General features: G+C 65.2%; 52 protein-coding genes and 1 riboswitch (2 of these 53 only partly in view). Of the genes, 17 read left to right on the top strand and 35 right to left on the bottom strand.

What is annotated here, in order from left to right; translation table 11 throughout:
* Both glmU and C8C94_RS14490 read right to left on the bottom strand, forming a co-directional pair.
* Positions 1-320, bottom strand: partial view of a bifunctional UDP-N-acetylglucosamine diphosphorylase/glucosamine-1-phosphate N-acetyltransferase GlmU gene (gene glmU / locus C8C94_RS14485; RefSeq protein WP_121421216.1) — the 5' end (the start) only. Its footprint begins 1,111 nt before the window's first position; only the first 320 of its 1,431 coding nucleotides appear in the window; its start codon is at positions 318-320; the stop codon falls past the left edge of the window.
* A 167-nt stretch (positions 321-487) separates the two neighbouring features.
* Positions 488-1,243 carry a Crp/Fnr family transcriptional regulator gene (locus C8C94_RS14490; protein ID WP_121421217.1) on the bottom strand — a complete coding sequence of 252 codons (756 nt, stop codon included), beginning with the start codon at positions 1,241-1,243 and terminating at the stop codon, positions 488-490.
* A 126-nt stretch (positions 1,244-1,369) separates the two neighbouring features.
* Here C8C94_RS14490 and C8C94_RS14495 point away from each other — a divergent pair, with 126 nt between their 5' ends.
* Entirely contained in the window at positions 1,370-1,768 is a 399-nt protein-coding gene (locus C8C94_RS14495) for a BLUF domain-containing protein (protein WP_055394662.1), read from the top strand.
* A gap of 37 nt (positions 1,769-1,805) precedes the next feature.
* On the opposite strand, the gene fabF is transcribed toward C8C94_RS14495, so the two are convergent.
* On the bottom strand, positions 1,806-3,080 hold the full coding sequence (gene fabF / locus C8C94_RS14500) for a beta-ketoacyl-ACP synthase II (protein WP_121422874.1): 1,275 nt from the start codon (positions 3,078-3,080) through the stop codon (positions 1,806-1,808).
* Positions 3,081-3,310: 230 nt separating this feature from the next.
* Here fabF and C8C94_RS14505 point away from each other — a divergent pair, with 230 nt between their 5' ends.
* A complete protein-coding gene (locus tag C8C94_RS14505; RefSeq protein WP_121421218.1) occupies positions 3,311-3,919 on the top strand; it encodes a TetR/AcrR family transcriptional regulator in 609 nt (202 codons plus the stop codon).
* Positions 3,920-4,042: 123 nt separating this feature from the next.
* Here the strand turns inward: C8C94_RS14505 and C8C94_RS14510 are convergent, their stop codons facing one another.
* Both C8C94_RS14510 and C8C94_RS14515 read right to left on the bottom strand, forming a co-directional pair.
* Positions 4,043-4,420 (bottom strand): DUF2917 domain-containing protein, encoded by a 378-nt coding sequence (locus C8C94_RS14510; protein WP_121421219.1) that lies wholly within the window; start codon positions 4,418-4,420, stop codon positions 4,043-4,045.
* Between the two features lie 105 nt (positions 4,421-4,525).
* Positions 4,526-5,065, bottom strand: a complete 540-nt coding sequence (locus C8C94_RS14515; protein WP_121421220.1) for a DUF2917 domain-containing protein — start codon at positions 5,063-5,065, stop codon at positions 4,526-4,528.
* A 132-nt stretch (positions 5,066-5,197) separates the two neighbouring features.
* Between C8C94_RS14515 and C8C94_RS14520 the strand changes: the two genes are divergently transcribed.
* On the top strand, positions 5,198-6,199 hold the full coding sequence (locus C8C94_RS14520) for a LysR substrate-binding domain-containing protein (protein ID WP_121421221.1): 1,002 nt from the start codon (positions 5,198-5,200) through the stop codon (positions 6,197-6,199).
* A gap of 95 nt (positions 6,200-6,294) precedes the next feature.
* On the opposite strand, the gene tyrS is transcribed toward C8C94_RS14520, so the two are convergent.
* The gene (tyrS, locus tag C8C94_RS14525; RefSeq protein WP_121421222.1) at positions 6,295-7,527 is read right to left on the bottom strand and encodes a tyrosine--tRNA ligase; all 1,233 of its coding nucleotides are present in this window, start codon (positions 7,525-7,527) and stop codon (positions 6,295-6,297) included.
* Positions 7,528-7,732: 205 nt separating this feature from the next.
* On the opposite strand from tyrS, the gene C8C94_RS14530 reads away from it, so the two are divergent.
* Positions 7,733-9,094: a M23 family metallopeptidase gene (locus C8C94_RS14530; RefSeq protein ID WP_121421223.1), complete on the top strand. Its 1,362-nt coding sequence runs from the start codon at positions 7,733-7,735 to the stop codon at positions 9,092-9,094.
* 198 nt (positions 9,095-9,292) lie between these two features.
* Positions 9,293-10,408: an anhydro-N-acetylmuramic acid kinase gene (locus tag C8C94_RS14535; RefSeq protein ID WP_255424240.1), complete on the top strand. Its 1,116-nt coding sequence runs from the start codon at positions 9,293-9,295 to the stop codon at positions 10,406-10,408.
* A gap of 88 nt (positions 10,409-10,496) precedes the next feature.
* Here C8C94_RS14535 and erpA read toward each other — a convergent pair whose 3' ends face one another.
* The 6 genes from erpA to C8C94_RS14565 form a co-directional block, all read right to left on the bottom strand.
* Complete coding sequence (gene erpA / locus C8C94_RS14540) at positions 10,497-10,862, bottom strand: iron-sulfur cluster insertion protein ErpA (RefSeq protein WP_008907234.1); 366 nt, start codon at positions 10,860-10,862, stop codon at positions 10,497-10,499.
* Positions 10,863-10,922: 60 nt separating this feature from the next.
* Entirely contained in the window at positions 10,923-11,321 is a 399-nt protein-coding gene (locus C8C94_RS14545; RefSeq protein WP_055394679.1) for a polymer-forming cytoskeletal protein, read from the bottom strand.
* 203 nt (positions 11,322-11,524) lie between these two features.
* The gene (locus C8C94_RS14550; protein ID WP_055394671.1) at positions 11,525-12,235 is read right to left on the bottom strand and encodes a DUF6776 family protein; all 711 of its coding nucleotides are present in this window, start codon (positions 12,233-12,235) and stop codon (positions 11,525-11,527) included.
* A 164-nt stretch (positions 12,236-12,399) separates the two neighbouring features.
* Positions 12,400-12,792 carry a 30S ribosomal protein S9 gene (rpsI, locus tag C8C94_RS14555; protein WP_005798582.1) on the bottom strand — a complete coding sequence of 131 codons (393 nt, stop codon included), beginning with the start codon at positions 12,790-12,792 and terminating at the stop codon, positions 12,400-12,402.
* Between the two features lie 11 nt (positions 12,793-12,803).
* Entirely contained in the window at positions 12,804-13,235 is a 432-nt protein-coding gene (gene rplM / locus C8C94_RS14560) for a 50S ribosomal protein L13 (protein WP_008907237.1), read from the bottom strand.
* Between the two features lie 194 nt (positions 13,236-13,429).
* Entirely contained in the window at positions 13,430-15,379 is a 1,950-nt protein-coding gene (locus tag C8C94_RS14565) for a serine/threonine-protein kinase (RefSeq protein WP_121421224.1), read from the bottom strand.
* Positions 15,380-15,690: 311 nt separating this feature from the next.
* On the opposite strand from C8C94_RS14565, the gene C8C94_RS14570 reads away from it, so the two are divergent.
* Complete coding sequence (locus tag C8C94_RS14570; protein WP_055393092.1) at positions 15,691-16,578, top strand: 23S rRNA (adenine(2030)-N(6))-methyltransferase RlmJ; 888 nt, start codon at positions 15,691-15,693, stop codon at positions 16,576-16,578.
* Between the two features lie 48 nt (positions 16,579-16,626).
* Here C8C94_RS14570 and C8C94_RS14575 read toward each other — a convergent pair whose 3' ends face one another.
* The 5 genes from C8C94_RS14575 to ahcY form a co-directional block, all read right to left on the bottom strand.
* Entirely contained in the window at positions 16,627-17,202 is a 576-nt protein-coding gene (locus tag C8C94_RS14575) for a septal ring lytic transglycosylase RlpA family protein (RefSeq protein WP_228896090.1), read from the bottom strand.
* Positions 17,168-17,731, bottom strand: a complete 564-nt coding sequence (locus C8C94_RS14580) for a hypothetical protein (protein ID WP_121422876.1) — start codon at positions 17,729-17,731, stop codon at positions 17,168-17,170. Before C8C94_RS14580 ends, C8C94_RS14575 begins: the two co-directional genes overlap by 35 nt.
* 110 nt (positions 17,732-17,841) lie before the next feature.
* Complete coding sequence (metF, locus tag C8C94_RS14585) at positions 17,842-18,693, bottom strand: methylenetetrahydrofolate reductase [NAD(P)H] (RefSeq protein ID WP_121421226.1); 852 nt, start codon at positions 18,691-18,693, stop codon at positions 17,842-17,844.
* Complete coding sequence (locus C8C94_RS14590) at positions 18,690-19,688, bottom strand: TlyA family RNA methyltransferase (RefSeq protein WP_121422877.1); 999 nt, start codon at positions 19,686-19,688, stop codon at positions 18,690-18,692. The genes metF and C8C94_RS14590 overlap by 4 nt, the downstream gene beginning before the upstream one ends.
* A gap of 148 nt (positions 19,689-19,836) precedes the next feature.
* Positions 19,837-21,270 (bottom strand): adenosylhomocysteinase, encoded by a 1,434-nt coding sequence (ahcY, locus tag C8C94_RS14595; RefSeq protein ID WP_121422878.1) that lies wholly within the window; start codon positions 21,268-21,270, stop codon positions 19,837-19,839.
* 71 nt (positions 21,271-21,341) lie between these two features.
* Positions 21,342-21,421: riboswitch (S-adenosyl-L-homocysteine riboswitch) on the bottom strand.
* A gap of 176 nt (positions 21,422-21,597) precedes the next feature.
* Here ahcY and C8C94_RS14600 point away from each other — a divergent pair.
* The 5 genes from C8C94_RS14600 to C8C94_RS14620 all read left to right on the top strand — a co-directional run bounded on the left by C8C94_RS14600 (position 21,598) and on the right by C8C94_RS14620 (position 28,580).
* Positions 21,598-23,223, top strand: a complete 1,626-nt coding sequence (locus C8C94_RS14600; RefSeq protein WP_055393087.1) for a peptide chain release factor 3 — start codon at positions 21,598-21,600, stop codon at positions 23,221-23,223.
* A gap of 276 nt (positions 23,224-23,499) precedes the next feature.
* Entirely contained in the window at positions 23,500-24,618 is a 1,119-nt protein-coding gene (locus tag C8C94_RS14605) for an IS110 family transposase (protein ID WP_121419543.1), read from the top strand.
* 482 nt (positions 24,619-25,100) lie between these two features.
* Positions 25,101-26,564, top strand: a complete 1,464-nt coding sequence (locus tag C8C94_RS14610; protein ID WP_147433266.1) for a hypothetical protein — start codon at positions 25,101-25,103, stop codon at positions 26,562-26,564.
* Between the two features lie 107 nt (positions 26,565-26,671).
* A complete protein-coding gene (locus C8C94_RS14615; protein WP_121421228.1) occupies positions 26,672-27,475 on the top strand; it encodes an HAD family hydrolase in 804 nt (267 codons plus the stop codon).
* A gap of 136 nt (positions 27,476-27,611) precedes the next feature.
* Positions 27,612-28,580: an IS1595 family transposase gene (locus C8C94_RS14620; RefSeq protein ID WP_082437481.1), complete on the top strand. Its 969-nt coding sequence runs from the start codon at positions 27,612-27,614 to the stop codon at positions 28,578-28,580.
* Between the two features lie 88 nt (positions 28,581-28,668).
* Here the strand turns inward: C8C94_RS14620 and C8C94_RS14625 are convergent, their stop codons facing one another.
* The 5 genes from C8C94_RS14625 to C8C94_RS14645 form a co-directional block, all read right to left on the bottom strand.
* Positions 28,669-29,910 carry an ROK family transcriptional regulator gene (locus C8C94_RS14625; RefSeq protein WP_121421229.1) on the bottom strand — a complete coding sequence of 414 codons (1,242 nt, stop codon included), beginning with the start codon at positions 29,908-29,910 and terminating at the stop codon, positions 28,669-28,671.
* Between the two features lie 13 nt (positions 29,911-29,923).
* Positions 29,924-30,376 carry an RbsD/FucU family protein gene (locus C8C94_RS14630; protein WP_121421230.1) on the bottom strand — a complete coding sequence of 151 codons (453 nt, stop codon included), beginning with the start codon at positions 30,374-30,376 and terminating at the stop codon, positions 29,924-29,926.
* A gap of 9 nt (positions 30,377-30,385) precedes the next feature.
* Complete coding sequence (locus C8C94_RS14635) at positions 30,386-31,192, bottom strand: ATP-binding cassette domain-containing protein (protein ID WP_121421231.1); 807 nt, start codon at positions 31,190-31,192, stop codon at positions 30,386-30,388.
* A 2-nt stretch (positions 31,193-31,194) separates the two neighbouring features.
* Positions 31,195-32,154: an ABC transporter permease gene (locus C8C94_RS14640; RefSeq protein WP_057270395.1), complete on the bottom strand. Its 960-nt coding sequence runs from the start codon at positions 32,152-32,154 to the stop codon at positions 31,195-31,197.
* A gap of 165 nt (positions 32,155-32,319) precedes the next feature.
* On the bottom strand, positions 32,320-33,333 hold the full coding sequence (locus C8C94_RS14645; RefSeq protein WP_057270396.1) for a sugar ABC transporter substrate-binding protein: 1,014 nt from the start codon (positions 33,331-33,333) through the stop codon (positions 32,320-32,322).
* A gap of 136 nt (positions 33,334-33,469) precedes the next feature.
* On the opposite strand from C8C94_RS14645, the gene C8C94_RS14650 reads away from it, so the two are divergent.
* Positions 33,470-34,528, top strand: coding sequence for a PfkB family carbohydrate kinase (locus C8C94_RS14650; RefSeq protein WP_121421232.1), 1,059 nt, complete (start codon positions 33,470-33,472; stop codon positions 34,526-34,528).
* Positions 34,529-34,531: 3 nt separating this feature from the next.
* Here the strand turns inward: C8C94_RS14650 and C8C94_RS14655 are convergent, their stop codons facing one another.
* The 6 genes from C8C94_RS14655 to uvrA form a co-directional block, all read right to left on the bottom strand.
* Positions 34,532-36,028, bottom strand: coding sequence for an NYN domain-containing protein (locus C8C94_RS14655; RefSeq protein WP_121421233.1), 1,497 nt, complete (start codon positions 36,026-36,028; stop codon positions 34,532-34,534).
* Between the two features lie 72 nt (positions 36,029-36,100).
* Positions 36,101-37,063 carry a tripartite tricarboxylate transporter substrate binding protein gene (locus tag C8C94_RS14660; protein ID WP_121421234.1) on the bottom strand — a complete coding sequence of 321 codons (963 nt, stop codon included), beginning with the start codon at positions 37,061-37,063 and terminating at the stop codon, positions 36,101-36,103.
* Positions 37,064-37,228: 165 nt separating this feature from the next.
* Positions 37,229-37,660, bottom strand: a complete 432-nt coding sequence (locus tag C8C94_RS14665) for an Lrp/AsnC family transcriptional regulator (protein ID WP_055393104.1) — start codon at positions 37,658-37,660, stop codon at positions 37,229-37,231.
* A 178-nt stretch (positions 37,661-37,838) separates the two neighbouring features.
* A complete protein-coding gene (locus C8C94_RS14670) occupies positions 37,839-38,195 on the bottom strand; it encodes a hypothetical protein (RefSeq protein ID WP_121421235.1) in 357 nt (118 codons plus the stop codon).
* Positions 38,196-38,397: 202 nt separating this feature from the next.
* Positions 38,398-38,904 (bottom strand): hypothetical protein, encoded by a 507-nt coding sequence (locus C8C94_RS14675; RefSeq protein ID WP_121421236.1) that lies wholly within the window; start codon positions 38,902-38,904, stop codon positions 38,398-38,400.
* Between the two features lie 193 nt (positions 38,905-39,097).
* Positions 39,098-44,971: an excinuclease ABC subunit UvrA gene (uvrA, locus tag C8C94_RS14680; protein WP_121421237.1), complete on the bottom strand. Its 5,874-nt coding sequence runs from the start codon at positions 44,969-44,971 to the stop codon at positions 39,098-39,100.
* A gap of 183 nt (positions 44,972-45,154) precedes the next feature.
* On the opposite strand from uvrA, the gene C8C94_RS14685 reads away from it, so the two are divergent.
* Positions 45,155-46,270: an ABC transporter substrate-binding protein gene (locus C8C94_RS14685; protein ID WP_121421238.1), complete on the top strand. Its 1,116-nt coding sequence runs from the start codon at positions 45,155-45,157 to the stop codon at positions 46,268-46,270.
* Positions 46,271-46,442: 172 nt separating this feature from the next.
* The gene (locus tag C8C94_RS14690; protein ID WP_158603292.1) at positions 46,443-47,564 is read left to right on the top strand and encodes an ABC transporter substrate-binding protein; all 1,122 of its coding nucleotides are present in this window, start codon (positions 46,443-46,445) and stop codon (positions 47,562-47,564) included.
* 164 nt (positions 47,565-47,728) lie between these two features.
* Here the strand turns inward: C8C94_RS14690 and C8C94_RS14695 are convergent, their stop codons facing one another.
* The 7 genes from C8C94_RS14695 to C8C94_RS14725 form a co-directional block, all read right to left on the bottom strand.
* A complete protein-coding gene (locus tag C8C94_RS14695) occupies positions 47,729-47,920 on the bottom strand; it encodes a hypothetical protein (RefSeq protein WP_121421240.1) in 192 nt (63 codons plus the stop codon).
* 143 nt (positions 47,921-48,063) lie between these two features.
* Positions 48,064-49,725 (bottom strand): MFS transporter, encoded by a 1,662-nt coding sequence (locus tag C8C94_RS14700; RefSeq protein WP_121421241.1) that lies wholly within the window; start codon positions 49,723-49,725, stop codon positions 48,064-48,066.
* Between the two features lie 174 nt (positions 49,726-49,899).
* Complete coding sequence (locus C8C94_RS14705; RefSeq protein WP_121421242.1) at positions 49,900-50,553, bottom strand: 2-hydroxychromene-2-carboxylate isomerase; 654 nt, start codon at positions 50,551-50,553, stop codon at positions 49,900-49,902.
* Positions 50,554-50,556: 3 nt separating this feature from the next.
* Positions 50,557-50,829: a DUF1289 domain-containing protein gene (locus C8C94_RS14710; protein WP_121421243.1), complete on the bottom strand. Its 273-nt coding sequence runs from the start codon at positions 50,827-50,829 to the stop codon at positions 50,557-50,559.
* Positions 50,826-51,344: a YbaK/EbsC family protein gene (locus tag C8C94_RS14715; protein ID WP_121421244.1), complete on the bottom strand. Its 519-nt coding sequence runs from the start codon at positions 51,342-51,344 to the stop codon at positions 50,826-50,828. Before C8C94_RS14715 ends, C8C94_RS14710 begins: the two co-directional genes overlap by 4 nt.
* 165 nt (positions 51,345-51,509) lie before the next feature.
* Positions 51,510-52,418: a hydroxymethylglutaryl-CoA lyase gene (locus C8C94_RS14720; protein WP_121421245.1), complete on the bottom strand. Its 909-nt coding sequence runs from the start codon at positions 52,416-52,418 to the stop codon at positions 51,510-51,512.
* Between the two features lie 98 nt (positions 52,419-52,516).
* On the bottom strand, positions 52,517-53,434 hold the full coding sequence (locus tag C8C94_RS14725; protein ID WP_121421246.1) for a LysR family transcriptional regulator: 918 nt from the start codon (positions 53,432-53,434) through the stop codon (positions 52,517-52,519).
* Between the two features lie 110 nt (positions 53,435-53,544).
* Between C8C94_RS14725 and C8C94_RS14730 the strand changes: the two genes are divergently transcribed.
* The 3 genes from C8C94_RS14730 to C8C94_RS14740 all read left to right on the top strand — a co-directional run.
* Positions 53,545-54,543: a 3-hydroxyacyl-CoA dehydrogenase family protein gene (locus C8C94_RS14730; protein ID WP_121421247.1), complete on the top strand. Its 999-nt coding sequence runs from the start codon at positions 53,545-53,547 to the stop codon at positions 54,541-54,543.
* Positions 54,540-55,397, top strand: a complete 858-nt coding sequence (locus C8C94_RS14735; RefSeq protein WP_121421248.1) for a 3-keto-5-aminohexanoate cleavage protein — start codon at positions 54,540-54,542, stop codon at positions 55,395-55,397. Before C8C94_RS14730 ends, C8C94_RS14735 begins: the two co-directional genes overlap by 4 nt.
* Before the next feature lie 82 nt (positions 55,398-55,479).
* On the top strand, positions 55,480-55,657 hold the 5' portion of the coding sequence (locus C8C94_RS14740; protein ID WP_121421249.1) for a tripartite tricarboxylate transporter substrate binding protein. Its footprint extends 851 nt past the window's final position; only the first 178 of its 1,029 coding nucleotides appear in the window; it begins with the start codon at positions 55,480-55,482; its stop codon lies off the right edge, out of view.

The raw sequence follows: 55,657 nt of genomic DNA on the forward strand, positions 1-55,657 counted from the left end.
AGCACCACCACCGTGCCGTCATCGCGCAGGTGCGGCACGGCCTGCTGCACCGCGTGGCCGGTGCCCAGCTGGGGTTCCTGGCGCACGAATTTGAGGTCAAAAGAGGCGCTAGCGCTTGCTGCACCTGCGGTAGCCGCTTCTACTTCTGTAGCGCCATGGCCGGTGATGACGATGGCGCTGCGGGCCTGCAGGTGTGCAGCCTGGTCCAGCACATGGTGCAGCAGCGGGCGCCCGGCCAGGCGCTGCAGCACCTTGGGGAGGCGGCTTTTCATGCGCGTGCCCTTGCCGGCCGCCATGATGAGGATGTCGAGTGAGGTCATGAAAGAGGAGATGGGTGGGCGCTGCAAAAGCCCGGCGCGCGGGCATGGCGTGGATTATCGGCTGCAGCCCGCTGGGCGCAAAAAGCTATTAAAACAGTAGCTATTTGCGGTTATCTATCAGGCGCTAGAGGCCATTTCTCTCAGATTTCTGCCGCAGCAGACAGCGTTTACAGCAGCGGCATCAGCCGGGGCGGCGTGTCGTAGTACTCGGCGATGCGCGCAAGAGCCCGGGTGTTGAGCAGGCGCAGGCGGCCGTTCTTCAGCTCGTGCAGGCCCAGCAGCGACAGGCGCCGCAGCGTCTTGTTGGTGTGCACCAGCGACAGCCCCAGGGCGTCGGCAATGTGCTGCTGGTTGAGCGGGAACGCCACTGTGCCGTCCTCCACCAGCCCGATGCGGTCAAGCCGTCGGTACAGGTGCATGAGCAGCATGGCCACGCGCTCGGTGGCGTTGCGGCGGCCGGCGGTAAGCAGGTTGTCGTCCACATGGCCTTCTTCGTGGGCCGACAGCCAGGTGATGTCGTAGCCCAGGCGCGGGTGCTCGCGAAACAGCGCCCACAGGCTGTCGTTCTGGAACACACACAGCGAACAATCGGTCAGCGCCTCGATGCCATGGGTGGAGACATCGCCAAACTCCTGCTGCAGGCCTACCAGGTCGCCAGGCAGCAAAAAATTGAGGATCTGGCGGCGCCCGTCGCTCATGGTCTTGTAGCGAAAGGCCCAGCCCGAATACAGCGTGAACAGCTTGGCGTTGGTCTGGTTTTCGCGCACCAGCGCGCCGCCTGCTTCCACGGCCAGGCTGTCGGTGCGAAAGCCTTCAATGAAGTCCAGCACCTCGGGCTTCACGGCGGTGAAGGCGCCGGTCTTGCGCAATCTGCAATCGTGGCACGTTGGGGGGCAGACATGGGCGGGCAGGGTGGCGTTCATGGTGGCGCAATTCTCATCGATTCACATTTTGCGACAGCACCACAACGCGCCGGGTGGCGCAGCAGTTACATCTATGTCTTTTGACATTGTGCAACCGCCGCGTGCCCCCTACATTGGGCCTCACTTATGAACGTATCCCCCGCCCTTTACGAGGTCCTCTACGTGAGCACCCTCGCCCCCGAGCAACCGCTGAGCGTGGTGGCCGAGATTGCCGGGCGAGCGCGCCAGGTCAACGCGGAGCTGGACGTGACGGGATTGCTGATTTTTGACGGCCAGCGTTTTTGCCAGCAGCTCGAAGGTCCGCAGAAGGCGGTGCTCAAACTCATCGAACGCATCCGCAACGACCCCCGCCATGTCAACGTCGAGGTGCTGCACCACGGCCCGCTGGCGGGCCGGCGTTTTCAACACTTCAGTCTGGCATTCAGCACCGTGGAAGACGAGGATGCACTCGCCCGCATGGAGAAATTGGATGGGGATGCAGCCCTGGCCGCCTTCGAAGCCGTGCGGGGCGAACTCGTCCACTGAGACCGCCCCCCCCACAGCACGGGGCAGACACCAGACGTCAAGCGGCTACCGGCCAGCGCCGCAGGACCAGCGTGGCGTTCACGCCGCCAAAACCAAACCCGTTGAGCATGGCGTGGGAGAGCGCCATGGGCCGGGGCCGCAGCGCTACCAGGTCCAGCCCCTCGGCCAACGCATCGGGCGTGTGCAGGTTCAGCGTGCCCGGCACCACCTGGTCGCGCAGCGCCAGCGTCGTGAAGATGGCGGCCACCGCGCCCGCCGCCCCCAGCAGATGGCCCGTGGCCGACTTGGTGGAGCTGATGGCCACCTGTGACCCCGCGCCAAACACACGGCGAATGGCGGCCAGCTCGCCCCGGTCGCCCACCCCGGTGGACGTGGCGTGGGCGTTCAGATGCTGCACGTCCTGCGCCGTGAGGCCTGCCTGCGCCAGCGCTGCCAGCATGCTGCGCGCTGCGCCGTCACCGTCTTCGGGGCCGGAGGTGATGTGGTACGCGTCGGCCGACGTGCCGTAGCCCACCAGCTCGGCCAGCGGCGTGGCTCCGCGCGCGAGGGCATGGTCCAGCGCCTCGATCACCAGCATGCCCGCGCCCTCGCCCATCACAAAGCCGTCGCGCTGCGCATCGAAGGGGCGCGATGCCTGCTCGGGGGTGTCATTGAACGCCGTGCCGAGCGCCTTGGCCGCTGCAAAGCCGCCCAGGCTCACGCGGTCAATGGCCGCCTCGCTACCGCCGCACAGGGCCACATCGGCCTCGCCGCTGCGGATCAGGCGCGCGGCGTCGCCAATCGCCTGCACGCTGGCGGCGCAGGCGGTGACCGGCGCCCCCAGCGGCCCCTTGAGGCCATGGCGAATCGACACCTGCCCTGCGGCCAGATTGACGAGGAAGGAGGGCACCGTGAACGGCGACAGGCGCTGCGGGCCGCGCGTGTCGGTGGTGCGCACCGCCTCGGCAATCGCGCCAAAGCCGCCAATGCCCGAAGCGATCACCGTGGCCGTGCGCTCGCGCGCACGCTCATCGGCAGGCGGCCAGCCGGCCTGCGCCAGCGCCTGCTGCGCCGCGCCCAGCGCAAAGGGAATGAAGCGGTCCATCTTGCGCTGGTCCTTGGACGAGACGACGGCGTCCACATCCCAGCCGCCTTCGGGGTCTTGCGCCACATCCGGCACCTGCCCCGCCACCTTGGCGGCAATGCCGTCCGTGACCGCGTCCGGCAGGCGTGACAGGCCCGAGCGCCCGGCCAGCAGGCGCTGCCAGACCAGTTCCACGCCGCAGCCCAGCGGCGACACCAGGCCCATGCCCGTGACCACAACGCGCCGCATCAGGCCACCGCCTTGTCGCAGCACAAACCACTCCACACCTCGGCACCACGGCCGCCAGGGATCATTTTTTTCATGCATTCACCTCGTCAGACAAATTGGGCGCAGCACCAAGAACCGGTTCTGGGGTGCTGCAGCGACGCGCGGAAAGGGCCCGCGCCTTTATGATTGCAGCCATCATCATAAAGGCACAACCGCTTTTTGCGTACGCTCGCAATCAATAAGAGGCTCCCATGAAGGTTTCCAAAGCACAGGCCGCAGAGAACCGGCAGGGCATCCTGGATGCAGCCTCCCGCCTGTACCGTGAGCGGGGGCTGACCGGCGTGGGCGTGGCCGACATCACGCGCGATGCCGGGCTCACCCATGGCGGGCTGTACCGGCATTTCGCCTCCAAGGACGCGCTGGTGCAGGAGGCGTGTGCGCGGGCGTTTGACTGGTCGATGACCCCGCTGGAAGGCGCCACACCTCACACCACCGTGGGCGAGCGCATCCAGCGCTACCTCTCGCCCCAGCACCGCGACGCGCCGGGCACCGGCTGCCCCGTCGCCGCGCTGGCGGTGGACGCCGCACGGGCGGGCGGTGGGCTGTCGGAAGTGTTTGCCGAGGGCATCGAGCGCAACATCCAGCGGTTTGCCCAGTTGTTGGTCGACAGCAGGGCCGAGGCAGGCAGCGCAACCGTGCGGTCACAAGACCGGGATTGCGCGATACAAGTGCTGGCCACCATGGTCGGCGGGCTGGTGCTGGCCCGAGCCACCGCTGCGGCGCAGCCCGCGTTGTCGGATGAACTGCTGACGACGCTGCAGACCCAGCTGATTGGGCTGTTGGGCGAAGAGCCGCGCTGACGGTCTGGTGATTCCCCGTTCGCTATTAAAAAAAGAGCTGCTACCGCTTGATGGACAAGCGGTAGCAGCTCTTTTGACTCTAACCCCACACCCAACCGAGGCGACCGAGCGCCTCAGATCAGGTCAGGCGCAGCAGGCATCGCCCCAGGCGGGAGCCCCGTTGCCAACGGACGCACGGCGCCACCAGGATGCGGGGCGGGCACTGGCGGCATCGCCATCCACCCAGCGGTACTGCAGACGGCGGCCGTTCAGCGGCTCGACCACCACAGACTGGCCCGCAGCCACGGGCAGCGACTGCCCTGCGCACAGGAACACGTCGCTGCTGTCGCCCAGGCCCTTGCCCAGCGTGACCCAGGCCTGGCCTTCGGCAATGCGCAAAGTCATTGCAACCTTGGGTGCCAGCGTGACAGCAGCGCCCGCTGCCACGTTGCCGGTGCTACCAGCGACCGCGCCCAGCGCGCGGGAAGATGCAAACAGATGAAGAGCGTGAGAGGTTGTCATGGTGTTCTCCGGGTAAACCCTAATAAGACCGTATGGTGCGCGGCTTGCAGAACAACGTCCAATGAAAAGCACGGCACCTATTGATGCTTTTCCTGCATATACGCTTCAAGCGGGCTTGCGCTGTAGCGGTGCTGCTATCCGATGCAGAGCAAACCGGGCCAGACCGGCGGCAAACCGGCCGCCTGCACCCGTCACATCGGCCAGCGCCGCACCCAGGGCGCGCCCGCTTTGGCCCAGTGCCTGCACCAGGTCGCGCAGCGGCTGCACCACGCCACATTCCCAGTCGCGGGCGGCCAGGCTGGCGGGCTGCGCCGTGGCGGGTGCCACCACGCTGTCCCAACGGAAAGCCACGGCCTCAGCGTTGCCCCGGGGGTTCCAGGCTTCCATCACCACATGCTGGCCCGGCGCAATGGTCAATTGCTCCCCAGCCCGCAGCACATGATCGGCCGCCGCACCCGGCAAATCCGCCAAAGACCCGCTCAGGGTGAGCCAGACCTGCCCCTGCGCAATCTGCAATACACCATGGGTGTGCGGCCGCAGCGACAAGGCCCGGCCTGTGGCCAGTTTCCAGCAACCGGCCGCACGACGGCCAGCCCGGGCGGCGTGGACGGATTGTTGCGATTCCAGAACGTTGCGGGGGGACATGACAGGCTCCTTGGCTTCAGTAAAACGTGTTGAGGAGCCTGAATGGTGCGCCTTCCACCGTACACAGTCCAATGAAAACGCGGTACGCTATTCATTCCGTCAACGCATGAATCGCCCTCCAGGACACCTGCCATGGCCTCTGCCGAATATTCCCCCGCCGTCCTTCGCACCCGCCCCGTGGCCACCGGGCACTGGCGCGCCTTTCTCGCTGTGGCCAAACACCTGAACTTCCGCGCCGCCGCCGACGAACTGGCGCTCACCCAGTCGGCCGTAAGCCGCCAGATCCAGGCGCTGGAAGAAGAGGTGGGCGTGCCCCTGTTTCTGCGCCACACCCGCGCGGTGGAGCTGACCAGCGCGGGCGCGCAGTTGCAGCGCGCCGTGGGCCCGGCGCTGGAGCGCATGGACGCCGCCGTGCGACTGGTGCGCCAGACGGCCGGACGACGCAGTGTGGCTATCACCACCTGGGCCAGCTTTGCATCGATGTGGCTGATCCCGCGCATGGAGGAGTTTCAGCGCGACAACCCGGGCATCGACATTCGCATTGATGCAAGCGACGTGCAGGTCGATCTGGAAACCTCGGACGTGGACCTGGCCCTGCGCTACGCCATGCCCGCCGGCGCCACGCAAGGCGGCATCCGCCTGTTTGGCGAGCAACTGGCCGTGGTGGCCAGCCCCTGGCTGCTCAAGAGCGGCAAACCGCTGCGCACGCCGGCCGACGTGGCGCAGTTCACCCTGATCGAGGCAGGCGACGCCCACCGCACGCACTACCTGGAGTACCTGAGCTGGCGCCGCTGGTTCGACACGCGCGACCTGACCAAGCTCCAGCCCCAGCGCTGGCTGTACTTCAACTACGCCCACCAGATCGTGCAGGCCGCGCTGGCCGGCCAGGGCCTGGCGCTGGCACGCATGCCGCTGATTGCCGATGCGCTGGCCGCTGGCGACCTGGTGGAGGTGCTGCCCGGCCACCGCATCGACTCGCCGCTGGCCTATTGGCTCATGGTGGGGCCACGCAGCGCGCAGCGGCCGGAGATCAAGGCCTTCTGCGCCTGGCTGCAGGTGCAGGCCGAGGCCACCCGCCAGGCAATTGGCGATGTGCCCGATCCGGATTTGAACGACAACCTGGACGGGGCCTGATGAAGAAAGCGCTGAGCCTTGCGGCTTCAGCGCTTCAAATTTTATAGCTGCCAGCGCTTATTCGACAAGCGCCGACAGCCAATCTGACTTAAAAATCAGGACAAAGTCACTCTTGCGAACTTGCGCTTGCCCACCTGCACCACGTAGGTGCCCGCAGCCAGCTTCAAGCCCTTGTCGCTGACCACGCTGCCATCCACACGCACGCCGCCGCCGTCGATCAGGCGGTTGGCCTCGCTGCCCGAGGGCGCCAGGTTGGCCTGCTTGAGCAAGGCACCGATGCCCAGCGGTGCACCGGAGAGCGCCACCTCGGGAATGTCTTCGGGCACGCCGCCCTTGCTGCGGTTGATGAAGTCCTGTTCGGCCGCATCGGCCGCCGCCGCGCTGTGGAAGCGCGTGGTGATCTCCTTGGCCAGCATCACCTTGGCATCCTTGGGGTTGCGCCCGCCCTCCACCTCGGCCTTGAGTACGGCGATCTCGGCCAGGCTCTTGAACGACAGCAGCGTGTACCAGTCCCACATCAGGGTGTCGCTGATGGACAGCACCTTGGCGAACATGGTGTTGGCGTCTTCGGTGATGCCGATGTAGTTGTTCTTGGACTTGGACATCTTGTCCACGCCATCGAGCCCCACCAGGAGCGGCATGGTGAGCACACACTGCGGCTCCTGGCCATATTCCTGCTGCAGATGGCGGCCCATGAGCAGGTTGAACTTCTGGTCCGTGCCGCCCAGCTCCAGGTCGCTCTTGAGCGCCACCGAGTCGTAGCCCTGCATCAGCGGGTACAGGAACTCGTGCACCGCAATGGACTGGCCGGTGGTGAAGCGCTTGTGGAAGTCGTCGCGCTCCATCATGCGCGCCACGGTGTAGCGCGAGGCGAGCTGGATCATGCCGCTCGCGCCCAGGGGTTCGCTCCACTCGCTGTTGTAGCGAATCTCGGTCTTGGCCGGGTCCAGCACCATGCTGGCCTGCTTGTAATAGGTCTCGGCGTTCACCTTGATCTGCTCGGGCGTGAGCGGCGGGCGCGTGCTGTTGCGGCCCGAGGGGTCGCCGATCAGGCTGGTGAAGTCCCCGATCAGGAAAATCACCTGGTGGCCCAGATCTTGCAATTGCCGCATCTTGTTCAGCACCACCGTGTGGCCGATGTGGATGTCGGGAGCCGTGGGATCGAGCCCGAGTTTGATGCGCAGCGGCTGGCCTGTGGCCTCCGAGCGCGCCAGCTTCTTGACCCATTCGTCCTGCGGCAGCAGCTCTTGCACGCCACGCAGGGAGATTTCGAGGGCCTGTCTTACACCATCAGAGACCGGGGTTGTTGTAACAGCAGATTGATTCATAAGGGTTTTTTGGGATGTCTAGACAGCATGCACCGCTATACTTCAGCCCACATTGCTTGAGGCGGATTCTAGTGGGACCGCTGTTTCGACCTGTTTTTGACCATTCTGTCGAACGGCTGCAGCCTGACAGTCTGTGCTCCATGCCTTGCCCCGCGCCAGCGCCGGGGAAGTGTCACGGATTCACTCTCACCCTGGGGATAGACCATTGATTCACGGCTTGACCACCGCCAGCTCGGCTTTGCTTGACCGGCTGTCCCGCACGATCCAACAACATCCCAAACGCATCACCGCCGCCGTCGCAGCCATCCTGCTGACGGGTGGTGGCGGCGCATTCGCTGTGGCGTCCTTTGCGCCGGACCCGGCCGAGCTACCGGTGCGCATGGTGAGCTACCCCGTTGAATCGCTGGCAGAAAACCTCGTGCTGGGCGAGCTGGAAGCCCCGGGCTTTTCGCTGTTCCGCTCCGAACAGGTGCGCAGCAGCGACACCCCCGAGTCGCTGCTGCAGCGCATGGGCGTGGCCGACCCGGCCGCCGCTGCATTCATGCGTGGTGACACTCCTGTGCGACAAAATGTGCTGGGCCGCACCGGCCGGATCGTGTCGGCAGAGACCACCGACGACCACCGCCTGATTCGCCTTACGGTGCGCTGGGTGCCGGACGACAGTGGCAACTTCCGCCGCCTGATCGTCGAGCGCACGGGCGACAACAAGTTTGCGACGCGCATCGAAACCGCCAAGATGACGACCAACAGTCGGCTGGCGGGCGGCATCATCCACAGCTCGCTGTTTGCCGCTACCGATGCGTCCAACATCCCCGACGCCGTGGCCGTGCAAATGGCCGAGCTGTTCTCGGGCAACATCGACTTTCGCCGTTCGCTTCGCAAGGGCGACCGCTTCTCGGTGGTGTACGAAACGCTGGAAGCCGATGGCGAGCCCCTGTCCAGTGGCCGCGTTCTGAGCGCCGAGTTCGTGAATAACGGCAAGACCCATGAGGCCGTCTGGTTCCAGGAACCCGGTGCCGCCAAGGGCGCCTACTACACGCTGGACGGCGAAAGCATGCGCCGCGCGTACCTCACATCCCCGGTGGAGTTCTCGCGCGTGACCAGCGGCTTCAAGATGCGCCTGCACCCCATCCTGAAGACCTGGCGCGCCCACCTGGGCACCGACTTCGCCGCGCCCACCGGCACCGCAGTGCGCACCGTGGGCGATGGCGTGGTGGAGTTTGCGGGCGTGCAGAACGGTTTTGGCAATGTGGTCTTCGTCAAGCACCGCAACCAGCACGTCACCGTGTATGCCCACCTGAGCCGCATCGACGTGCGCCAGGGACAGTCGGTCGAACAAGGCCAGACCCTGGGTGCCGTGGGCGCCACAGGCTGGGCCACCGGCCCGCACCTGCACTTTGAGTTCCGCGTCAACGGCGTACACCAGGATCCGCAGACCATCGTGGCCCAGAGCGAGGCCGCAGCGCCAGTCTCAGCGGCTTCGCGCCCTGCGTTTGACCGCCTGGCTGCCAACATGCGTATCCAGCTGTCGGCCGCTGCACGGATCGAACAAGCCAGCGCAGAGTGAAGTGAAGCCCCCCCTGAGTCGCTTCGCGCCTTCCCCCCACGGGGGGACGCCACCAGCGTACGCAAGCGAAGCTCCGCATACGCGGCGCGGCGGCCCTTGCGCGGCAGTCACTGGCCTCGGCCGCGCCGCTTGCCTGGGCTTTGGGGCCCCTGGACCTGAGGCTCTTCCATCCACGCCTTCACAGTCCACACGGCTCCTGTGAGCGCATCCGAGCTGTACATCGGCCTGATGTCGGGCACCTCGCTCGATGGCATCGACGGGGTGCTGGCCGATTTTTCCGGCTCGCACTGTGTGGTCACCCACCATGCCAGCGCGCCCTTCGCGCCCGAACTGCGGGCCGAACTGATGGCCCTCAACACGTCGGGCACTGACGAACTGCACCGCGCCGCGCTGACAGGCAACGCCCTGTCGCGGGCCTACGCGCAGATTGTGCAAACGCTGCTCGAACACAGCGGGCAGCCAGCATCCTCCATCCGCGCCATCGGCGCCCACGGACAGACGGTGCGCCACCGCCCCCAGGAATTTGATGACACGGGCTACACCCTGCAGCTGGGCAACCCGGCCCTGCTGGCGGAGTGCACCGGCATCACGGTGGTGGCCGATTTCCGCAGCCGCGATGTAGCGGCAGGTGGACAGGGTGCACCCCTGGTGCCAGCGTTTCACCAGGGGGTTTTTGGCCGCGCGGGTGAAACCGTGCTGGTGCTCAACATCGGCGGCATCTCCAACCTCAGCGTGCTGGGCGCCGACGGCAGTGTGCTGGGCTTTGACTGCGGCCCCGGCAACGCGCTGATGGACTACTGGTGCCAACGGCACACCGGCCAGGCTTTCGACGCAGGAGGCGCGTGGGCCGCCAGCGGAAAGGTGCTGCCGGAGTTGCTGGCATCGTTGCTGGACGAACCCTTTTTGCACAAGCCACCCCCCAAGAGCACGGGACGCGATCTGTTCAACCCCGCATGGCTCGCCCACCACCTGGCGCCGTTCGCACAGGCAAACCCTGCCGACGTACAAGCGACCCTGACCGAATACACCGCCCGCGCATGTGCAATAAGCGCAAACAGCTACAAAAAAAATAGCAAAACGATGGCAGTGTGCGGCGGTGGCGCACTCAATGCCTACTTGATGGCACGGCTGCAGGCAGCCTGCCCTGGCGTGCAGGTCACCGCCACCGATACCCTGGGCCTGCCCGCATTACAGGTGGAGGCGGCGGCCTTTGCCTGGCTGGCACAGCAGGCGATGCACGGACGGCCCGGCAACCTGGCCAGTGTGACCGGCGCTGCGGGAGCCCGTGTGCTGGGCGCTGTTTACCCAGCCTGAAAAAACAAAAGCCGCCCATGCGGGCGGCTACGTGGTAAGAGGTCAGGTACAGAGCGGTGTGTACCACCTGATCCCTACCCTCTCCGTGTCAGGCAGAGAAGCTGGAGCCACAGCCGCAGGTCGTCGTGGCATTGGGGTTCTTGATAACGAACTGAGCCCCTTGCAGGTCTTCCTTGTAGTCAATCTCGGCGCCGACGAGGTATTGGTAGCTCATGGCATCGATCAACAGCGACACACCGTTCTTCGTCATGGTGGTGTCGTCTTCATTGGTGATTTCATCAAAGGTGAAGCCGTACTGAAAACCCGAGCAACCGCCGCCTTGCACAAAAACGCGCAGTTTCAGGTCAGGGTTGCCCTCTTCGGCAATCAGGTCCGCCACCTTGGCCGCCGCGCTGTCCGTAAACAGGATGGGGGCAGGCATTTCGGTCTGGATGTTTTCGGCAACAGCGCTCATGGGGTACTCCGGGTTCAAAGTTTGCGGTGAATAGTACTGCAGTCTTCTCGGGAATTCAGTTCACTGCCCGTTTGACGCTAACTTCAGTGGGGGCTTTTCCTCCACCAGCACAGCCACCGGGCACATCTGCCCGGCAATCACGGCGCCCTGGTGCATCTCCAGCGCCTTGTAGTGCACATTGCCGGTAATCTTGGCCTTGGGCTGCAATTCCAGCAGTTCGGCAGCGTGCACAGGCCCCACCACCTGGCCATTGACGATCACATGGTCGGCATGCACCGCCCCCTCCACGCGCGCCGTCTCGGAAATCACCAGGATGCTGGGCTGCTCCGAACCCGCACGGATGTCCCCCACCACCTCGCCATCAATGCGCATGCCTTCGGCAAAGTGCACATCTCCCTCGATCCGGGTGCCCTGGGCGATCAGGCTTTTGATCGGTGGCTGCTTCTTGCGGGAAAACATGGGTGAAAACTCCTCAATGCGCATGCTCCAACCCGGAGCATACAAACGGAAAACGACGGGGCAGAAAGCCCACGGAAAACGGCTACGGCGCGAAGCCCCGCACACATCACCCCTGCCTGCCACAACGACCGGCGCAGGGCTGTATGGGGCCTTGCAGCAGGCTGGATGAGAGGCTCCCCGGAGGGGCCAACCCTGCTGCCGGACTAGTCGATGGTCATGGCCTGCACGGCGCGAACCGCAGAGCCCTCCAGCACGCGCGCGGTCACGGTTTTTACCACGGCGCTGGGGGGCAGATCGAGCACACCCTCAATGCGCCGGTACTGCTTGACCTGCAGTGGCTGCCCTTGGGCCGGCTGGGTCTGGGTCCAGGGCTTGCCATCCTGGGTGCCCGTCAGAACCAGTTCCAGCCGGCCATTGAATTCGGGGGCATTGCGCGTCGCCTGGATCACCAGGACCTGCCAGCGCAGCTGCATTCCCCCCAGCACCTCGGCCTGCAGACTACGGATCGCCAGCCCTTCGGCCTTTGCGGCGGGAATCAGCTTTTCAAAGAACCCCAGGTCTTCGCGCAGCGTGCGGTTGTCGGTCTCCAGCTGCCGAACCTGCGCCATCAGGCTTTCCTTGGCAGCCCGCTCGGCCACCAGAAGACTCTCCGCCGTATGGGCTACCGTCTGTTGCTCTTGCCCCTCAGCCCGCAGGCGATCCACTTCCGCCCGCAATTGCAGGAGTTCGTCACGGGAGACGGTATCCAGCCCTGCGATGGACTTTCCAAACTCGAAGGCCCAGAGGGCTACTGCCGCACAGAAACCAAAAACCACGGCCAGGGCCAGCCAGCGAAGGGGCCAGGGCAAGGCACTGCGGATGGCCACCCTCGGGGCGCTGATCGTCAGTCGGCGGCGCAGAAGGCGAAGGCGCATGGTGAGAAGGGGTGAAACATCAGGATGGCTCGGAGAAAAGAGCGCACCTTAAACGAAAAAACCGCCCGAAGGCGGTTTTTTGTTCTGTAAAGCAGTCCGAGGAAAGCTTCGCAGGGAGAAGGATGCCAGCCCAAAAGCCGCCATCCCTCCAGAGCCCAACCAGCTTAACGCTTGGAGAACTGCTTGGCGCGGCGTGCGGAATGCAGACCGACCTTCTTACGCTCGACTTCACGGGCATCACGCGTCACGAAGCCAGCTTGGCTCAGGACGGGCTTGAGGGATGCGTCGTAGTCGATCAAAGCACGGGTGATACCGTGGCGGGCAGCACCAGCCTGGCCGGATTCACCACCACCGTGCACGTTGATCTGGATGTCGAAGGTTTCGACATGGTTGGTCAACGCCAGGGGTTGCTTGGCAATCATGATCGAGGTTTCGCGGCCGAAGTAGGACTGGATGTCCTTGCCGTTCACCGTGATCTTGCCGGAGCCTTTTTTCAGAAACACGCGGGCGACGCTGGACTTGCGACGGCCGGTGCCATTGTTCCATTCACCAATCATCTCAAGGCTCCTTAGATTTCCAGCACTTTGGGCTGCTGGGCGGTGTGGGGATGCTCAGCACCACCGTACACCTTGAGTTTCTTGATCATCGCGTAGCCAAGGGGGCCCTTGGGCAGCATGCCCTTGACAGCCTTTTCCAGCGCGCGGCCGGGGTGCTTGGCTTGCATGTCGCGGAAGTTCGTGGCCGTGATACCGCCGGGGTAACCCGAGTGGCGGTAGTACACCTTGTCCAGGGACTTGGTGCCGGTGACCTTGAGCTGGGCGGCGTTGATGATGACGATGAAGTCACCGGTATCGACGTGAGGCGTGTAAATGGCCTTGTGTTTGCCGCGCAAACGGAGAGCAACTTCGCTGGCTACTCGTCCGAGGACCTTGTCGGTCGCGTCAATCACAAACCACTCGTGCACAACCTCAGCGGGCTTTGCGCTGAAAGTAGTAGTCATGAGTTTTCTCTTCAAAAGAGGGTTTGGTGGGTCCTTTTCCACGGTCGGTGCTTCTCTGAAGGAAGCCTCTTAGGTGGCGTAAAGTCTTCGCCGCGGGACCACAAAAGCGCTGCGAAGCCCGCGATTATACGAATTTGCAGGCCTGTGGCGCAAGCCCGTAGCCGGAAAGCAGCCCACGGCCCCCTCGCCCACGGCTAATTGGGGGTCTGCCGGCGGCGCTGCTCGTCGGCTTCGTAGCGGCGGCGGTTCTCCACGCAGATGGGCTGGTTGGCCTGGGATGGCTTCTGGCATTCCTGGTGGATGCACATGGGGCGTGCGAGGAAATTGGCATCTGCACAGGCCTCTTGCGGGCTGGGCACACGCGGTGGTGGCGGGCGAGGCTTGGGCTCGGCCACCACAGGGGGCGGTGGCGGGGGCGGCTCCTCATGCACCACGATCGGGGTCGGAGCCGGCTCAGGGGCGGCCCGTCGCGCACGAGTGGGGGCGCGCGGAGCAGAAGCAGGAACCAGTGCTGGCGCAGGCATGGATGCAGCAGCCACCGTATCGCTCGCAGCGCCGTCCACAGCAGCAGAGGCCGCTGCGGCCGGGTCCTGCAGCGCCGTCTCCATCACTGCAGGCGGCGGCGCTGCGGGCGGCTCTGCCATCTCGGTGATGATGTCGTCCTGCGGCGCCTTGCTGCTCTGGGCCCAGCGCAGGCCGGCGGCAGAAACCACCACGGCCACCACAGCCACCCCGAGCCACACCAGCACCGGCGAGCGCCGCGTGGTTTTCACCGCCTTGCCGTGGGGGCGGGCGATCTCCCGCTCCAATGGCTGTGGCCGATGGTCGGATGCATGGCGGGTGGTGCTCCCCGGCTGGTGGCCGCCCGCAGGATCGTCGTAGCGGGAGTCATCGACCACCACCGTGTCTCCTGCGTCGATGAAGACCGTATCACCCGCATCGGCAGCCACAGTGTCCGGGCCGCCCAGCATCACGGTGTCTCCGCCAACATTCGCTTCGCCTGCGGGCGTGGCACGCCCTCCGGCATCGTGGGCCACTCCGTTCCCGGTGGCGCGTTGCGCCTGGGCGTGCATCTCTGCCATGATGCTGGGTGCTGAGGTCACATCCACCGTAGGCGTTACCAAGCCCGGGCCCGGCTGATCGGCAGGCTCCACCCAGATATCCCCCAGGTCGTTCCGGAAGTCGAAGTGCTCGCTCCCCTCCGGCGCGGACGTCATCTCCATGAGCTGCAGGAACGCGTCGATGCTCTGCGGCCGGTCCTCCGGCTTGAGCGCCAGCGACTGCGCGATCGCCGCCACGAAAGGCGCGGAATACTCCACGCCAAACTGGCGCTTGACGGTTCTGGCCACGCGGGAGAACGACACCATGCGATCGCGGATGGAGCGCAACGTTGCAGGCAGCGGCGTGTCGTTGCACAAGCAGCCATGCACCACCGCAGCCAGGGAATACAGGTCGCTCCACGGGCCCTGGCGCAGATCCTCGTCGCCATCGGAATATTGCTCTATGGGCGCGTAGTTGACCTTGAGGACGGCGGTGTGTTTGCGGTCCTGGTCGTTGATCGCGTGCCGGGCAGCGCCCAGGTCGAGCAGCACCGGGGGGCCGATGTCCTGCAGAAAAATGTTGTCGGGCGAAATATCCCGATGCAGGGTCTTACCGTCATGGAGCACCCGCAGGGCACCCAGCACCGACCACAGCACCTTGCGCAGCCAGATCTCGGGCGGCGGGGTGCGCATCTGGGCACGGGCCTGCTTGAAGGTCATACCGCTGTAGAGGGGCATGACCATGTAGGCCGTGTTGTTCGCCTCCCAGAAGCGGAACACCTTGACCAGCGAAGGGTGGTCAAACTGCGCCAGCAGGCGCGCCTCCCCCACAAAAGAGGCCAGCCCGGCCTGGAACGTTTGCTGGTCCGACGAGGATCTCACCCAGAGCGACTGGCCCTGCGCACGCCCCGCCAGCGCCGAAGGCATGTATTCCTTGATCGCAACGGCCCGGTGCAGGGAGTGGTCAAAGGCTTTGTAGACCATGCCGAACCCGCCAACCCCCAGGAGCGCAAGGATCTCGAACTCAGCGAGGCGGGTGCCTGGCGGCAGCGCATCCACATGGCTGACACCGCTGGCTGGGGCTTGGCTGGAACTTGCGATCATGGTGGAAAGGGTGTGGCGTGCGGGCTTGTTTCGACAGAGATTGTGGGTGAACGGGTGCCAACACCGCTCCAAACGCAATCATGAAGCATGCCAGCACGCGCTACAGAAACAAAAGGCTTCCCGTCTGCCAAAAAAGTTACACACCCTGGTCAGAGATACGCCGATTGTGCCGCGCCATGGTTCATTGCCGCCCCCAGCCCATGACAAATTCGCATGGAACCATGAACCGGCGTCTGGTGCCCGCCACCCAGTGCAGCCCCCCCTCGACCCGGCCCAGTGAGGCGACAGGGCGCACTCGTTACCATAGAGCCATGTTCAGTTATCGCCACGCCTTCCACGCAGGCAACCATGCCGATGTGCTCAAGCACACGGTCTTGATCGCCGCCTTGCAACACCTTACCGAGAAAGACGCGGCCCTCACCGTGCTGGACACGCATGCGGGCGCGGGCCTCTACCGGCTCGATGGCGACTACGCCAGCACCAGCGGCGAAGCTGCAGACGGCATCGTCCGCCTGTTTGCCCCCACGGCCCCAGCCCTCACGCCGGCCCTGCAGGCCTATGTGGACATGGTCCGCGCCTTCAACCAGGGCAACACGCTGCGGGTTTACCCAGGCTCCCCGTTCATCACCCAGCGCCTGTTGCGCGACCACGACAAACTCAAGCTCTTTGAGCTGCATCCCACCGACCTGCGCGCCCTGGCGGGCAACGTGGCCCAGCTCGAAGCAGGCCGCCAAGTGGCCGTGCTGCACGAAGACGGGTTCGAAGGGATCAAGAAATTCCTGCCTCCACCGGCCCGCCGCGCTTTGGTACTGTGCGATCCCAGCTATGAAATCAAGAGCGACTATGCCAAGGTGCTCGATATGGCGGCGGATTCGCTCAAGCGCTTTGCCACCGGCACGTACGCCTTTTGGTACCCCATCATCCCGCGCCCCGAGGCGCACGACCTGCCTCGCCGCCTCAAGACCCTGGCCACCAAGGCAGGCAAAAGCTGGCTGCATGCCACGCTGACCGTCAAGAACAGCAAGCTCACCGAAAACGCTGCTGGCGACGTCAAGCGCCCAGGCTTGCCAGCCAGTGGCATGTTTCTGATCAACCCGCCCTTCACCCTGAAAGCCGCGCTCAAAACCGCACTGCCACAAATGGTGGAATTGCTGGCCCAGGACAAACACGCCACGCACACCCTGGAATCAGGCGGCTGATGCGTCCAAGTGGCGGGTCGTTCTTACGGCCCATCCGCCCCCACGTCCTCACTCTTCAGGGCAGGTCGATTCTCCATTGGCCACAGGAAACACCTCCACCGGCTTGAGCCCCAGACCGTGCAGCCCCAGGGCAATGGCTGCAGCGCGGCTCAAGTCCACGATCCGGCCCCGCGCATGGGGCCCCCGGTCATTCACGCGCACCACAACCCCTCGGCCCGTGATCTGGCTGCGCACACAGATGAATGTGCCAAAGGCCAGGGTGGGGTGCGCAGCGGTCATTGCGTGCATGTCAAACCGCTCACCACTGGCTGTCTTGCGCCGGTGAAACCCAGGCCCGTACCAGGACGCGAGTCCGGTCTCTGGCGCCACCTCGTACCGGCCAGACTCCCCCGAAGGCGCAGCCCATGGAGCGTCAATGGGCTCACCAAGAGGTTGCACCTCCTCATCCAGCAGCCCCGCCTCGGCCAACGCGGCATCCACGGCATTCGGGGTGGAGGGCTCTGCCGTGTTGCCGGCCCCCTCTGCCTGCGCAGCAGGCAACCACGCACAGTAGGCCGCAACCAGCAGGGGCAGCAGCCGCAGGTGGGCGCTAGCGCTTGCAGCGCTCCAGAAATGCTTCCTCAAACCGTCGCAGATCGTTTTTCTCTCCATCCGTCAAATCCGTTCTGGCGCGTTTGTTGGTAAGAATGCGGCGAGACTCGGCGCATTGCTGGGCGTGCCGCTCCTGCTGCTCCCTGGAAGCCTGTGCTGCGACCTGGGCAGACTTTTCGTCTTCCCGGCGCTGCTTGTCGCGGTGGCGGCGCTCCGCCGAAAGCCGTGAGTACGCATCCTGCTCCTCCTCCCGGCAATCGCGCCGGTATTCGCGCCGCATTCCTTCCACCACATCGGCCTTGATGCCCCGGCCATACGCTCCCCGGATGTTTTCATCCAGGGCCCGGCAGCGCGCGCTCAGATACTGATGGTGGTCCGGGGTTTCGGGCGATGACCGCACCGGCGAATAGCTGTCATAACGTGGCGATGAATATTGCGCCGGGGCAGGCCCCGCCACAGCGGCTGTGGTGCGGGCACCGTCAGGACATGGCCGCGACAGGACAAAGGTGTTCCCGCTATCGTCCCGGCAGTGGTAGCGGGTCTGCGCCTGAACGCCCGACATGCCCAACACCCACACACACAGCGCACACCATACCGCCACCCCAGCTCGTTCCATGACCACCATCCCCCTGCAAATGTTGCAAAGTGCTAATGGTAGCCAAGCCGTGGTCGTCAGATCCCCAGGCGGCGGCAGATTTCCAGAGTGGCCGCACTCTGGTTCATGGTGTAGAAATGCAGTGCGGGCACGCCCGCGCTGCGCAGCTGGTCACACAGATCGGTCACCACATCCAGCCCAAAGGCCTTGATGCTGGCCGTGTCGTCGCCAAACGCCTGCAGGCGCAGGCGTATCCAACGGGGAATCTCGGCACCGCAGGCGTCCGAGAAACGCATCAGCTGCGTGGAGCTTCCGATGGGCATGATGCCCGGCACCACAGGCACGTTGGCGCCCAGGCGCTGTGTGTCTTCCACAAAGCGGAAATACGCATCGCTGTTGTAGAAATACTGGGTGATGGCCGAGTCCGCACCCGCCTGCACCTTGGCGATGTAGGCGTTCAGGTCTGCCTCGGGCGACTTGGCCTGGGGATGCACCTCGGGGTAGGCGGCCACTTCGATGTGGAAATCCCGGCCCGTCTCCGCGCGGATGAAGGCCACCAGGTCACTGGCGTACTGAAACTCCCCGCCCGCGCCGTAGCCGCTGGGCAGATCGCCGCGCAGCGCCACCAGGCGTTTGACGCCCATGGCCTTGAGCGTGGCGAGCTGCTCGCGCACGGACTGGCGTGTGGCACCAATGCACGAGAAGTGCGAGGCGGCGCTCACACCTTCGGCCAGGATTTCACGCACCGTGCCGAAAGTGCCCTCCTGCGTGGAGCCACCGGCGCCGTAGGTCACCGAGCAGAAATCCGGGTGCAGCGCATACAGCTGCTGGCGCGCAGCCCGCAGCTTGTCCGCACCTTCGGGCGTCTTGGGCGGAAAAAATTCAAAACTCACCGGAAAACCGGTGCCCTGGGCATTGGCAGCAATCATGGTGCCCTCCTCGCATAAACAAAAAATTCATGGTTGCCGTCGCCGCCCTGGATGGGGCTTTCGAGCCAGGCCTGTACGGCCAGACCCAGTTCGGCGCAGCAGTCGCGGATGCGTTTTTCCACCACGGCATACAGGGCGGCATCCCGCACCACACCGCCCTTGCCCACCTGGCCCGGCTGCAGTTCAAACTGCGGCTTGACCAGCATGAGCAGGTGGCCGTCAGGGCGCAGGAATGCGGCAATGGCGGGCAGCACCAGGGTCAGCGAGATGAAGGACAGATCCCCCGTCACCAGATCGAACGCCGGTGTCGTGTCCACCCCCGCGCATTCGGCGCGGCGTCGGCGCTGGACGGGCAGTGTGCCCTGCGCGCGGGCTTCGGCGCGCTGGGCGCGCTCGGACTTGAAGGCTTCGATGTCCTGGTCCTTGGCGTCGCCGCTATCGTCGTAGGCTTCGTCCACCAGGCCGCCGTTGCGCATCCAGCTGTAGGGCGCCTCGGGCTGGGTTTCGTTGTCTTCGTCGGCTTCGACGACTTCAGAGAGCGCCAGCTCGCAGGCTTCCTGCAGCGCCTGGGCGGTCAGCGAGCGCGCGTTCACGCCCTCCACGCAGACCACACGCAGATCGCTGCGCAGCCGCTCGTGCAGCTGGCCATGGCCCACGTCCACACCGATGACCTGCGCTGCGCCCTGCTGCAGCAGGCAATCGGTAAAGCCGCCGGTGCTCTGCCCCACATCCAGGCAGCGCAGCCCGGCCACGGACAGCCCCGTGGCCAACAAGGCGCCTTCCAGCTTGAGGCCGCCGCGCGAGATGTACTTGGCCTCGGCATCGTCCAGCAGCTTCACCTCGGCCACGGACGGGATGTCATCGCCGTTCTTGGTCACCTTCTGCCAGGGCGCCAGGGGTGACAGACGCCACTCCACGCCCGCAGCAATCAGCCGCTGCGCTTGCGAGCGCGTGGCCGCATGGCCCGCTTCCACCAAAAATACATCTGCACGCATGGCGCTCATCCTTTAAGAGTCAAATCAGCCTCCAGCGCTTATCCATAAAGCGCAAGCAGCTATCACAATAGTAGCAACCACGATGCAGTGATCCACCAGCGCCCCGGCGGCACGCCGCCAAGGCGCGCAATGCGCCTGGGGCGCGGGATCAATAGCGGTAGGTGTCCGGCTTGTACGGGCCTTGCTTGGGCACGCCAATGTAGGCGGCCTGCTCGTCGGTCAGCTCGGTCAGCATGGCGCCCACCTTCTTGAGGTGCAGACGGGCCACCTTTTCGTCCAGGTGCTTGGGCAACACGTAGACCTTGCCGTTTTCGTAGTAGTCGCTGTGGGTGAACAGCTCGATCTGGGCAATGGTCTGGTTGGCAAAGCTCGACGACATCACAAAGCTCGGGTGGCCCGTGCCGCAGCCCAGGTTCACCAGGCGGCCCTTGGCCAGCAGGATGATGCGCTTGCCGTCCGGGAAGATCACGTGGTCCACCTGGGGCTTGATCTCTTCCCACTCGTACTGCTCCAGCGACGCCACCTGGATCTCGTTGTCGAAGTGGCCGATGTTGCAGACGATGGCCTGGTCCTTCATGGCCAGCATGTGCTCGTGGCGGATCACGTCCTTGTTGCCGGTGGTGGTCACGAAGATATCGGCCTTGTCGGCAGCGTATTCCATCGTCACGACCTTGTAGCCTTCCATCGCGGCCTGCAGGGCGTTGATGGGGTCGATCTCGGTCACCCACACCTGGGCGCTCAGTGCACGCAGGGCCTGGGCGCTGCCCTTGCCCACGTCGCCGTAGCCGGCCACCACGGCCACCTTGCCAGCGATCATCACGTCGGTGGCGCGCTTGATGCCGTCCACCAGCGATTCACGGCAACCGTACAGGTTGTCGAACTTGCTCTTGGTTACCGAGTCGTTCACGTTGATGGCGCGGAACATCAGCGAGCCCTTGGCCGACATTTCCTTCAAGCGGTGCACGCCGGTGGTGGTTTCTTCGGTCACGCCGATGATCTGGGCGCTCTTGCGGCTGTACCAGGTCGGGTCCTCAGCCAGCTTGGCCTTGATGGAGGCAAACAGGCAGGTCTCTTCTTCGCTGGTGGGGTTGGCGATCAGCGAGGCGTCCTTTTCGGCGCGCTTGCCCAGGTGCATCAGCAGCGTGGCATCGCCGCCGTCGTCCAGGATCAGGTTGGGGCCTTCGCCTTCGGTGCCGGCGGGGCCAAAGTCAAAAATGCGGTGGGTGTAGTCCCAGTATTCGGCCAGGGTCTCGCCCTTGATGGCAAACACGGGCGTACCGGCGGCAGCAATGGCGGCGGCGGCGTGGTCTTGCGTGGAGAAAATATTGCAAGAAGCCCAGCGCACCTCAGCGCCCAGGGCCTGCAGCGTCTCGATCAGCACGGCGGTCTGAATCGTCATGTGCAGCGAGCCCGTGATGCGGGCGCCCTTGAGCGACTGCTTGGGCGCGAATTCCTCGCGGATGGCCATGAGGCCGGGCATCTCGGTTTCGGCGATGCGGATTTCTTTGCGGCCCCATGCGGCCAGGCCGATATCGGCAATGATGCAGTCGGTGTTGACCGGGGCGTTGACGCGTGCGTTCATGATGGTTTCTTGCTCCAAAGCATGTTTGAAAAACCACTGGTCGCGGGAGTGAAAAAGCTCACCACACGAGAAGTGGATGAGCGTCGTTGCTAGATGACTCCGAGCCTCACGCCCCGCCTGTGCTGGGGACGCTGCAACGCTCCTCGGATCGACGGATTATAAAAGCAAGTGCATTCCCCGCACCATGCCCCGGGATGAATCCGTCCTCGGCCTTGCACGGAACAGTAAAATCCCGCCACTGCCGCCCCTGCGTCCCACGCCGGTCCCGGCCCGAAGATTCTTGCGCAGGGCGCCCTGCCCCGCACCCATCCCATTCAGGAACCCCCTGTGTCCTACGCCCCAGAAACCCGGCGCCGCCGCACCTTTGCCATCATTTCCCACCCCGACGCGGGTAAGACGACGCTGACGGAAAAGCTGCTGCTGTTCTCGGGCGCGATCCAGATCGCAGGCGCCGTGAAGGGCCGCAAGGCCAGCCGCCACGCCACCTCCGACTGGATGGAAATCGAAAAGCAGCGCGGCATCTCGGTGGCCAGCTCGGTCATGCAGATGCTCTATCGCGAGCACGTCATCAACCTGCTCGACACGCCCGGCCACAAGGACTTCTCGGAAGACACCTACCGCGTGCTCACCGCCGTGGACTCGGCCCTGATGGTGATCGACGCGGCCAACGGTGTGGAAGCACAGACCCGCCGCCTGATCGAGGTTTGCCGCCAGCGCGATACGCCCATCATCACCTTCGTGAACAAGATGGACCGCGAAGTGCGCGACCCACTGGACATCATGGACGAGGTGGAGCGCGAGCTGGGCATGCCCTGCTGCCCCATGACCTGGCCCGTGGGCCAGGGCAAGAGCTTTGGCGGCATCATCAACCTGCGTACCAAGACCATGACGGTGTTCGAGTCCGGCAGCGAACGCCGCCCACAGGACTTCGAGGCCATCCCCTTGTCGGACGAGGCGACTCTGCGCGCACGCTTTGGCGCCGAGTTCGACGCCGCGCTGGAGAGCATGGAACTGGCCGTGGGCGCATCGCCCGCGTGGGACCATGAAGCCTTCCTGGCTGGCAAGCTCACCCCCGTGTTCTTCGGCTCCGGCGTGAACAACTTCGGGGTGATGGAAGTGCTCGATGCCCTGGTGGACATGGCCCCGCCCCCTGGCCCCCGCGTGAGCACGCTCGAAGTGAACAAGCAGCCCGTGGTGAAGACCATCCAGCCCGAAGACGAAGGCTTTGCCGGGGTGGTGTTCAAGGTGCAGGCCAACATGGATGCCAACCACCGCGACCGCATCGCCTTTGTGCGCGTGGCCTCGGGCAAATACACGCCGGGCATGAAGCTCAAGGTGCAGCGCACCTCCAAGGAGCTGCGCCCCACCAGCGTGGTGACCTTCATGTCGCAACGCCGCGAGGCCGTCGAAGAAGCCTACGCAGGCGACATCATTGGCTTTACCACCCATGGCGGCGTGCAGCTGGGCGACACCATCACCGATGGTGCCAACCTGCAGTTCACCGGCCTGCCGTTCTTCGCGCCAGAAATGTTCATGACCGTGGTGCTCAAGAACCCACTGCGCACCAAACAGCTCCAGCAGGGCCTGGCCCAGCTGGGCGAGGAAGGCGCGATCCAGGTCTTCAAGCCCGACGCAGGCGGCAACATGCTGCTGGGCGCCGTGGGCCAGCTGCAGTTTGAAGTGGTGCAGCACCGCCTCAAGGCCGAGTACGACGCCGACGTGCGCCTGGAAGGCTGCCAGTACACCGGCGCGCGCTGGATCACCGCCGACAACGCAGCCGACCTGCGCGCGTTCACCGACGCCTACCCGCTGCGGCTGGCGCACGACGCGGCCGACACGCTGGCCTACCTGTGCACCAGCCCGTATGACGTGCGCCTGGCGCAAGAGCGGTTTCCGAAGATCCATTTCCACCCGCTGCGCGAGCATGCGGGGTTGGCGCTGCAGGGCGCATAGCCCGCACAAGAGGGGGAAATTCTTGCGCAGTCAGCCGATCAATTTCTCCACGGCGCCGCTTTGCACCAGGACTGGCATCGGCTCCACCATTTCCGCACTGGCCCTGGTCGGTGCGGACTGGCTGCTGCTGAAGACTTTGACCAGAGGGCGTGATGTGCCTAGACATCATGGTCGCCGCCCCTCGACTAGGCGGCCGGTCTCCCACATCGTAGGTTGCGTCCAAGGACGTAGAGCTACATGCTGTGACTTGCGTCGTCAGCAACAAGGAGACCGACCATGCAAGAGAGTAGCAAGATTCACGTGGGATTGGACGTCCACAAAGACAGCATCAGCATCGCAGCGGCCGAGCCCGGGCGCATGCCTGGGCGCCTGATAGGCAAGGTCACGCACGATGTGAACAAGCTGTTCAAGGTGTTGACCAAGGTCGGCAACGCCGATCAGCTGCACATCGTGTACGAGGCCGGGCCTACCGGCTTTGGCCTTCAGCGCGCCTTGCAAAGCAAGGGTTACCTGTGCGAGATCATTGCCCCCTCGCAGATCCCGCGCCGCCCGGGAGACAGGATCAAGACCGACGGGCGCGACTGCGTTCAATTGGCCGAGTGCTCTCGCGCTGGCCAGTTGAGCGCCGTGTGGATCCCCGACCCAGAGGACGAAGCGATCCGCGACCTGTCGCGGGCGCGCGAAGACGCGGTCAACACTCGCGTGCAGGCCCGCCACCAACTCAAGGGGTTCTTGCTGCGCCACGACGTGCGCTACACCGGCAAAACTTCGTGGTGCGGCGCCTACTACCGCTGGCTGGGAACACTGAACTTCGGTGCTGGCGCCACGCAGACGGCATTTACCGAATACTGGCAAGCCGTGACGGCAGCAGATGACCGTGTGGACCGGCTGACGAAGGCGCTACAGGCCTCGATCACTGGCTGGCGCTTTGAGCCCGTGGTGGCTGCGCTGCAGGCGCTGCGTGGTATTGCCGCGATCACGGCGATTGGTCTGGTGGCAGAGATTGGAGATCTGGGGCGCTTTGCGCATCCCCGCAAGCTCATGGGGTATCTCGGCCTGGTTCCCGCGGAGCACTCCAGTGGTCAGCGCACGAGCCGGGGCAGCATCACCAAGACAGGCAACGCACACGCCCGGCGGCTGCTGACCGAAGCTGCCTGGAACTACCGCTTCAAGGCGCGCATCGGCAAACAAGCGCAGATCAGGCAACAAGATCTGTCCGAGCCGATACGAAGGATGGCATGGACAGCGCAGTTGCGACTGACACAGCGCTTCGCGGCGTTGAGTGCACGTGGCTTGCAGGCCAACAAAGCCTGCATCGCCGTCGCAAGAGAGTTGGCAGGCTTCATCTGGGCCATCGGCATGCAGGCGCAGCGCGAGCAAGGCCAAACCATCTGAAAGAAAAGAGGCAGGACAAGCAAGCAGCAGGATCGATCTGGCGATGCGATACGGGCCACGATAGGGCAACCCTCGAGACTCCTACCAGGGCACCGCAAGGCAGATCCCCGACGCTAGAGCGAGGCAGGCCCACGACGAATCGATGAAGTGCTGGTAACCAATCCGCGGATATGAGTCTGATTCATCGTCGCTGCTAACGCTCGTGTCGCATCACCCGATTGATCCTGAGAGCACACCAAATGAGGCACTGACAGTATTGACAATGGCGACCATATGAGTGTGGGCAGCAGAAGGCATCGAAGCGAAACGTGCAAAAACCGGGGATCGCGTGGTGCTACCGACAAGCCCAGGGTGGGCCCCTGGGCGCAGGAGGTGGTACCACGCGGGACCGGTTTATCGCGCGTTGCAGCCGATGCGCCTTCTGCCGCCCGCACTCCTAGCCACTACACGCCTGCAGCGCTCAACTTCCTGCGTCATTGGCAATGGACGCTCCAGCATTGAAAGCCGCGCGCCACGCGCTGCGCGAACACATCGACCGCCATCCCTGGATCGAGTGTCTCAGCGCCACACTGCTTCTGTCTCTGCTCACCCTGCTGGTGCATGGCGCATCACTCCAGGGATCTTGGCGCTGGGATGACGGCGCTCACCTGAGCTACGCCGCCCAATACACACCCTGGCAATATTTCTTGGAGCCCCACGTTGCCCAAGGGCACTCCAGTGCCAATGTCGCTCCATGGAACCTGCTGTTCTACGACATCAACCTGAGCTTGTTCGGCATGGCCGCCGCTGGCCACTACGCGCACTTGCTGCTGCTCGTGGGGCTGGGAGCCGCGTTGTTCTATGCCGTGTTGCGAGAGTGGGTGGAGCCCCTGCCCGCGCTGATCGGCGCCGTTGCGCTGTTGCTTGGCAAGCCCACTGCCCACATCGCGGCGGGCCTGATGCATGGGCACTATGCGACCGGCTTCGTGTTCGCCATGCTGTCGATACTGGGCTGGACCCGGTATCTCAAAGGCGGGCGCGGATACTGGCTGGGGCTGTCGGCCCTGGCCTACCTGCTGGCGACTACCTGCAAGGAAGTCTATGTACCCCTGGTCGTCCTCTTGCCCTTCCTGCCCGTGGGCACGCGGCCGCAACGGGTGCGTGCACTGATACCGTTTGTGCTGATTGCACTGGTCTACATAGGGTGGCGCTACCTGCTACTTGGGCGCCTCGTGGGCGGCTACAGCCAGGGGGTTTTCGATGCCAGCGAGGCCCTGCGCCAGTTGCTCCGGGTTCCCAAATTGCTCCTCGGCTCCAAACCGCCCGGCAACATCCTTGCCGTTGTATTTCTCGGCCTTCTGTGCCTCGCGGCCGTGAAGCGCCGCCTCCATGCGCCTGTGTTCTTCGTGTCCTTGGGCATCGTCCTGCTGCCGCTGATACCGCTGACGGCCTTTCCGGGAATTCACAGTCCGGACCGTTACCTGTTCGTGCCGTGGGTGGCGTTTTCAGCCTGCCTGGCGGTCGTCTGGCCGCGAGAGACGCGCCCGGTTTTTGCCCTTGTCGGAGGCGCCGCGCTTGTTGCGGCCCTGGCAGGTGTGCATGCGCAGGAGAAACAGGCGCTCAGGCCCAACCTGGCGTATTGGGACACGCTGTATCGCTTTGCCCTGTCGCTCGACAAAGAGCGGCAGGCCATATTCGTAGTCCCAGAGTTCGGAGGCACCGATGATGGATACAAACGCTTTGTACTGACCCGCGCCAGAAACACCGCCGACCTGTTTGCGCCAAAGCCGCAGCCAGGCGATTTGCACGTCGTGGACGAAAAGGGCCGTGGCCTGGAACAGGTCCCATTGGCCACCCTGCAGCTATTCGAGTTCCGTGGCGGGGACATGGTGCCCATGCCCCCCGAAAGGGTCGCAGAGAAACTCCCGAGCCTAGCGCGTGGGCAACCTGCCCAAAGTGTCCGTTAGAAGCAGCCATCTCTTCGTGCACAGAAAAAGGTGCGAGCCCGAGCGACAGCCCTCCGCGACTTTCACCAACGCCCCCTCTCGCCATCCCTATGCCTTCTCGTTCCCCCATGCTTCCGTTGAGTACCTGGAATCCTCCCGCCCGCCTCGTCGGCCTGCTCACCGACATCGACGACACGCTGACCACGGAGGGGGTTGTGCCTGCGCACGTGGTGCAGGCGATGGAGTCGCTCAAGGCCCGGGGACTGGCCGTGATCCCCATCACGGGTCGCCCCGTAGGCTGGAGCGAGCCCTTTGCGGCAGCCTGGCCTGTGGATGCCATCGTGGCCGAGAATGGTGCTGTGGCCCTGCAGCGCTCTCTGGACAAGCGCGATGCGCTGTTAAAACGATATCAACAGGATGCAGCCACGCGCGCAGCCCATTTCGCCCGCATGCAGCAAGTGCTGGCTGACATCGAAGCCAGGGTGCCCGGTGCCCGCCGCGCGACCGACTCGCCCGGTCGCGAAACGGACATCGCCATCGACCACAGTGAGTTCACACACCTGCCCCAAGAGCGGATCGACCAATGCGTGGCGATCCTGCACGCCGCAGGCATGAACGCCACCGTGAGCAGCATCCACATCAACGGCTGGTTCGGGGCGCACAACAAGCTGGAGGGCGCGCGCTGGATCGTGCGCGAGTTGCTGGGACGCGACCTCGACGCGGAGATCGACCGCTGGGTGTATGTGGGCGACTCGACCAACGACCAGCTCATGTTCGAGCACTTCCCCCACAGCGTGGGGGTGGCCAACATCGCGCGCTTTGTGCCACAACTGCAGCACCTGCCGCGTTATGTGACCCAGGGCGAACGTGGCGCGGGGTTTGCCGAAGTGGCACGGGCGATCCTGGCGGGTCTGGATCGCGGCGGGAGCTGAGCCTGAAGCAGCCTTGGCCGAGAAATTTGAATAGAAATAGGCTCTTCTAGCGAATGCTAGTGATGCCTCTTTAATCGCGCCCCATGGCCCTGATCTTTAAGGTACGACGCCTTTGCGTCTGCCCCAGGAGAAGGCCATGCGACAGCAACAGATGACGCGCTTGATCCACAGCTTGCCCCAGCTGACGCACCACCAGCGCCAGCAACTGGCAAGCTCCCTGCAGGTGCTGCTCGATCACAGTCAAGCCATCGCCGTTGTAGAAGCGCACAGCGGCGGTTCCCGGGCTTGCCCGCATTGCAACAGTTCCCTGCTTGTCAAGAACGGCTCGGCCAATGGGCTTCAACGCTTCAAGTGCCGCCATTGCGCGCGCACCTTCAACGCCTTGACTGGAACACCGCTGGCGCGTTTGCATCTGCGGGACAAGTGGATGGGTCAGACACAAGCTTTGGGCGAAGGCCTCTCGCTCAATCAGGTGGCCCAGCGCCTGGGCGTGGCACAAAGCACCGCCTTTCGCTGGCGTCACCGCTTCCTGGCCTGCCCAAGCAACCAGCAGGCTCGCCAGCTTGTGGGCATTGCCGAGGCCGATGAGTCCTACTTCCTGGTCTCCTGCAAGGGTCAAAGAGGGTTGCTGCGCAAGGCCCGTCGCCGGGGAGGTAAAGCGCTGGCTGGCTGCAAGGGTTCGGAGTACACACCCGTACTGATGGCGCGAGACCGTGCGGGAGCAACGGTCAACCTCATCCTGGAGACGAACAAGGCCGTCAGTGTGCAAGCGGCACTCAAGCCCTTGTTGCCACCGGACACCATCCTGTGCACCGATGGCAGCGTCACTCTGGCCAGTGCAGCGCGGCTCTTGGGTGTGCAGCACCAGGCAGTGAACGTGAGCCGGGGCCAGCGGGTGAGCGGCCCCTGGCATGTGCAGAACGTCAATGCCTATGTCAGCAGGCTGCGCGGCTGGATGCAGCACTTCAAGGGCGTTGCAACGAAATACCTTGATTCGTACCTGGGGTGGTTCAGGTTGTTGGACCGATCAGGCCCGATGGGCCCACAGCCCGCGCTGGTGCTGGGTGCGGCCATGGGGAATCAAGACGTCACTAGCATTCGCTAGAAGAGCCTAGAAATACGGCCTAGCGCTTGATGGATATGCGCATATAGCTATATTTTTTATAGCATAACTTCACAATCCCACGCCCTTCTCAGGCCTTGAGGAAGATGTCCGTATCTGGCGCAAAGCAGGCGTGCAAGGGCAGCAGCGCCCCGCCCAGCGCGCGGGCGTCCGAGCCCATGGTGCCCAGCTCCAGCCGGGGCGGCTGGTGCAGGCCTTCCCAGTTGTAGTCGGCCAGCGCGTGGCGGGCGCTCTCGCACAGTGCCTGCAGCAGCTCGGGGGCTGCGGCGCCATCGACCACCACGGCATCCAGGTCCAAAAACGCCGTGGCCGAGACGATGCAGTGCGCCAGGCCCGCCGCAGCGCGCGCGATCCAGCCCCGGCTGTGTTCCAGCCACGGGGCCTGCAGCACACGCTTGTCGTAGGCGGCCATGGGGTCGAGGCCGTGTTCCCGAAAGCGCTGCTCCAGCTCCCACAGCGATGCCTGGCTGATGAGCTGTGCGGGGGCCTGGCCCGGCTGGGCGGGTGACAGCGGCAGCGAGGCCACCGCACCCGCGTTGCCATGCAGACCGCGATGCAGGTGCGAATTGATGACCAGCCCGCCGCCCACAAAGGTGTCCATGAACAGGTACAGAAAACTCGGGATGTCGCGCCCGCGCCCCTGCAGCAGCTCGGCCACGCAGGCGGCGGAGGTGTCCTTGGCAAAGCTCACGGGCAGCTCGGTCATCTGCTGCACCTGCTCGGCCAGGTCGATGTTATTCCAGGCTTCCGACTGCGCCTCGGTGAGCCCCAGCATGCGGTGCCAGCCGCCGAGCTGGAACGGCGCTGCCACGCCCACGCCCACCACGCGCGAGCGCAGCGGACCCAGGCCGTCGAGCAGCTGGTTCAGGTGCGTGCGGATGGCGGGCAACAGCACGTCGATGTCAGGGAAGGCGTAGTCGAGCACGATGCGCTCGCGCACATGGCCGGTGAAGTCCACCAGCAGCCAGTCGGCACTGCGGCGGCCGATCTTGATGCCGATGGCAAAGGCGCCGTCGGGGTTGAGACCAATGGGCACCGAAGGCTGGCCCACGCGGCCGCGCACGGGGGCTTCGCGGCGCAGCAACTGGTCTTCGTCGAGCCGGGCGGTGATCAAACCAATGGTCTGCGCCGTGAGGCCCGTGACCCGCGCCATCTCAGCCTTGGCCAGGCTGCCGTGGGTGCGCAGCGCCTGCAGTACCACGCGCTCGTTGAACTGGCGCAGCCCCACGTGGTTGGAGCCGCGCTGGCGCAGCAGCGCGGGGCTGGCGGCAGCGTTGTCAACGGCGGGTAGGGATGCGTCGGTGTCCAGCATGGTGATGAAACGATCAGGCGTTCAGAGTGTCGCCGATGACGCCCTTGCGCAGCAGGAAGTTGCCCCAGGGCTGCAGCTCGCCCGTCACCACGATGGCATAGGCCTTTTTGACGCGCTCGTAGAACGCAAAACGCTCCACGCCTTCGGCCTGCGCGCTGGCCACGCCCTCGCGTGCCAGTACGGCCATGGTTTCGCGCTGCAGGGCCGATCGGTAAGGCACCTCGGTGCCGCCCACCTGCATGTAGGCCACGGGGTGCGGCACGTCTTGCGCCAATGGCAGCACGCTGGCCACGGCCTGCACGGCGCGTGCCATGCCAATGCCGGGCAGGCGCAGCACAGGCTTGCCCGCGCCCAGGCTCATGGCGGTGAAGTTGGCGTCGGCCAGCACGATGGCGTCGTCGTGGCCCATCTCGGCCAGCACCTTGAGCAGGTCGGGGGTCAGCAGGGGATCAATGTTCTTCAGCATGGGGGCGTTTCAGGCAAGGCATTCAGCGGGCAGGTCAGACGCGGCCATGGCCCCCGTCATCACAGCCACGGTGTCGCTCATGCTGATCTTCTTGGGGTTGACGACGGCGGCGCGCTTGCCCAGACGGGCGATGTGGATGCGGTCGGCAATCTCGAACACATGGGGCATGTTGTGGCTGATGAGAATGACGGGCAGACCTTTGTCGCGCACGCGGCGGATGAGCTCCAGCACCATGTTGCCCTCCTTCACGCCGAGGGCGGCGGTGGGTTCATCCATGATGACAACATGGCGTGCAAACGCTGCGGCGCGCGCCACGGCCACGCACTGGCGCTGGCCGCCCGAGAGCGTCTCCACCGCCTGCGTCATGGAGCGGATGCCGACCTTGAGCTCGGCCATGCGGGCCACGCTTTCTTCGAGCATCTTTTTCTTGTCGAGCATGCGCAGCGCGCTGCCCAGCAGTCCGGGGCGGCGCAGTTCGCGACCCAGAAACAGGTTCTCGGCAATCGTCATGGCCGGGGCCACGGCCAGGTCTTGGTACACGGTTTCGATGCCCGCGCGGCGTGCGTCGATGGGGCTCTTGAACTGGATGCGCTGGCCGTCGAGCAGGATTTCGCCTTCGTCCGGCACGGTGGCGCCGGACAGCGCCTTGATCAGGCTCGACTTGCCCGCACCGTTGTCGCCGATCACGGCAAGGATCTCGCCTGCGCGCAGTTCAAAGTCAGCGCCATCCAGCGCAGTGACCTGCCCGTAGCGCTTGACCAGGCCCTTGGCCTGCATGACCAGCGGGGCGTTCGTGGTGTGTGTGGAGTTGGCCATGATCAACGCACTCCTTTGCGCGAGAGTTGGTCAGTGGCCACGGCCAGGATCACGAGGATGCCGGTGACCAGAATTTGGTAGACCGACGACACGCCCATCAGCGTGAGCCCGTTGCGGAACACGCCCACAATCAGCGCTCCCACCAGCGTGCCCAAAATCATGCCGCGCCCGCCAAACAGGCTGGTGCCGCCCAGCACCACGGCGCTGATGGCGTCGAGGTTCTCGGTCTGACCCGCATTCGGGTCACCCGCGCCGGTGCGGGCCACCGACAGTACCGATGCGATGCCGTAGAACAGGCCGGCCAGCACATACACGCCCAGCAGCACCTTGTCGGTGGCAATGCCGGTGAGGCGTGTGGCTTCGGGGCTGTTGCCCACGGCGTACACGTGGCGGCCGGGCGCGGTCTCGCGCAGCGCAAACCAGGTGACGAGGTACAGCGCCAGCATGAGCACCGCGCCCCAGACGATGGCGGTCTGCCCCAGCTGGAAGGTGTTGCCCAGTGCGGTCATGCCAGCGGGGATGTCCGTGATGGTCTGCGCGCCCGAGTACAGCTGCGTGGCGGCAAACGCGATGTTGAGCGTGCCCAGCGTGACGATGAAGGGCGGCAGCTTGATCTTGGTGACCAGCAGGCCGTTGATCAGGCCGAACAGCATGGTCACCGCCATGCCGCAGGCAATCGCCACGGGGGCCGAAAGGCCGTAGTCCGCCGCCATCTTGGTCATCACGATGCCGCCCAGCGCCATCACCATGCCACACGACAGATCAATGCCCGCCGTGAGGATGACCAGCGTCTGGCCAATTGCGATTACGGCCACGACCATGACCTGCTGCAGGATGAGCGCGAAGTTCTGCGCCGACAGGAAACGCTCGCTCTGCGTGGCAAAAAAGGCGCACGCCAGGATCAGCGCGATGAACGGCCCCAGCGTGGCCAGGGGCGGTAGTTTGGAAGCGGTCGAGGACATGGCGGCTCCGTGCGGGTGGACAAAGGGGGCGCTCAGAAAGCAGTTGACGGTTGGGAGCCGATCGCAAAACTCAGCGAAGCGGTTCTGGCTAGGCGCTGCGTCGCAGGCAGTACGGTAGTACGACAAGACGCAGCAACAACGCCAGAAGAGTTTTGAGAACGGCTCTTACTTGGCGCCCCAGCACAGGTCGGTGCCGGTCTTCACATCCTTGCTGTCCACGCCCGCCATGGGCTTGGCAGCGATCAGCGTCACGCCGGTGTCGGTGTAGCCGCTGACCTTCTTGCCGGTCTTGGCGTATTCCACGCCTGCCGCCACGCCCATGGCGGCCATGCGCAGTGGGTACTGCTGGCTGGTGGCGGCGATCACACCCTTGCCCACGTCGGCAATGCCCGCACAGCCACCGTCCACCGAGACGACGAGCACGTTCTTCTCCTTGCCTGCGGCCTTGAGCGCGTTGTAGGCACCGGCGGCAGCGGGCTCGTTGATGGTGTAGACGATGTTGATGTCAGGGTTCTTCTGCAAGCAGTTTTCCATGCCGGTCTGGCCCTTGGCGCGGTCGCCAAAGCTGTCGGCCATGCAGACCACTTCGGCGGGGCGCGACAACTCATTGCTCTTGGCATCGTTGGCCTGCAGACCAAAGCCCTTCAGGAAGCCGTTGTGCCGCTGTGCGCCCACGGGGTGGCCGGGGAACAGGTCCAGCGTGGCAATCACAGGCTTCTTGCCTGCAGCGGCGGCCTTGGCGTACTGGCCGATCAGCTCGCCCGCCTTGTAGTTGTCGGTGGCAAACAGCGCGTCCGTCGCATCCATGGGCTCGGTGGGGCTGTCGAGCGCAATCACCATCACGCCGCGCGCCTGCGCCTTCTTGATCGCGGGCACGATGGCCTTGGCGTCGCTGGGGGTGATGAGGATGGTCTTGGCACCTGCGGCGATCAGGTTCTCCATGGCCGTGACCTGGCCCGCGTTGTCGCCATCGGTCTTGCCTGCGGCCGACACCAGTTTGGCGCCCAGCTTCTTGGCCTCGGCCGTGGCGCCCTCTTTCATCTTCACGAAGAAGGGGTTGGTCTCGGTCTTGGTGATGAGGCCGATGACGGGCTCGGATGTCTGCGCCTGGGCCAGGCCGCAGGCCAGGGCGCCGGTGAGGGCAAGGGCAGAAAGCGCGAAGGCGGGGGTGCGTTGCATGGTGTTGTCTCCGGGTTGTGGGATGGCAGATTCCTGTCGGCCCCGTGCTGCGCGGCTGGCAGGTGAACCACTCTTGTCGGGTGGATGGGATCGAACTATAGTGGCCGGCGAGTTAATAAATCAAGTGGATTTACTTATGGTTTTCCCTATCCAGTCCGCCGACTCCAGCCCCGCCCACACCGCACCGCCGCTGCGGGTGGCCACGGCGGGCGAGGCCTTGTTTGACCTGATCGAAGAGCCCGATGGCCGCCTCAAGCCCTGCGCGGGCGGCGCGGTCTACAACCTCACGCGTGCGCTGGGCCTGCAGGGCGTGGGCACGCTCTACCTCAACCCGCTGTCGGGCGACCTGCTGGGCCGCCAACTGGCCCACGGCTTGCAGGAGGCGGGCGTGGCCCTGGCCGCCCCAGCGCCGGTGCGTGCGCCCAGCGCGCTGGCACTGGCTGCACTGGATACCGAGGGCAAGGCCAGCTACAGCTTCTACCGCGATGGGGTGGCCGACCGGCAGGTGACGGCCGATGCGCTCATTGCCGCGTGCGCCGCCCAGCCCCACCTGCAGGTGGTGGCCACGGGCTGCCTGGCGCTGGTGGCGCAGGACGCAGCCATCTACCAGCCCTGGCTGGCAGCGCAGCGCGCAGCAGGCCGCATGGTGGTGGTGGATGCCAACCTGCGCCTGTCGGCCGTGGACGATGCCGACGCCTACCGCGCCAACGTGATGGCCGCCCTGCAGCACGCCCACCTCATCAAAGTGAGCGACGATGACCTGGAAGCGCTGGCTGTTCCGGGCGCCAACGCATTGGAACGCGCCCACTATTTGCAGCAGCAGACACAGGCGCAATGGCTCGCCCTGACCCTGGGGCCGGAAGGTGCCTGGCTGCTGCAACGCGACGGCCTGGCCGTGCATGCGCGCGAAGAAGTACCGATCACGGTGGTGGACACCGTGGGTGCGGGCGACTGTTTTCTGGCGGGGTTGATCACCGCCTTGTTGGCCGGACCCGAACGTGGCCAAGAAGCACTGGCCCTGCGCGCGAGGGGCCTTGCTGCGCCTATCACGGAGGCCCGCTTGCGCACCGTGCTGCACCACGCGCTGGCCAGCGCCAGCCACTGCGTGGAGCGCGCCGGTTGCACGCCACCCAGCTACGAAGAAGTGCGCGAAAGGCTGGCGCTGCGGCGCTCTGCGACCGCCGCAGGCCAGTAGCCCTTACTCGGCGGGCTTGGCTGCCGGTTTGCGGGCCCGGCTGCGGGGACCGGCTGCGGGGGTCTTGGCGGGCGTGGTGCCTTCTGCCCCTGCGGCAGAGGCCTCGGGCGCGGCGGCGGGAGGTTCGACATGGGCCGCTTCACCCGCATCCTCCCCAGCACGCGCACCGCGTGCACGGGACGCAATGGCCTTGCGGGGGCTGGAACCCGACTTTGCGCCCTCGCCACTGCGCGCGCGACTGCGACGAGGGGTGACTTCGGAGCTTTCGGCCTCGGTGGACGCGTTGAAATCCGGGGTTTCAGCGCCCTCTTCCGCTTCGGGGCGCAGCGCTTGCGGCGCGCTGGTGTCGATCACCGGCTCTGGCGGCGCCGCCTCAGCGGCCACAGGCTGGCTGAAGTAGCGGCTGGCCGGGCGCTGAGCGGGGGTATCGGCCTGCTCGGACTCAGGATGTTCGTTGCGCTGCGTGGGGCGAGTGTCTGCGCGGTCTGCACGGCCCGCGCCCTCACCACGACGCCCCCGGCTACGACCCGGCGCGCCCTGACCTTCGTCACTGTCAAAACGCAGATCAGGTGCCATCGCCACCGCATGGAAATCGTGCCGTGTGGCTCCGCCCTGGCTCGAACGCTCACTGTGGCCCTCAGGCCGCGCGGGCGCGGCGGCGGCAGTCGGCCCACCGTGGCTGCGGAACACATACGCTCCCGATTTTTCATCGCGCCCAAACTCCAGCAGCCCACGCGCCTGCGCTTCCTCCAGCAGGTTGCCAAAGGTGCGGAAGCCATACCGGCCTTCGCTGAAGTCGGGCTTGCGGCGTTTGATGGCCTCCTTGAGCACCGAGGCCCAGATCTTGCCGGTGTCGCCGCGCTCGGACAGTAGGGCTTCAAACGTTTCGGCCGCCAGCTCCACGCCCTGGGTCCGGCGCGCGTCCTGGCTTTCCTTTCGGCTGCGCTCCTCCTCGGGGCTGCGGCGTGGCGCGGACGGCGGGTTGCTGCCTGGGGCCTGGCGGCGGGCCTGCGCACGCTGGTTCTCGCGGACCAGGTCGTCGTAAAAGATGAACTCGTCGCAGTTGGCGATGAGCAGGTCCGACGTGGACTGCTTCACGCCCACGCCGATCACCTGCTTGTTGTTCTCGCGCAGCTTGGACACCAGCGGCGAGAAGTCCGAGTCGCCGCTGATGATGACGAAGGTGTTGACGTGCGACTTGGTGTAGCAAAGGTCCAGCGCGTCCACCACCAGGCGGATGTCGGCCGAATTCTTGCCCGACTGGCGCACATGGGGGATCTCGATCAGCTCGAAATTCGCCTCGTGCATGGTGGCCTTGAAGCCCTTGTAGCGCTCCCAGTCGCAATAGGCCTTCTTGACCACGATGGAGCCCTTGAGCAGCAGGCGCTCCAGGATGGGCTTGATGTCGAACTTTTCGTACTGCGCATCGCGCACGCCCAGGGCGACGTTTTCAAAGTCGCAGAACAGGGCCATGCTGATGCTGTCGGAGGGGGATGCCATATCGTGTGTGAGTTCCGTTCAATGCTGCGGATCATCACACGGAACGCATTGCGCCCTCCGAAGGGAGTGGCCTCAGGTGGGTTTGGCCAAGCCCAGTTTCTCCACCAGCGCCTTCTCGCGCGTGAACGTGTCCTGCGCAAACTTCTTGTACGCCGACGTGCTCATGTACATCGGCACCATGTCGTAGCGGGCCAGGGCCGTCTTGTAGCTCTCCTGCTCCATGGCCTGCTTGAAGGCATCGTGCAGGCGCTTGACCACCGCATCGGGTGTGCCCTTGGGCGCACCGATGCCAAAGGGCGAGTTCTGAACCAGGTTCAGCCCCAGCTCCTTGAGCGTGGGCGCATCGGGGAACTTGGCCAGGCGCTCGGCGCCCCAGGTGTTGAGCACGCGCAGCTTGCCGGCCTCGACCTGCGGTGCAAAACCGGTGGAGTCGGCCGCCGCCATGATCTGCCCGCCCAGGATGGACTGCATGAGGTCGGCGCTGCCCTTGTAGGGCACGTGCAGCAGCTCCAGGCCCAGCTGCTGGGCGATGAGCTCCATGGTCAGGTGCGGGCTGGTCATGGTGCCGGTGGAGCCGTAGCTGAGCTTGCCGGGGTTGGCCTTGGCCCAGGCCACGAAGTGCGTCCAGGTCTTGAGCGGCGAGTCGGCGGGCACCACCAGGCCAAACGCGTAGCCGGTGACGTTGAGCACGTAGCTGATGTCTTTGACCGGGTCCCAGTTGATCTTGGTGGTGTAAGGGAGGCGGAACACGCCTAGGGGGATCTGCGCCACGGTGTAGCCGTCGGCGGGCACGGTTTGCAGCGCCTGCGCAGGCAAGGTGCCGCCCGCGCCGGGCTTGTTTTCGACAATGACGGTCTGCCCGAGGATCTTGCTGGCGTTGTCAGCCAACGCGCGCATGGTGATGTCGGTGGGGCCGCCGGCCGGGAAGGCGATGATCAGCTTGATGGGTTTGTTGGGAAAGCTCTGGGCCTGCGCCAGGAACGCGGGGGCGGCGAGGCTGGCGACTCCCCATTGGATGATCTGGCGACGTTGCATGGCGAAGCTCCTCAAAACGAAAGACAAAAGATTCGCTCATTGGACTGCAGCCCCTCGCGCGGGGCATGCAGGAAACCCCCTAGCCTCTGTCACCAAGGCGGCAGCGCGGCTGGGGCAGGATGGTTCCCGCAACGCGCCGGTAGCGCGCAACACCGCAGGCGTTTGTCACACTTTGTACGTGGACAGCAGCAGGCTGGTTTCCGTGTTGGCAATGCCCGGCGTGAGGCGGATGCGGCCCAGCGCCGCATCGAATGCCTCCAGGCTTTCGGCGCGCACCTCCGCCACGATGTCCCAGCGGCCGTTGGTGGTGTGCAGGGTGCCCACCGTGGGCTCACCGCGCAGCGCATGGATGACAGCGGGCGCCGCATTGCCCTCGACCGCGATGCTCATCCACGCACGGATGCGCTGGGGCTCCGAATCGGGCCGCAGCCGCACGGTATAGCCGACGATGACACCGCCCTCCTCCATCTTGTGCAAGCGGTTCTGAACGGTGCCGCGCGATACACGCAGCTTCTGCGCCAGCGTGGCCACGGGGGTGCGTGCGTCGGCGCGCAGGATGCTGAGGATTTCGCGGTCGGTGTCGTCCAGTTTGGTCATGGCAGGCTCTGTAGCTGGCAGTTCGGCAATTTTCTGTGCATTGTGGCCCTGCAAGCTGGCACGGGCATTTCTTCCGCCCGGCGTAACGCGGACGACTTCTCACGCTGAATCTGGATCAAGAAGGCCGGCAGCGCCCGTCTAAAAAGCATCAAACGCTATCAAAACCATAGCTCCTGCATCACAACGAATCCGTGGGATGCGGGGCCTGCGCATCCAGCCGCGCATCACAACCCACGCCCGATGCGATCCAGCGCCGGGCCAGCGCAGACAGTGCGCGCACAGCCCAGGGATGGGACAGGCCGGTGACACCACCAGGGTCGGCCACCATGCCACACCAATAGCGCTGGTCAGCATCGCTCCAGCGCAGGGCCGTGCAGGCCCCCTTGCGGCGCCGTGACACCAGCATCCCCAGCGGGCAGGGCTCCGCCAGGCAGCACAGCCCACAGCCGTTGCAGGGTGCGCCTTCTGCGGGCTTGGCGGGTGCTGCGGGATGCAACCACACCACGGTGGGGTGAGCAGGCAGTTGTTCGGGCATGGGGGTGCAAAGGGAACATGCGCGAGCGGCAAATGCCCCCCGCGCTCCACGGTGCATTGTGCGGCCCCATTACCGCCGCGCGACTGGCTGCACGACCACAGGCCCCAACAAAAAAGCCCCCGCTGCGATCACAGCGGGGGCCAAACCGGTCGAAGGGACCGGGGAGGGAGACAAGTAAAGAGGGAATGAAACTGCCGCCGGATCAGCAGCCCAGCGGCCGGTTCGGGCGCATGGGCACGATGCCGGTGACGCGCAGGGTGGCGTTCGAGCCATCCGTGGCTGTCAGCGTTTTTCCGCTGAAGCGCACCTGGTCGCTCTCGCGTACCACCGCCGTGTCAGTCGGCTCGCCGCTTGCGTATTCCTTGCCATCAAAGGTCAGGAAGACCTGGTGCAAGCCGGTCGCATCGGGGCGATAACGGATGTCGCCAAAGGCGGTGGCCGAAGAACCCACCTTGTTGGCCCCGTCAAAGCGGAAAGCACACAACTCGGGCACCGAGCCGATGGGGTTTTCTTTGTCCACGTTGGTGAGGTTCAACGTGCCGTTGCCGTACACACCGTTAAGACCGTCCACCGTAGCGCTGGTCACGGTCAGCACACCGGGTTCGTTGCTGGGTGTTGGGTCATCGTCATTGCCGCCGCCGCAGGCGACCAGCAGCACAGAGGCAGCCGCAAGGGCAGTACAGGTCTTGAGGAAATGAAAAGCGTTCATGGTGATGGGCGTCCGTAGATGTGGATGGAAGGTGGGGAGCCGATCCCCTGCAACCCATCGTAGGAAGCCCACCCCGCGCAGCGCGTGCGCCATGTTCCGCGTTGTGCGTAGGACATGGGCCGACAGGGGTGTGCGCCAAACCAATGGCTGGTTGGCACCACCCTGCCCCTGCCGCCCGCACCGCTCAGGTGTCTCAGCGCGCCAACACCGCCGCCAGCGCTCTTCCAGTATGTGTACCCGCCGCCACCACATCCTCGGGCGTCGCGGCTGCCACGATGCGCCCGCCCGCGTTGCCACCTTCCGGGCCCAGGTCCAGAATCCAGTCGGCTTCGGCGATCACATCCAGGTCGTGCTCGATCACGATCACGCTGTGGCCGCCATCGACCAGGCGGTGCAACACGCGGATGAGCTTGTCGACGTCGGCCATGTGCAGGCCCACGGTGGGCTCATCCAGCACATACAGTGTGTGCGGCGCCTTCTGCCCTCGGCGGCCCACCTCGTCGCGCACCTTGGTCAGCTCGGTCACGAGCTTGATGCGCTGCGCTTCACCGCCAGAAAGTGTGGGCGACGGCTGGCCCAGCGTGAGATAGCCCAGACCAACGTCCTGCAAGAGCTGCAGCGGGTGCGCAATGCTGGGCATGGTGGCGAAGAAGCCCACGGCCTCATCCACCTCCATCTGCAGTACGTCGCCAATGCTCTTGCCGCGCCAGGTCACGGCCAGGGTTTCGGGGTTGAAGCGCGCGCCGTGGCAGGTTTCGCAGGGCACCTTCACATCCGGCAGAAAGCTCATCTCGATGGTGCGCACGCCCGCGCCTTCGCAGCCGGGGCAGCGGCCTTCGCCGGTGTTGAAAGAAAAGCGCCCAGCCGCATAGCCACGTGCCTTGGCCTCCAGCGTCTCGGCAAACAGCTTGCGGATGGTGTCCCAGAAGCCGATGTAGGTGGCGGGGCATGAACGCGGCGTTTTGCCGATGGGCGTCTGGTCCACTTCCAACACGCGGTCGATGCTCTCGAAGCCCGATAGGCCCGTGCAACCCACCAGCGGCGGCGCCTTGCCCGCGTCCATGGCATCGCGCCCGGCCTTGGTACTGCGCTGCTGCACCCAGGCCTGCACATTGGCCAGCAGCACATCGCGCGCCAGGGTCGACTTACCCGAACCGCTCACGCCCGTCACTGCCACCAGGCGGTGCAGTGGCACGGTGGCCGTCACGTTCTGCAAGTTGTGCAACTGCGCGCCATGCACCGCAAGCCAGCGCATGGCGGCACGTTCCTTGGCCTCGGTCAGCGCGTCTGCGGCCAGCGATGCGGCCTGGGCCGCGCGCTTCTTGACGGCAGCGCTCTGTCGGCCGGTAGGCGCCGCAGCTTCGGCACGGGCAAAGGCGGCTGTGGCCTCGGCACTGACCTCGCTGGCCGACATGCTGCGGCGCAGCTGCAGAGGATGCTTCATGGCGTGCAGCAGGTAGCGGCCGGTTTGCGAATCTTCGGCGCCCGTGATGTCGGCCACGCTGCCCTGCGCCACCAGGCGCCCGCCGCGTTTGCCGGCGCTGGGGCCGATGTCGATGATGTGGTCGGCACGGCGGATGGTGTCTTCGTCGTGCTCCACCACTACCAGCGTGTTGCCCTTGTCACCCAGCTTGTGCAGAGCGTTGAGCAGGATCTGGTTGTCGCGCGCATGCAGGCCGATGGTGGGCTCGTCGAGCACGTAGCACACGCCCTGCAGGTTGCTGCCCAGCTGCGCGGCCAGGCGGATGCGCTGTGCCTCGCCACCGCTGAGCGTGGGCGCCCCCCGGTCCAGCGTGAGGTAACCCAGGCCCACTTCTTCCAAAAACTCCAAGCGGCTCTGGATCTCGGGCACTAGGTCGCGGGCAATGTCGGCCTCGCGCGCCGTCATGCCACCTTCAATGCGCAGGGTCTCGACCCAGCGGCGCACGTCCGTGACGGACAGCGCGGCAATGTCGGTGATGCCCACACCGGCAAACTGCACAGCACGCGCGGTGGCGTTCAGGCGTGTGCCGCTGCAGCTCGGGCAGGCCGTGTCGGCCAGGTCTTCCACCTCGGGCTCGGCAAAGGTCTGCTCGCGGCCTTTTTCCTTGTCGTCCTGCACCGAGTCGTCAAACACCTTGCGCTGGTCCTTGGTGAGCTTGACACCCGTGCCGACGCAGTCGGGGCACCAGCCGTGCTTGCTGTTGTAGCTGAACAGGCGCGGGTCCAGCTCGGCATAGCTGGTGGCGCACACCGGGCAGGCGCGTTTGGTGGAGAACGCCTGCAGCGTGCCAATACCGGCCGTGGGCTGGCCGCCCTCCATGGCTTCGCGCAGGCCTGTGATGCCCGAGAGAACATGCACCACGCCCTTGCCATGCGTGAGCGCATCGGCCAGCGCGGTGCGCAAAGCCGCTTCGTTCTCGGGCGACACATCGAGGCTGGCCACGGGCAGCTCGATGGTGTGTTCCTTGAAGCGGTCGATGCGCGGGAAGTTCGTGGTGGGCAAGAAGTTGCCATCCACGCGCAGATGCGTAAAGCCGCGCGGGCGCGCCCAGTCGGCCAGCTCGGTATAGACGCCCTTGCGGTTCATCACCAGCGGCGCGAGCAGGCCGATGTGCTGGCCGCGGAACTGCGTGAGCAGCTGCGCGGCGATGCTCTCGGGCGTTTGCGGCTGCACGGCTGCGCCGTCTTTGGTGCAGTGCTGGGTGCCCAGCTTGACGTACAGCAGGCGCAGAAAGTGCCACACCTCGGTGGTGGTGCCCACGGTGGACTTGCGACCGCCGCGCGAGAGGCGCTGCTCGATGGCGACAGTGGGCGGGATGCCGTACACGGCATCCACCTCGGGCCGACCGGCTGGCTGCACGATGCTGCGGGCATAGGCGTTGAGCGATTCGAGGTAACGCCGCTGGCCTTCGTTGAACAAAATGTCAAACGCGAGCGTGGACTTGCCCGAGCCGCTCACGCCCGTCACCACGTTGAACTTGCCACGCGGAATGTCCACGCTCAGGTTCTTGAGGTTGTGCTCCTTGGCGTTGACGATTTGTATAGCGTTTTTGGCCGCTGGCGCTTGATTCATATGCGCGAGGCGCTCTGATTTTCGTAGCACAGCAGCTTTTTCGTGCACCGAGTGGCCGCCCACGCCCAGCGCCAGTTCGTAGTCGCGCAGCGCCTGCCCGGTGTGTGAGGTGGCATGGGCACGCACGTCCTCGGGCGTGCCCTCCGCCACGATGAGGCCGCCCGCGTAGCCGCCTTCAGGGCCCAGGTCGATGAGCCAGTCGCTGGCGCGAATCACGTCCAGGTTGTGCTCGATGACGATGAGCGAGTGCCCCGCATCGATGAGCTTGCGCAGCGCGCGCATCAACTTGGCAATGTCGTCAAAGTGCAGGCCAGTGGTGGGCTCGTCAAACAAGAACAGCGTGCCTTTGCGGGCGACGGACTGGCGCGATTTGGATGCGCTGCGCGCGGCCTCGGCCAGAAAGCCTGCAAGCTTGAGGCGCTGCGCCTCGCCGCCTGACAAGGTCGGCACGGGCTGGCCCAACGCCACGTATTCGAGCCCTACATCCACGATGGGCTGCAGCGCGCGGATCACATCGCGGTCATTGGCAAACAGGTCGGCTGCCTCGGCCACCGTGAGCGCCAACACGTCGGCCACATTCAACGTCCGACCACCGCGCTCGATGGTGATCTCCAGGATCTCGGGCCGGTAACGCTTGCCGTCGCAATCGGGGCAGCGCAAGTACACGTCTGACAGGAACTGCATCTCCACATGCTCAAAGCCCGAGCCGCCACAGGTCGGGCAGCGCCCATCGCCGCTGTTGAAGCTGAACTTGCTGGCCGTGTAGCTGCGCTGCTTCGACAGCGGCGCCACGGCAAACAGTTCGCGGATGCTGTCCCACGCGCCCACGTAGCTCACGGGGTTGGATCGAGCGGTTTTTCCGATGGGGGATTGATCGACAAACACGACATCCGACAAATGGTCGGCGCCCAGCATGCGGTCGTGCGCGCCCGGCGTGTCGGTGGCCTTGCCAAAGTGGCGCAGCAGCGCGGGGGCCAGCACGTCCTGGATCAGGCTGGACTTGCCCGAGCCACTGACGCCGGTCACGGTGACCAGGCGCTGCAGCGGGAACTCCACCGTCACATCCTGCAGGTTGTGCTCGCGCGCGCCTTCGAGGATGAGGCGCGGCGTGGATTCGGTGACCATTCGCTTGAAGCCAAAACCCACGTGCTTGCGCCCACCCAGGTAGGCGCCGGTCAGCGTGTCGGCGTTGCGCAAATCGGCCGTGGTGCCGTCAAACACGATCTGCCCGCCCAAGCGACCGGGGCCAGGGCCCATGTCGATCATGCGGTCAGCCGCCAGCATCACGGCGGGGTCGTGCTCCACCACCACCAGCGTGTTGCCCGCATCGCGCAGGCGCAGCATGGCCTCGGTGATGCGGTGCATGTCGCGCGGGTGCAGGCCGATGCTGGGCTCGTCCAGCACGAACAGCGTGTTGACCAGGCTGGTACCCAGTGCCGTGGTGAGGTTGATGCGCTGCACCTCGCCGCCACTCAGTGTGCGGCTTTGCCGGTCGAGCGTGAGGTAGCCAATGCCCACGTCGCACAGGTACCTGAGGCGGGTGGTGATTTCTTCGTGCAGCAGCTTGAGCGCTTGCGCGTCGCCGCCCTTGGCGTCGTCGCCCACCGGCAGTTGCATGCGATCAAAGAACTGGCGCAGGCGGTCAATGGGCAGCAGCATCAGATCGTGCAGGCACAGGCCAGGCAAGGCTTCCAGTTGCTCGCGCGACCATTGCACGCCTTCGGGCATGAAGCGTTTGCCAGGCTCCAGCACCGCATCGGCATCCTCCTTGCGGCCGATGCGCCAGAGCAGGCTTTCGGTCTTGAGCCGCGCACCCGCGCAGGTGGGGCATGGCGTGTAGCTGCGGTACTTGGACAAGAGCACGCGGATGTGCATCTTGTAGGCCTTGCTCTCCAGGTACTCAAAAAAGCGCTTGATGCCGTACCACTGCTTGCTCCATTGCCCGTCCTTGTAGCCGGGGGCGCCGCCGATCACCCACTTTTTCTGGTCGTCGGTCAGCTTGTACCAGGGCGTGTCGCGCGGGATACCAGCCGTTTCGGCATGGCGCATGAGGTCGTCCTGCGCTTCTTTCCACGCGGGGGTCTGGATGGTCTTGATGGCGCCCGCGCGCAGCGTGAGCTTGTCGTTGGGGATGACGAGGCCGTAGTCCACGCCGATCACGCGGCCAAAGCCCCGGCAGCTGTCGCACGCACCCACGGCGGAGTTGAACGAGAAGGCGGACGGAATGGGGTCGCTGTAGCGCAGGTCGCTGTCGGGGCAGTGCAGGCCCGTCGAAAACCTCCACAGCTCTGGTTCGCTCTCGTCCAAGAGCCGATAGACATTCAAGCGCCCCGTGCCGCGCTTGAGCGCGACCTCGATGGCCTCGATCACCCGCGCCTTCTCGGCATTGCCCAGACGGAACCGGTCGGCCACCACATCCAGCACCTTGCGCGGGCCGGTGGGCGTGGCCACCTCGCGCTCGGCCTGCACCTTGGTGAAGCCACTGGCGGACAGCCATTGCTCGACCTGCTCGGCCGATGTATTGGCGGGGAGTTCGACCGGGAAGGTCAGCACGATGCGGGGGTCACTGGCGGCAGCGCAGCGCGCGGCCAGCTCGGCGTAGATGGTCTCGGGCGAGTCATGGCGCACCGGCTGCGCCGTCTGCTTGTCGAACAACTGGCCCGCACGGGCGAACAGCAACTTCAGGTGGTCGTTCAGTTCCGTCATCGTGCCCACGGTGGAGCGGCTGGAGCGCACGGGGTTGGTCTGGTCGATGGCAATGGCCGGCGGCACGCCCTCGACCTTGTCCACGGCGGGCTTGTCCATGCGATCGAGGAACTGGCGCGCGTAGGCGCTGAAGGTCTCCACGTAGCGGCGCTGGCCCTCGGCATAGAGCGTGTCAAACACCAGGCTGGATTTGCCCGAGCCGCTGGGCCCCGTGACCACCGTGAGTTCGCCGGTGCGGATGTCCAGATCCAGGTTCTTGAGGTTGTGCTGGCGTGCGCCGCGGATACGGATCAGTCCCTGGGTCATGGAGGCAGTCTTTTTCGAGGGTGAGGCGGAACATTCTAGGCACCGCAGTGGCGCCCGTCCGGCCTTGCCGCAATACCCTTTGATTGCGGGTCTGCTGACAGGTGCTGTCACCACATCGGGTTATGCCGGTTCGCAAACAGGGCACATTTGTCTAGAGTAGCCAGTCAATCCAAGGAGACGACCATGTACAAATGGACACAATGGGGAGCCGCAGTCGCTCTGGCCGCCGCGCTGTGCGGCGCTGGCCATGCCCAGATCCTGATCGGGCAAACCGCCGGCTTCTCCGGGCAGGTGGCGGCAGGCGTTAAGGAAACCACCGACGGCGCCCTGCTCTATATCGATGCGGTCAATGCCAAGGGCGGCGTCAACGGCCAGAAAATCGAACTGACCTCGCTGGACGACAAGTTCGACCCCAAGCTGGCCGCAGAAAACGCGCGCAAGCTGATCGAGGAAAACAATGTGTCAGCGCTGTTCCTCACACGCGGCACGCCCCACACCGAGGCCATCGTTCCCCTGCTGGAAAAGCACGGCGTGGCACTGGTCGGCCCTTCCACGGGCGCCATGGTGCTGCACCAGCCCGTGCGCAAATACATCTTCAACGTGCGCGCCACCTACCAGCGCGAGGCAGAAAAGGCCATGACCCACCTGGCCTCCATGGGCATTACCCGCATTGCCGTGGTGTATGCCGACGACAGCTTTGGCGCCGATGGCGTGGCGGGGGCACAAAAAGGCCTGGCGGCGGCCAAGCTCACACCCGTGGTGCTGGAGAAGTTTGACCGTGCCAAGCCTGATTTCGCCCCAGTTGCGGCCAAGGTGGCCAAGGCAGACACCCAGGCCGTGCTGATGATCGCCTCCGGCTCTGCCGTGGTCGATGGCAGCAATGCGCTGCGCGCCGCAGGCTCTGCCGCACAGATCGTGACGCTGTCCAACAATGCCTCGGGCGGCTTCATCAAGAGCCTGGGCAACAATGCGCGCGGCGTGATCGTGACCCAGGTGTACCCCAATGAGCGCGCGGTGACCTACGCCATGGTCAAGGAAGCCCAGGAGCTGGCCCGGGCCAAGGGCTTGCAGGAGATCAGCCCCGCCATGCTCGAAGGTTTTGCAGCCGCCAAGGTGCTGGTGGAAGGCCTCAAGCGCGCCGGCCCCAAACCCAGCCGCGACAAGATCCACACAGCCCTGGAAGGCATCAAGAAATTCGACCTGGGCGGGCTGGAGGTGAGCTACGGCCCAGACGACCACACGGGCCTGGACTTTGCCGACCTCTCCATCATTGGTACGGACGGCAGGTTCCGTCGCTAAGAGCCTGTTTACGATCTCGCAGGGGATCGCAAACAGGCTCTAGGAGCCATCTCCCGGATGGCCATAGGTTGCGCAGGCCCGGCTCCGTCCGGGCCTACGTATTTCTACAGTTTATTTGTCACCGTTTGTATCTATATTGATGCCTCCAACAAACAGGCATCTTGGGACAAACATGAGATTGACACACTGGCTTCGCGGGGGCGCTACCCTGGCCGCCATCTTCGCAATGGTGGGCGCAGCCCACGGACAGATTCTCATTGGACAGACGGTGGGCATCACGGGCTCGGCAGCGGCCACGGTGGCCGAATCCATGCAGGGCGCGGCGCTCTACATTGATCACATCAACGCCCGGGGCGGTATCGCAGGGCAGAAGGTGGAGGTCATATCCCTGGACGACAAATTCGACCCCAAGCTGACCCTCGAAAACACCCGCGTTCTGATTGAGGAAAAAGGCGTGATCGGGCTGTTCATGACACGGGGCACGCCCCACACCCAGGGCATCATGCCGCTGCTGGAGCAGCACGGCGTGCCGCTGGTCGGCCCCTCCACCGGCGCCATGGTGCTCCACCAGCCGGTACACAGGTTCATCTTCAACGTGCGCGCGCCCTACCAGCGCGAGGTGGAAAAGGCCATCACCCACCTCAACACCCTGGGCATCAAGCGCATTGGCGTGGTGCATGTGGACGACACCTTTGGCGCAGATGGCCTGGCAGGGGCACAGCTGGGCTTCAAGGCCAACCAGCTGGAAGCCCTCTTTGTCGAGAAGTTTGACCGTGCCAAGCCCGACTACAGCGCCATTGCACCGCGTGTGGCGCAAAAGCAGCCCCAGGCCGTGGTCTTCATCGGCACGGGCGCGGCGGTGGTGGACGGCATCAAGGCGTTGCGCGCTGCAGGGGTCACGGGGCAGATCGTGACACTGTCCAACAATGCCTCGGGCGGCTTTGTCAAACTGCTGGGCGACCAGGCCCGGGGGGTTGTGGTCACGCAGGTCTTTCCCTCCGAGCGGTCGGTGAACTACCCGGTGGTCAAGGAAGCCATGGAGCTGGCCCGCGCCAAGAACTTTTCCGATCTCACGCCCGCGATGGTGGAGGGCTTCGTCAGCGCCAAGGTGCTGCTGGAAGGTATCAAACGCGCGGGCCCCAAGCCGGACCGCGCCAAGCTGCACACAGGCCTGGAGAGCATCAAGAAGTGGGACCTGGGTGGCGTGGAGCTGAGCTACAGCCCCACGGACCACAGCGGTCTGGTGTTCGCCGACCTTTCCATCATCGGAAGTGACGGGCGCTTCAAGCGATGACACCCTAAGAAACTGAGGCGCTGTGCGGGCTCTTGCCCTGCGCCGCGCGAGGAGCGGTAGGGGCGTGGAGTGTGCGGCCCACCGTGACAGCCCCGCACAAAACAAAAGCCTGCGGCCTTTCGGCTGCAGGCTTTTTTGATGGGCTCGGGATGGGGCCCGGCGGCTTACTGCGCGCTGGCCGCAGATGCAGGTGCCGACGCAGGCGCCGCTGCGGGTGAACTGGCAGCGGGTTCGGGCGCATGCACGGCATCTGCGCCGTGTTTTTCACCACCCATGTCGGCCTTGTCGCCCGCCGTGATGATCACGTACATCGACAACGCAGCAAACAAGACGAAGCCAACAACAATCTTCCACATATCAATATCTCCTAGAGGGATGGGTTTGTTCAATCAAGGAGCCTGGGCGCTGCGTTGTAGGTTGTACTGTGTGGCACAAGCCCCTTGATGGAACACAGGGCCCGACCCTTGCGGGGCGGGCCCTGTTCACCGGTCAGAACCGATCAGTCGTTGGCGTAGATGTCCACGTCCTTGGTTTCCTTGATGAACAAGCCACCGATCACCACCGTGGCACCGGCAATGATGATGGGGTACCACAGGCCGTTGTACATGTTGCCGGTCTGGGCCACGATGGCGAACGCCGTGGTGGGCAGCAGACCGCCGAACCAGCCGTTACCGATGTGGTACGGCAGGGACATCGAGGTGTAGCGGATGCGGGTGGGGAACATTTCGACCAGCATGGCGGCAATAGGGCCGTACACCATGGTCACCAGCAGCACCAGGTAGGTCAGGATCACGGTGACCATGACCTTGTCGATGCGGGCGGGATCTGCCTTGGTGGGGTAGCCCGCAGCCTTCAGTGCATCGGCCACAGCCTTCTTGAACTCGCCATCTTTCTTCTTGGCTTCGTCAGCGGGCAGGCCCTTGCTGGTGTACGAGGCGATGACGGTTTCACCGATCTTGATGGTGGCGGGGGTACCGGCGGCGCCCACGGCGTTGTCATAGCTCACCGAAGCGCCAGCCAGAACCTGCTTGGCGATGTCGCACGAGCTGGTGAACTTGGTGGTGCCGGTGGGGTTGAACTGGAACGAGCATTCCTTGGGGTCTGCCGTCACGATCACTTGGTTCTTGGCCTGGGCTTCAGCCAGGGCGGGGTTGGCCGCCTTGGTCAGTGCGCCGAACACAGGGAAGTACGTCAGCGCGGCCAGCAGGCAGCCTGCCAGGATGATGGGCTTGCGGCCAATCTTGTCCGACAGCGAACCGAACACGATGAAGAACGGTGTGCCGATCAGCAGCGACACAGCCACAAAGATGTTGGCGGTGGCGCCATCAACCTTCAGGGCTTGTGTCAGGAAGAACAGCGCATAGAACTGGCCCGAGTACCACACCACGGCCTGGCCGGCGGTCAGGCCCACCAGCGCCAGGATCACGATCTTCAGGTTCTTCCACTGGCCGAAAGACTCGGTCAGTGGGGCCTTGGAGGTCTTGCCCTCGGCCTTCATCTTCTGGAAGGCAGGCGATTCGTTCATGGACAGACGGATCCAGACCGAGATGGCCAGCAGCAGGATCGACACGATGAACGGAATGCGCCAGCCCCAGTCGCCAAAGGCTTCTTCGCCCAGCACGGTGCGGGTACCCAGAATTACCATCAGCGACAGAAACAGCCCCAGCGTGGCCGTGGTCTGGATCCAGGCGGTGTAGGCGCCGCGTTTGCCGTGCGGAGCATGCTCGGCCACATAGGTGGCTGCGCCGCCGTACTCACCGCCCAGCGCCAGGCCTTGCAGCAGGCGCAGAATGATCAGGATGACCGGGGCCGCCACACCGATGGAGGCATAGGTCGGCAAGATGCCTACGATGAAGGTGGACAAGCCCATGATCAGGATGGTGACCAGGAACGTGTACTTGCGGCCGATCATGTCGCCCAGGCGGCCGAAGAAAATCGCGCCGAACGGACGGACGATGAAGCCCGCTGCGAAGGCCAGCAGCGCGAAGATGAACGCCGATCCGGCATCCAGCCCGCTGAAGAACTGCTTGGCGATGATGGCGGCGAGCGAGCCGTACAGGTAAAAGTCGTACCACTCGAAAACGGTGCCGAGCGACGACGCGAAGATGACCTTGCGCTCTTCGGGCGACATCGGCCGCGGTGCGGGATGGATGGTTGCCATGGTGTCTAGTCTCCTATTGGTTGTGCAGACCGCACTGCGGCGGGCTGTACGCATTCTTGGAGATGGCACTGACCACGCTCTGACGCGAAACCAACAAGAGCTTTCATCAAACTGACCGCTCTCTGACAACTTAGGGAGAAACCCGCAGCACCTCTTTCAGCATCCGGAAACAGCTCAGGACTTCGCGGGTAAACCCGATGGGAGCTGGCTGACAGCATTCCAGCCCGGGCCATCAAACCAGTCGTCACCTTCCAGGTAGGCGCGCAGCATGGGCAGGCTGTCGAGCCCCCAGAAAACCTTGCCGTCCACCGCAAACGCAGGCACGCCAAACACGCCCGCTGCCTGCGCGGCCTCGGTGTTGGCGCGCAGCAGCGCCTTGGGGCCCTCGCTGTGCATGTCCTGCCCCGGGCGGATTTGTTCGGCCAGATCGGCCGCCAGCGCGGCCAGGCGCTCGGCGTCCAGCGCGTCGTGCCCGCCCTGCCACACATGGCGCAGCACGGTGCCCGCCACATAGCGGTTGATGGCGCCATCGTCGCTGCAGGCCAGCGCCTGGCGCAGCAGCGGCAGCGGGTTGAACGGGTGGCGCGCAGGCATCTGCAGTGGCGTGCCCTGCGCATGGCCCAGCCAGGTCACGTGGCGGTAGGTCCAGGCGCGCTTGGGCGCAATGCCCGCGGGCCCCGGGTTGGCGTGCTGCTGCAGCAACGCGCCCAGCAGCACCGGGCGGTATTCGACGCTGTAGCTCAGGTCCACCAGCGCCTCGGGCAGGCGCTCAAAGGCCAGCCAGGCGTAGGGCGAAATGAAGTCGAGGTAGAACGTGATGTGTTTCATGGCTCAGCCTTCTGCGCTTTCTGGCTGCACCGGCACGGCAATGCCCGCCCGGTCCAGCAACTGGCGCCAGATGCCCCGCCGCAGGTGCGAGTCGGCACGCGACCAGATGCGGATCTCGTCGAGGGAGCGAAAGCAGCCCTCGCAGTGGCTGCGGTCGGGCGACATACGGCAGACCGAGATGCAGGGCGAGGGCACGGCCTCGGTGTTTTCAGCATCAAAATGGCCACCAGCGCTTATCTGCAAAGCGCGAACAGCTAGCAATTCAATAGCATTCATGCCGCAGACTCAGGTGCAACCACCTGCACCACATCCACCACGGGTGCACCCGTCAGCCGCTGAAGATCGCTGGGGTGCAGCGCAAACACACCATGCGGATGCCCCGCCGCCGCCCACACCACCTCAAAGCGCAGCAGGTTCTGATCGATCAGCGTGACGGGAGGCGTGGCGTGCGCCACGGGCGACACACCACCGATGGAAAAGCCCGTGCGGCTTTTCACGAAGTCGGCATCGGCGCGGCCGATCTTGCCGCCCACGTGGGCCTCCACCTTTTTCTCGTCCACCCGCCGGTCGCCCGAGGTGACCACCAGCACGGCCACATCATCGCTCTTGCGGCGAAAGATGATGCTCTTGGCAATCTGCCCCACGGCAATGCCCAGCGCATCGGCCGCCTGCTGCGCGGTGCGCGCTGCGTCGTCCAGCATCTGCGGCCGGTGGGGGTGGCCCAGGGATTCCAGCGCTGCAGCCACGCGCTGCACACCTTCAGGCAGATTTTTCAGTTCAGCTCCACACATCGTTTCTTACTCCGAAATCACAATCGTCCCAGGTATTTTGACCGCATGGCGCCAGCCCCGGCCGACGCGCCGGCAGCACAGGCCCTGCCGGACCAGCGGGTGCATCCCTTCCGCACTGGGAGCGAGGCGGCTGAGATGCGTCAGCGTCTCAGCGGCAGTGGCCTATTACCCCGCACGTTTGGTCAATAGCGCGTTGGCAGCGCGGGAGTTGGGCTTGCGGCCCAGAAAGTCGCTAATGTAGGCACCCGCGTCGATTAGCTTGTCGAGGTCGATGCCCGTCTCGATGCCCATGCCCTGCAGCATGTACACCACGTCTTCGGTGGCCACGTTGCCGGTGGCGCCCTTGGCATAGGGACAGCCGCCCAGCCCGGCCACGGACGACTGGAAGTTCCACACGCCCAGCTCCAGCGCGGCCAGCGTGTTGGACAGCGCCTGCCCGTAGGTGTCATGAAAGTGGCCCGACACCTCGTCGATGCCAAAGTGCTGCAACGTGGCCTCCAGCGCCTTCTGCACCTTGCGCGGCGTGCCCACGCCGATGGTGTCGGCCACGTCCACACGCTGCACGCCAATGCCCTGGAGCAGGCCTGCGAGATACGCCACGCGCTCGGGCGCAATGTCGCCTTCGTACGGGCAGCCCACGGTGCAGCTCATGGCGCCGCGCACACGGATGCCAGCGGCCCGTGCGGCCTCCACCACGGGGGCAAAACGCTCGATGCTCTCGGCAATGCTGCAGTTGATGTTGCGCTGGCTGAAGGCCTCGCTGGCCGAGCCGAAGACAACGATCTCGTCGGGTTTGTCCAGCACGGCAGCCTCAAAGCCCTTGAGGTTGGGCGTGAGCACCGAATACGCGACACCGCTCTGGCGGGTGATACCGGCCATCACCTCATGGTTGTCGGCCATCTGCGGCACCCACTTGGGACTGACGTAGCTGGTGACTTCGATCTCTTTCAGGCCCGCCTGCTGCAGGCGGTGCACCAGCTCGATCTTGACGGCGGCGGGCACCGGGGTCTTTTCGTTCTGCAGGCCGTCACGGGGGCCAACGTCGATGAGGTGGACGCGGGAGGGAATGCTCATGGGGCTACCAAGGGTGGATCAAGGAATGCCGCCATTGTCTCGCCACCGCTTCCACAGGGCCACCCCATATCGTGCCAGACCATTCGCCGGACGCGCCATCAGCCCGTACGGGTGCCATCACCCGCCACCTCTTGCCGCAGCAGGGCCACCATGGCCTGCGCCGCCAGCGACAGCGGCCGCCCCCGGAGCGTGATCAGCCCGATGGGCCGGTGCAGCACGGGCGCCTTGAGCGCTCGCGTGACCACCTCGGGCCGGCGCACCACTTGGGCGGCCAGTTCGGGCAGCGCGCTCACGCCCAGCCCCGCAGCCACCATGGCCGCGATGGTGGCCAGGTGTTCCACCTCATAGCGCGGCGCAAAACGGATGCGGTGGGTCAGCAAGGCTTCTTCCGCATACTGCCGCACGCTGGTACCTGCGGGCATGGAGATGTGCGGCAGCTCGGCCACATCCGCCCAGGCAATGGCGCTGCGCCCTCGGGCCAGCGGGTGCGTGCGCCCCATCAGCAGCACAAAGCGGTCGGACACCAGCGGGGTGTAGTCCAGGTCGGCATAGGCGGGGTTGGCAGCGGTGAGTGCAAAGTCCACGCGCCCGGCGCGCACCATGTCAAACGCCAGGCCCGCCAGGCTGTCGATCAGCTCCATCTGCACGCCCGGGTGCTGTGTGGCGAACCGGGCAAACGCGCGGGGCACGGCCCCGGCTGCCAGCGACGGCAGCGCCGCTAGCGCAATGCGACCCACTTGCAGCTGCGCCACCTCCTGCACGCGGCGCACGGTCTCCTCCATCTGGTGGCGCAGAAACCGCGCCTGCTCGGCAAACACCTCGCCCGCCAACGTGAGTTGCACGGTGCGCGTGGTGCGCTCGAACAGGCGCACGTCCAGCATCTCCTCCAGCCGAGCCACCGTGCCCGACACCGCCGACTGCGACAGGTGCATCTGCAAGGCCGTGCGCCGAAAACTCAGCGTCTCGGCCAGGGAGAGGAACACATCCACCTCGCGGGCGGACCAATTGATCTTCATAGCTGATCAGTCTATCGAAAAAGACGTCTGGACCGCGCAATGCGAGCCCCCTAGACTGAATTCAACGCAAGCACACCGCTTGAGCAGATTGAGAGCCACAAGGAGACACGATGGAGAACAGTTCGCCGCGCAACGCACGCACCGTGGTGGTAGGCGGAGGCACCATGGGGGCCGATGTGGCCGTGGTCCTGGCCCGGGGCGGCGCGCAGGTCACGGTGGTGGACCCCCACGCCGCCCGCCGCGACCACTTGCTGCCCCACATTGCGCAGGAGCTGGCCGCTGCCGGCCAGGCCGCCCACGCCGGCCCGGTGCAGGTGTGTGCCAGCCTGCAGGACGTGGACTGGAGCGGCGTGGTGCTGGTGGTGGAATGCATCACCGAGCAACTGGCAGCCAAACAAAAGCTGTTTGCCGAGCTGGAAACCGTCGCCCCCCCCAACGCCGTGCTGGCCAGCAACAGCTCGGGCTTTCCCATCAGTGCCATCGCCCAGGGACTGGCCACGGTGCAGCGGATGCTGGGCCTGCACTTCTTCATGCCCGCCCACCTGGTGCCGCTGGTGGAGGTGGTGCTGGGCGAGCGCAGCGACCCGGCACTGGGCACCTGGCTGCACGCCTTCATGCGCGGCTGCGGCAGCGTGCCGGTGCTGGTCAAGAAGGACAAGCCGGGCTTTCTGGCCAACCGCATGCAGCATGCGCTCTCGCGCGAGGCGTTTGCGCTCATCGACGAAGGCATTGCCTCGCCCGAAGACGTAGACGCCGCCGTGCGCTTTGGCTTCGGCTTCCGCTTTCTGGCGGCCGGGCCGGTGCTGCAGCGCGACCACGCAGGCATCGAGGTGCACACCGCCGCCGCCGCCACCATGTACCCCACGCTCTCGAACACCGACGTACCCGCCCAGGCCCTGCGCGACAAGGTGGCCCAGGGCACCTTGGGCATGAAGACGGGCAAGGGCTTTTTCGACTGGCCCGAAGACCGCAAGCAGGCCGAACGCGCGCGCTACGACACGCTGCTGCGCCAGGGCCTGGCCCTGCTTGCCAGCGAGCTGCCCACCATCGATCCCCCCACCGACACGTCACCGACGGACACCCCAACGACCACTGGAGCCCGCGCATGAGTGCATCGCCCGCATCACCCACCATTGCCAGCCAGTGGGTTGACCCGCTGATCGTGACCGTGGCGCCCAACGGCGCCTACAAGCAGCCCGCCGACCACTCCGCCGTGCCCATCACACCGGCCACGCTGGCCACCACGGCCAAGGCCTGCCTGGACGCGGGAGCGGCCATGCTGCACATGCACATACGCGACGCGCAAGGCCGCCACAGCCTCGATGTGGAGGGCTACCGCGAGGCGCAGCGCGTGGTGCGCCAGGCTGTGGGCGACGCGATGGTCATCCAGATCACCAGCGAAGCCGCAGGCGTGTACCAGGCCCCCGCGCAGATCGCCATGGTGGAGGCCCTGCAACCCGAGGCCGTGTCCATCGGACTGCGCGAAGTGGACAAGCCCGAGATCGGCGAAGCCGGACTGCAGCGCTTCTTCACCGGCCTGGCCCAGCGCCGCACCATGGTGCAGGTCATCCTGTACGACGTGTCCGACCTGCGCCGCTGGCAGGCGCTGCGCGCCAGTGGCGTGGTGCCGGATGCGCCTTGGTTCCTGCTGTTTGTGCTGGGCCGCTACAGCGCGGGCCAGACCTCCAGCCCGCGCGACCTGTTGCCTTTTCTGAACGCCCATGACGGCAACGAGCCCTGGGCCGTGTGCGCCTTCGGGGCGGCAGAGAACGCCTGCGTGGCCGCAGCCGCCGTGTTTGGCGGCCACGCCCGCGTGGGGTTTGAAAACAACCTGCTGTGCAAGGACGGCAGCGTGGCCCCCGACAACACCGCACTGGTGCGCCAGGCCGTCGAAGCCGCCGCCGCACTGGGCCGCCCGCTGGCCACCGCCGCCGACATCCGGCAGCGCTTTGGCGCAGGCTGAGCGGCACCGCTCCATCGCGCCCCCCATCCATTGACATCAACCCGCGACAGACGGGCTTTATCCATCCCCACAGGAGACAGACATGCACCACCGCCACCTTTCCTTATCCACGCCTCGCACCGCCCGGCGCGCCGTGCTGCACGCAGCCCTTGCCGTGCCCCTGGCCCTGGGCGTCGCAGGTCACGCAGCGGCGCAGACGGCCGCCACCGCCTTCCCCAGCAAGACCATCCGCTTTGTGGTGCCCTACCCGCCCGGTGGCC

The sequence above is a fragment of the Acidovorax sp. 94 genome (assembly GCF_003634645.1).
In the GTDB taxonomy this organism is placed as follows: domain Bacteria; phylum Pseudomonadota; class Gammaproteobacteria; order Burkholderiales; family Burkholderiaceae_C; genus Acidovorax; species Acidovorax facilis.

What these genes read in the sequence shown, in the direction of transcription:
- C8C94_RS14490 (WP_121421217.1), bottom strand. Translation starts at nt 1,243, where the DNA reads ATGAACGCCACCCTGCCCGCCCATGTCTGCCCCCCAACGTGCCACGAT.
- C8C94_RS14495 (WP_055394662.1), top strand. Translation starts at nt 1,370, where the DNA reads ATGAACGTATCCCCCGCCCTTTACGAGGTCCTCTACGTGAGCACCCTC.
- fabF (WP_121422874.1), bottom strand. Translation starts at nt 3,080, where the DNA reads ATGCGGCGCGTTGTGGTCACGGGCATGGGCCTGGTGTCGCCGCTGGGC.
- C8C94_RS14505 (WP_121421218.1), top strand. Translation starts at nt 3,311, where the DNA reads ATGAAGGTTTCCAAAGCACAGGCCGCAGAGAACCGGCAGGGCATCCTG.
- C8C94_RS14510 (WP_121421219.1), bottom strand. Translation starts at nt 4,420, where the DNA reads ATGACAACCTCTCACGCTCTTCATCTGTTTGCATCTTCCCGCGCGCTG.
- C8C94_RS14515 (WP_121421220.1), bottom strand. Translation starts at nt 5,065, where the DNA reads ATGTCCCCCCGCAACGTTCTGGAATCGCAACAATCCGTCCACGCCGCC.
- C8C94_RS14520 (WP_121421221.1), top strand. Translation starts at nt 5,198, where the DNA reads ATGGCCTCTGCCGAATATTCCCCCGCCGTCCTTCGCACCCGCCCCGTG.
- tyrS (WP_121421222.1), bottom strand. Translation starts at nt 7,527, where the DNA reads ATGAATCAATCTGCTGTTACAACAACCCCGGTCTCTGATGGTGTAAGA.
- erpA (WP_008907234.1), bottom strand. Translation starts at nt 10,862, where the DNA reads ATGAGCGCTGTTGCCGAAAACATCCAGACCGAAATGCCTGCCCCCATC.
- C8C94_RS14545 (WP_055394679.1), bottom strand. Translation starts at nt 11,321, where the DNA reads ATGTTTTCCCGCAAGAAGCAGCCACCGATCAAAAGCCTGATCGCCCAG.
- C8C94_RS14550 (WP_055394671.1), bottom strand. Translation starts at nt 12,235, where the DNA reads ATGCGCCTTCGCCTTCTGCGCCGCCGACTGACGATCAGCGCCCCGAGG.
- rpsI (WP_005798582.1), bottom strand. Translation starts at nt 12,792, where the DNA reads ATGATTGGTGAATGGAACAATGGCACCGGCCGTCGCAAGTCCAGCGTC.
- rplM (WP_008907237.1), bottom strand. Translation starts at nt 13,235, where the DNA reads ATGACTACTACTTTCAGCGCAAAGCCCGCTGAGGTTGTGCACGAGTGG.
- C8C94_RS14565 (WP_121421224.1), bottom strand. Translation starts at nt 15,379, where the DNA reads ATGATCGCAAGTTCCAGCCAAGCCCCAGCCAGCGGTGTCAGCCATGTG.
- C8C94_RS14570 (WP_055393092.1), top strand. Translation starts at nt 15,691, where the DNA reads ATGTTCAGTTATCGCCACGCCTTCCACGCAGGCAACCATGCCGATGTG.
- C8C94_RS14580 (WP_121422876.1), bottom strand. Translation starts at nt 17,731, where the DNA reads ATGTCGGGCGTTCAGGCGCAGACCCGCTACCACTGCCGGGACGATAGC.
- metF (WP_121421226.1), bottom strand. Translation starts at nt 18,693, where the DNA reads ATGATTGCTGCCAATGCCCAGGGCACCGGTTTTCCGGTGAGTTTTGAA.
- C8C94_RS14590 (WP_121422877.1), bottom strand. Translation starts at nt 19,688, where the DNA reads ATGCGTGCAGATGTATTTTTGGTGGAAGCGGGCCATGCGGCCACGCGC.
- ahcY (WP_121422878.1), bottom strand. Translation starts at nt 21,270, where the DNA reads ATGAACGCACGCGTCAACGCCCCGGTCAACACCGACTGCATCATTGCC.
- C8C94_RS14605 (WP_121419543.1), top strand. Translation starts at nt 23,500, where the DNA reads ATGCAAGAGAGTAGCAAGATTCACGTGGGATTGGACGTCCACAAAGAC.
- C8C94_RS14610 (WP_147433266.1), top strand. Translation starts at nt 25,101, where the DNA reads ATGGACGCTCCAGCATTGAAAGCCGCGCGCCACGCGCTGCGCGAACAC.
- C8C94_RS14615 (WP_121421228.1), top strand. Translation starts at nt 26,672, where the DNA reads ATGCTTCCGTTGAGTACCTGGAATCCTCCCGCCCGCCTCGTCGGCCTG.
- C8C94_RS14620 (WP_082437481.1), top strand. Translation starts at nt 27,612, where the DNA reads ATGCGACAGCAACAGATGACGCGCTTGATCCACAGCTTGCCCCAGCTG.
- C8C94_RS14625 (WP_121421229.1), bottom strand. Translation starts at nt 29,910, where the DNA reads ATGCTGGACACCGACGCATCCCTACCCGCCGTTGACAACGCTGCCGCC.
- C8C94_RS14630 (WP_121421230.1), bottom strand. Translation starts at nt 30,376, where the DNA reads ATGCTGAAGAACATTGATCCCCTGCTGACCCCCGACCTGCTCAAGGTG.
- C8C94_RS14635 (WP_121421231.1), bottom strand. Translation starts at nt 31,192, where the DNA reads ATGGCCAACTCCACACACACCACGAACGCCCCGCTGGTCATGCAGGCC.
- C8C94_RS14640 (WP_057270395.1), bottom strand. Translation starts at nt 32,154, where the DNA reads ATGTCCTCGACCGCTTCCAAACTACCGCCCCTGGCCACGCTGGGGCCG.
- C8C94_RS14645 (WP_057270396.1), bottom strand. Translation starts at nt 33,333, where the DNA reads ATGCAACGCACCCCCGCCTTCGCGCTTTCTGCCCTTGCCCTCACCGGC.
- C8C94_RS14650 (WP_121421232.1), top strand. Translation starts at nt 33,470, where the DNA reads ATGGTTTTCCCTATCCAGTCCGCCGACTCCAGCCCCGCCCACACCGCA.
- C8C94_RS14655 (WP_121421233.1), bottom strand. Translation starts at nt 36,028, where the DNA reads ATGGCATCCCCCTCCGACAGCATCAGCATGGCCCTGTTCTGCGACTTT.
- C8C94_RS14660 (WP_121421234.1), bottom strand. Translation starts at nt 37,063, where the DNA reads ATGCAACGTCGCCAGATCATCCAATGGGGAGTCGCCAGCCTCGCCGCC.
- C8C94_RS14665 (WP_055393104.1), bottom strand. Translation starts at nt 37,660, where the DNA reads ATGACCAAACTGGACGACACCGACCGCGAAATCCTCAGCATCCTGCGC.
- C8C94_RS14670 (WP_121421235.1), bottom strand. Translation starts at nt 38,195, where the DNA reads ATGCCCGAACAACTGCCTGCTCACCCCACCGTGGTGTGGTTGCATCCC.
- C8C94_RS14675 (WP_121421236.1), bottom strand. Translation starts at nt 38,904, where the DNA reads ATGAACGCTTTTCATTTCCTCAAGACCTGTACTGCCCTTGCGGCTGCC.
- uvrA (WP_121421237.1), bottom strand. Translation starts at nt 44,971, where the DNA reads ATGACCCAGGGACTGATCCGTATCCGCGGCGCACGCCAGCACAACCTC.
- C8C94_RS14685 (WP_121421238.1), top strand. Translation starts at nt 45,155, where the DNA reads ATGTACAAATGGACACAATGGGGAGCCGCAGTCGCTCTGGCCGCCGCG.
- C8C94_RS14690 (WP_158603292.1), top strand. Translation starts at nt 46,443, where the DNA reads ATGAGATTGACACACTGGCTTCGCGGGGGCGCTACCCTGGCCGCCATC.
- C8C94_RS14695 (WP_121421240.1), bottom strand. Translation starts at nt 47,920, where the DNA reads ATGTGGAAGATTGTTGTTGGCTTCGTCTTGTTTGCTGCGTTGTCGATG.
- C8C94_RS14700 (WP_121421241.1), bottom strand. Translation starts at nt 49,725, where the DNA reads ATGGCAACCATCCATCCCGCACCGCGGCCGATGTCGCCCGAAGAGCGC.
- C8C94_RS14705 (WP_121421242.1), bottom strand. Translation starts at nt 50,553, where the DNA reads ATGAAACACATCACGTTCTACCTCGACTTCATTTCGCCCTACGCCTGG.
- C8C94_RS14710 (WP_121421243.1), bottom strand. Translation starts at nt 50,829, where the DNA reads ATGAATGCTATTGAATTGCTAGCTGTTCGCGCTTTGCAGATAAGCGCT.
- C8C94_RS14715 (WP_121421244.1), bottom strand. Translation starts at nt 51,344, where the DNA reads ATGTGTGGAGCTGAACTGAAAAATCTGCCTGAAGGTGTGCAGCGCGTG.
- C8C94_RS14720 (WP_121421245.1), bottom strand. Translation starts at nt 52,418, where the DNA reads ATGAGCATTCCCTCCCGCGTCCACCTCATCGACGTTGGCCCCCGTGAC.
- C8C94_RS14725 (WP_121421246.1), bottom strand. Translation starts at nt 53,434, where the DNA reads ATGAAGATCAATTGGTCCGCCCGCGAGGTGGATGTGTTCCTCTCCCTG.
- C8C94_RS14730 (WP_121421247.1), top strand. Translation starts at nt 53,545, where the DNA reads ATGGAGAACAGTTCGCCGCGCAACGCACGCACCGTGGTGGTAGGCGGA.
- C8C94_RS14735 (WP_121421248.1), top strand. Translation starts at nt 54,540, where the DNA reads ATGAGTGCATCGCCCGCATCACCCACCATTGCCAGCCAGTGGGTTGAC.